The 43,233-nt window shown below is 69.0% G+C and carries 45 protein-coding genes and 1 pseudogene; 33 read left to right on the top strand and 13 right to left on the bottom strand.

Annotated elements, in window-relative coordinates:
* Nucleotides 1–472 (top strand): aminotransferase class III-fold pyridoxal phosphate-dependent enzyme (locus tag A5736_RS22495; protein WP_139333511.1); only part of this gene is annotated, 472 nt, incomplete at its 5' end.
* A 9-nt stretch (nucleotides 473–481) separates the two neighbouring features.
* Here A5736_RS22495 and A5736_RS22490 read toward each other — a convergent pair.
* The gene (locus A5736_RS22490) at nucleotides 482–913 is read right to left on the bottom strand and encodes a hypothetical protein (RefSeq protein ID WP_076248659.1); all 432 of its coding nucleotides are present in this window, start codon (nucleotides 911–913) and stop codon (nucleotides 482–484) included.
* A 150-nt stretch (nucleotides 914–1,063) separates the two neighbouring features.
* Between A5736_RS22490 and A5736_RS22485 the strand changes: the two genes are divergently transcribed.
* The 3 genes from A5736_RS22485 to A5736_RS22475 are packed head-to-tail and all read left to right on the top strand — an operon-like array spanning nucleotide 1,064 to nucleotide 3,410.
* Nucleotides 1,064–2,224, top strand: coding sequence for an 8-amino-7-oxononanoate synthase (locus tag A5736_RS22485; protein WP_076248657.1), 1,161 nt, complete (start codon nucleotides 1,064–1,066; stop codon nucleotides 2,222–2,224).
* Nucleotides 2,221–2,901 (top strand): dethiobiotin synthase, encoded by a 681-nt coding sequence (gene bioD / locus A5736_RS22480; RefSeq protein WP_076248655.1) that lies wholly within the window; start codon nucleotides 2,221–2,223, stop codon nucleotides 2,899–2,901. Before A5736_RS22485 ends, bioD begins: the two co-directional genes overlap by 4 nt.
* Nucleotides 2,901–3,410, top strand: a complete 510-nt coding sequence (locus A5736_RS22475; RefSeq protein ID WP_076248654.1) for a 2'-5' RNA ligase family protein — start codon at nucleotides 2,901–2,903, stop codon at nucleotides 3,408–3,410. Before bioD ends, A5736_RS22475 begins: the two co-directional genes overlap by 1 nt.
* Before the next feature lie 5 nt (nucleotides 3,411–3,415).
* On the opposite strand, the gene A5736_RS22470 is transcribed toward A5736_RS22475, so the two are convergent.
* The 4 genes from A5736_RS22470 to A5736_RS22455 all read right to left on the bottom strand — a co-directional run bounded on the left by A5736_RS22470 (nucleotide 3,416) and on the right by A5736_RS22455 (nucleotide 7,274).
* Complete coding sequence (locus tag A5736_RS22470; protein ID WP_076248652.1) at nucleotides 3,416–4,768, bottom strand: hypothetical protein; 1,353 nt, start codon at nucleotides 4,766–4,768, stop codon at nucleotides 3,416–3,418.
* Complete coding sequence (locus A5736_RS22465) at nucleotides 4,765–5,130, bottom strand: hypothetical protein (RefSeq protein ID WP_076248651.1); 366 nt, start codon at nucleotides 5,128–5,130, stop codon at nucleotides 4,765–4,767. The genes A5736_RS22470 and A5736_RS22465 overlap by 4 nt, the downstream gene beginning before the upstream one ends.
* A gap of 4 nt (nucleotides 5,131–5,134) precedes the next feature.
* Nucleotides 5,135–6,976, bottom strand: a complete 1,842-nt coding sequence (locus tag A5736_RS22460; RefSeq protein ID WP_076248663.1) for a hypothetical protein — start codon at nucleotides 6,974–6,976, stop codon at nucleotides 5,135–5,137.
* 112 nt (nucleotides 6,977–7,088) lie between these two features.
* The gene (locus tag A5736_RS22455) at nucleotides 7,089–7,274 is read right to left on the bottom strand and encodes a hypothetical protein (RefSeq protein WP_076122936.1); all 186 of its coding nucleotides are present in this window, start codon (nucleotides 7,272–7,274) and stop codon (nucleotides 7,089–7,091) included.
* Between the two features lie 138 nt (nucleotides 7,275–7,412).
* On the opposite strand from A5736_RS22455, the gene bioB reads away from it, so the two are divergent.
* The 3 genes from bioB to A5736_RS22440 are packed head-to-tail and all read left to right on the top strand — an operon-like array spanning nucleotide 7,413 to nucleotide 9,346.
* The gene (gene bioB / locus A5736_RS22450; protein WP_076248649.1) at nucleotides 7,413–8,450 is read left to right on the top strand and encodes a biotin synthase BioB; all 1,038 of its coding nucleotides are present in this window, start codon (nucleotides 7,413–7,415) and stop codon (nucleotides 8,448–8,450) included.
* Between the two features lie 30 nt (nucleotides 8,451–8,480).
* Entirely contained in the window at nucleotides 8,481–8,708 is a 228-nt protein-coding gene (locus tag A5736_RS22445) for a hypothetical protein (protein ID WP_076248647.1), read from the top strand.
* Nucleotides 8,705–9,346 carry a DUF2567 domain-containing protein gene (locus tag A5736_RS22440; protein ID WP_076248645.1) on the top strand — a complete coding sequence of 214 codons (642 nt, stop codon included), beginning with the start codon at nucleotides 8,705–8,707 and terminating at the stop codon, nucleotides 9,344–9,346. The genes A5736_RS22445 and A5736_RS22440 overlap by 4 nt, the downstream gene beginning before the upstream one ends.
* Before the next feature lie 16 nt (nucleotides 9,347–9,362).
* Here A5736_RS22440 and A5736_RS22435 read toward each other — a convergent pair whose 3' ends face one another.
* The gene (locus A5736_RS22435) at nucleotides 9,363–10,703 is read right to left on the bottom strand and encodes a lipase family protein (RefSeq protein WP_076122932.1); all 1,341 of its coding nucleotides are present in this window, start codon (nucleotides 10,701–10,703) and stop codon (nucleotides 9,363–9,365) included.
* Between the two features lie 124 nt (nucleotides 10,704–10,827).
* Nucleotides 10,828–11,547, bottom strand: coding sequence for an NUDIX domain-containing protein (locus A5736_RS22430; RefSeq protein ID WP_076248643.1), 720 nt, complete (start codon nucleotides 11,545–11,547; stop codon nucleotides 10,828–10,830).
* Nucleotides 11,548–11,596: 49 nt separating this feature from the next.
* Between A5736_RS22430 and nadA the strand changes: the two genes are divergently transcribed.
* Genes nadA through nadC form a run of 3 tightly spaced genes read left to right on the top strand, consistent with a single transcriptional unit; the run spans nucleotide 11,597 to nucleotide 15,077 of the window.
* Entirely contained in the window at nucleotides 11,597–12,646 is a 1,050-nt protein-coding gene (gene nadA / locus A5736_RS22425) for a quinolinate synthase NadA (protein ID WP_076248641.1), read from the top strand.
* The gene (locus A5736_RS22420; RefSeq protein ID WP_076248639.1) at nucleotides 12,643–14,220 is read left to right on the top strand and encodes an L-aspartate oxidase; all 1,578 of its coding nucleotides are present in this window, start codon (nucleotides 12,643–12,645) and stop codon (nucleotides 14,218–14,220) included. Before nadA ends, A5736_RS22420 begins: the two co-directional genes overlap by 4 nt.
* Complete coding sequence (gene nadC, locus A5736_RS22415) at nucleotides 14,220–15,077, top strand: carboxylating nicotinate-nucleotide diphosphorylase (protein ID WP_076122978.1); 858 nt, start codon at nucleotides 14,220–14,222, stop codon at nucleotides 15,075–15,077. Before A5736_RS22420 ends, nadC begins: the two co-directional genes overlap by 1 nt.
* Nucleotides 15,078–15,129: 52 nt before the next feature.
* Here nadC and A5736_RS22410 read toward each other — a convergent pair whose 3' ends face one another.
* Nucleotides 15,130–15,921, bottom strand: a complete 792-nt coding sequence (locus A5736_RS22410) for a helix-turn-helix transcriptional regulator (protein WP_083667652.1) — start codon at nucleotides 15,919–15,921, stop codon at nucleotides 15,130–15,132.
* Between the two features lie 90 nt (nucleotides 15,922–16,011).
* Here A5736_RS22410 and A5736_RS22405 point away from each other — a divergent pair, with 90 nt between their 5' ends.
* Nucleotides 16,012–16,425 (top strand): SRPBCC family protein, encoded by a 414-nt coding sequence (locus tag A5736_RS22405; protein ID WP_076248636.1) that lies wholly within the window; start codon nucleotides 16,012–16,014, stop codon nucleotides 16,423–16,425.
* Between the two features lie 93 nt (nucleotides 16,426–16,518).
* On the opposite strand, the gene A5736_RS22400 is transcribed toward A5736_RS22405, so the two are convergent.
* Nucleotides 16,519–16,941, bottom strand: coding sequence for a nitroreductase family deazaflavin-dependent oxidoreductase (locus A5736_RS22400; protein WP_076122926.1), 423 nt, complete (start codon nucleotides 16,939–16,941; stop codon nucleotides 16,519–16,521).
* A gap of 77 nt (nucleotides 16,942–17,018) precedes the next feature.
* Between A5736_RS22400 and hisD the strand changes: the two genes are divergently transcribed.
* Genes hisD through hisI form a run of 8 tightly spaced genes read left to right on the top strand, consistent with a single transcriptional unit; the run spans nucleotide 17,019 to nucleotide 23,399 of the window.
* Nucleotides 17,019–18,335: a histidinol dehydrogenase gene (hisD, locus tag A5736_RS22395; protein ID WP_139333512.1), complete on the top strand. Its 1,317-nt coding sequence runs from the start codon at nucleotides 17,019–17,021 to the stop codon at nucleotides 18,333–18,335.
* Nucleotides 18,332–19,471 carry a histidinol-phosphate transaminase gene (locus tag A5736_RS22390; protein ID WP_076248632.1) on the top strand — a complete coding sequence of 380 codons (1,140 nt, stop codon included), beginning with the start codon at nucleotides 18,332–18,334 and terminating at the stop codon, nucleotides 19,469–19,471. The genes hisD and A5736_RS22390 overlap by 4 nt, the downstream gene beginning before the upstream one ends.
* Complete coding sequence (gene hisB / locus A5736_RS22385) at nucleotides 19,468–20,100, top strand: imidazoleglycerol-phosphate dehydratase HisB (RefSeq protein WP_076248630.1); 633 nt, start codon at nucleotides 19,468–19,470, stop codon at nucleotides 20,098–20,100. Before A5736_RS22390 ends, hisB begins: the two co-directional genes overlap by 4 nt.
* Nucleotides 20,097–20,717, top strand: coding sequence for an imidazole glycerol phosphate synthase subunit HisH (gene hisH / locus A5736_RS22380; RefSeq protein WP_076248628.1), 621 nt, complete (start codon nucleotides 20,097–20,099; stop codon nucleotides 20,715–20,717). The genes hisB and hisH overlap by 4 nt, the downstream gene beginning before the upstream one ends.
* A 2-nt stretch (nucleotides 20,718–20,719) precedes the next feature.
* Complete coding sequence (gene priA / locus A5736_RS22375; RefSeq protein ID WP_076122921.1) at nucleotides 20,720–21,463, top strand: bifunctional 1-(5-phosphoribosyl)-5-((5-phosphoribosylamino)methylideneamino)imidazole-4-carboxamide isomerase/phosphoribosylanthranilate isomerase PriA; 744 nt, start codon at nucleotides 20,720–20,722, stop codon at nucleotides 21,461–21,463.
* Between the two features lie 4 nt (nucleotides 21,464–21,467).
* On the top strand, nucleotides 21,468–22,268 hold the full coding sequence (locus A5736_RS22370) for an inositol monophosphatase (protein WP_076248626.1): 801 nt from the start codon (nucleotides 21,468–21,470) through the stop codon (nucleotides 22,266–22,268).
* A gap of 1 nt (nucleotide 22,269) precedes the next feature.
* Nucleotides 22,270–23,055: an imidazole glycerol phosphate synthase subunit HisF gene (gene hisF / locus A5736_RS22365; protein ID WP_076122919.1), complete on the top strand. Its 786-nt coding sequence runs from the start codon at nucleotides 22,270–22,272 to the stop codon at nucleotides 23,053–23,055.
* The gene (gene hisI, locus A5736_RS22360; protein WP_076122918.1) at nucleotides 23,052–23,399 is read left to right on the top strand and encodes a phosphoribosyl-AMP cyclohydrolase; all 348 of its coding nucleotides are present in this window, start codon (nucleotides 23,052–23,054) and stop codon (nucleotides 23,397–23,399) included. The genes hisF and hisI overlap by 4 nt, the downstream gene beginning before the upstream one ends.
* A 7-nt stretch (nucleotides 23,400–23,406) precedes the next feature.
* On the opposite strand, the gene A5736_RS22355 is transcribed toward hisI, so the two are convergent.
* The gene (locus A5736_RS22355) at nucleotides 23,407–24,903 is read right to left on the bottom strand and encodes a serine/threonine-protein kinase (protein WP_076248624.1); all 1,497 of its coding nucleotides are present in this window, start codon (nucleotides 24,901–24,903) and stop codon (nucleotides 23,407–23,409) included.
* A gap of 52 nt (nucleotides 24,904–24,955) precedes the next feature.
* On the opposite strand from A5736_RS22355, the gene A5736_RS22350 reads away from it, so the two are divergent.
* From A5736_RS22350 to A5736_RS22340, 3 genes are read left to right on the top strand one after another with little or no spacing between them, the layout of a single operon-like run.
* Nucleotides 24,956–25,804 carry an AraC family transcriptional regulator gene (locus A5736_RS22350; RefSeq protein WP_076248661.1) on the top strand — a complete coding sequence of 283 codons (849 nt, stop codon included), beginning with the start codon at nucleotides 24,956–24,958 and terminating at the stop codon, nucleotides 25,802–25,804.
* Nucleotides 25,805–25,811: 7 nt separating this feature from the next.
* Nucleotides 25,812–26,636 (top strand): SAM-dependent methyltransferase, encoded by an 825-nt coding sequence (locus A5736_RS22345; RefSeq protein WP_076248622.1) that lies wholly within the window; start codon nucleotides 25,812–25,814, stop codon nucleotides 26,634–26,636.
* Nucleotides 26,637–26,696: 60 nt separating this feature from the next.
* Nucleotides 26,697–27,791 (top strand): calcium:proton antiporter, encoded by a 1,095-nt coding sequence (locus A5736_RS22340; RefSeq protein ID WP_076122915.1) that lies wholly within the window; start codon nucleotides 26,697–26,699, stop codon nucleotides 27,789–27,791.
* Nucleotides 27,792–27,820: 29 nt separating this feature from the next.
* Here A5736_RS22340 and A5736_RS22335 read toward each other — a convergent pair whose 3' ends face one another.
* Nucleotides 27,821–28,285 carry a peroxiredoxin gene (locus tag A5736_RS22335; RefSeq protein WP_076122914.1) on the bottom strand — a complete coding sequence of 155 codons (465 nt, stop codon included), beginning with the start codon at nucleotides 28,283–28,285 and terminating at the stop codon, nucleotides 27,821–27,823.
* 108 nt (nucleotides 28,286–28,393) lie between these two features.
* Here A5736_RS22335 and A5736_RS22330 point away from each other — a divergent pair, with 108 nt between their 5' ends.
* From A5736_RS22330 to A5736_RS22280, 11 genes and pseudogenes are all read left to right on the top strand, one after another.
* Nucleotides 28,394–29,944, top strand: coding sequence for an anthranilate synthase component I (locus tag A5736_RS22330; protein WP_076248620.1), 1,551 nt, complete (start codon nucleotides 28,394–28,396; stop codon nucleotides 29,942–29,944).
* Nucleotides 29,937–30,605 (top strand): TIGR02234 family membrane protein, encoded by a 669-nt coding sequence (locus A5736_RS22325; RefSeq protein WP_076248618.1) that lies wholly within the window; start codon nucleotides 29,937–29,939, stop codon nucleotides 30,603–30,605. Before A5736_RS22330 ends, A5736_RS22325 begins: the two co-directional genes overlap by 8 nt.
* Before the next feature lie 90 nt (nucleotides 30,606–30,695).
* A complete protein-coding gene (gene trpC, locus A5736_RS22320; protein WP_076061861.1) occupies nucleotides 30,696–31,514 on the top strand; it encodes an indole-3-glycerol phosphate synthase TrpC in 819 nt (272 codons plus the stop codon).
* A 58-nt stretch (nucleotides 31,515–31,572) separates the two neighbouring features.
* Nucleotides 31,573–32,838, top strand: a complete 1,266-nt coding sequence (gene trpB, locus A5736_RS22315; RefSeq protein WP_076122911.1) for a tryptophan synthase subunit beta — start codon at nucleotides 31,573–31,575, stop codon at nucleotides 32,836–32,838.
* Nucleotides 32,835–33,647: a tryptophan synthase subunit alpha gene (gene trpA / locus A5736_RS22310; protein WP_076248616.1), complete on the top strand. Its 813-nt coding sequence runs from the start codon at nucleotides 32,835–32,837 to the stop codon at nucleotides 33,645–33,647. The genes trpB and trpA overlap by 4 nt, the downstream gene beginning before the upstream one ends.
* A pseudogene (locus A5736_RS22305) lies at nucleotides 33,644–35,134 on the top strand (prolipoprotein diacylglyceryl transferase); the annotation flags it as partial. The gene trpA and the pseudogene A5736_RS22305, both read left to right, overlap by 4 nt.
* A 326-nt stretch (nucleotides 35,135–35,460) precedes the next feature.
* Nucleotides 35,461–35,913, top strand: a complete 453-nt coding sequence (locus A5736_RS22300; protein ID WP_076122908.1) for a TM2 domain-containing protein — start codon at nucleotides 35,461–35,463, stop codon at nucleotides 35,911–35,913.
* On the top strand, nucleotides 35,903–36,325 hold the full coding sequence (locus A5736_RS22295) for a DUF2752 domain-containing protein (RefSeq protein ID WP_076248613.1): 423 nt from the start codon (nucleotides 35,903–35,905) through the stop codon (nucleotides 36,323–36,325). The genes A5736_RS22300 and A5736_RS22295 overlap by 11 nt, the downstream gene beginning before the upstream one ends.
* A 58-nt stretch (nucleotides 36,326–36,383) precedes the next feature.
* A complete protein-coding gene (gene pyk, locus A5736_RS22290; protein ID WP_076122906.1) occupies nucleotides 36,384–37,802 on the top strand; it encodes a pyruvate kinase in 1,419 nt (472 codons plus the stop codon).
* Nucleotides 37,803–37,824: 22 nt separating this feature from the next.
* The gene (locus A5736_RS22285; protein WP_076248611.1) at nucleotides 37,825–38,700 is read left to right on the top strand and encodes an acyl-CoA thioesterase II; all 876 of its coding nucleotides are present in this window, start codon (nucleotides 37,825–37,827) and stop codon (nucleotides 38,698–38,700) included.
* Between the two features lie 145 nt (nucleotides 38,701–38,845).
* A complete protein-coding gene (locus A5736_RS22280) occupies nucleotides 38,846–40,243 on the top strand; it encodes a bifunctional lysylphosphatidylglycerol flippase/synthetase MprF (protein ID WP_076248609.1) in 1,398 nt (465 codons plus the stop codon).
* Here A5736_RS22280 and cydC read toward each other — a convergent pair.
* Nucleotides 40,181–41,878, bottom strand: coding sequence for a thiol reductant ABC exporter subunit CydC (gene cydC, locus A5736_RS22275; protein WP_076248608.1), 1,698 nt, complete (start codon nucleotides 41,876–41,878; stop codon nucleotides 40,181–40,183). The two genes, A5736_RS22280 and cydC, sit on opposite strands and share 63 nt — an antisense overlap.
* On the bottom strand, nucleotides 41,865–43,233 hold a 1,369-nt coding region (gene cydD, locus A5736_RS22270), incomplete at its 5' end, for a thiol reductant ABC exporter subunit CydD (RefSeq protein WP_076248606.1). The genes cydD and cydC, both read right to left, overlap by 14 nt.

Raw genomic sequence — 43,233 nt, 5'->3', positions numbered from 1 at the left:
CATGTGTGTCGGCAAGGCGCTCACCGGCGGCTACGTCAGCCTGGCCGCCACCCTGTGCACCACCGACATCGCGCAGGTCATCAGCTCCGGCGAGGCGGGCGCGCTCATGCACGGGCCAACCTTCATGGCCAACCCGCTGGCCTGCGCGGTGTCGGTGGCCAGCGTCGAGGTGCTGCTCGGCCAGGACTGGCGTTCGCGGATCGCCGAAATCGCCGGGGGACTGGCCGACGGCCTCGAACCCGCCCGCGCGCTGCCCGGCGTGAAGGACGTCCGGGTGTGCGGCGCCATCGGCGTCATCGAGTGCGACCGAACCGTCGACCTGGCCGTCGCCACCCCCGCGGCGCTCGACCACGGCGTCTGGCTGCGCCCGTTCCGCAACCTGGTCTACGCGATGCCGCCCTACGTCTGTTCAGCCGACGAGATCGCGCGGATCAGCACGGCGATGGTCGAGGTCGCGCGCCTCGTGCGGTAAAACCGCGCGTCAGGCCGGCCGCAACTGGATGTTGTCGGTGACCTGGAACCCCGCCGGATCGCCGCATTCCGGCGCGTCGGCGGTTGTCTGCACGGTGCCGGCCAGGGTGCTCGGGTTCCACGTGTAGTGCGCTGAGAGAGCATTGGGGACCTGGCTGCCGTCCGGGCACATTGCGGTCTCGCCTGCCACGTCAAGTGTCCATTGGCCGCCGACCAACTTCGCCTGCCCGAAGGCCTTGGCGCCCTTGCGAGCCACCGATGCGCACCCGTCACCGCAGGAAGAGAAGTACCAGTTGTCGGTCGTGCTGCGGTCGTTCGCGGCGGTTTCGGTTTCGACGTAGTGGCCGCTCAGTTCGGGAGCGGCGAAAGCCGGAGCCGGTGCCCCTACAGCCACGGCGGCGACGCCCGCGGCTACAGCCAAACTGCGTGTGACAGTCATCATCTCTGACCCCTCCTAAGCGACATCCCGGAGCAACATCCCGGCACCCTAAGCCCCCGAGCCCCCAAAAAAGTTAACAAAACATGACTAACGGGATCGCCTCGGCGACGGCCGTGGTCGCTCGCCTCGCCGGCTCTCGTAGGCTCTAGGTCTATGAACGCCGCCCAGCAGGCACCGATCGAGGTTTCCCCGCTGGCCTGGCTGGAGACGGTGGAGACCCAGCGCCGCGAGGCCGGGCTGCGCCGTTCGCTGCGGCCGAGGCCGGCCGTCGCCACCGAGCTGGACCTCGCGTCGAACGACTACCTGGGACTCTCCCAGCACCCCGACGTCATCGAGGGCGGCGTGCAGGCGCTGCGCATGTGGGGCGCCGGCGCCACGGGTTCGCGCCTTGTCACCGGCGACACCGAACTGCACCAGCAATTCGAGGCCGAGCTCGCCGAGTATGTCGGCGCCGCAACGGGTTTGCTGTTCTCCTCGGGCTACACCGCCAACCTCGGGGCCGTCGTCGGCCTGTCCGGCCCCGGTTCGCTGCTGGTTTCCGACGCGTATTCGCATGCGTCCCTGGTCGATGCGTGCCGGCTGTCGCGTGCCCGGGTAGTCGTGACCCCGCACCGCGACCTCGGCGCGGTGGACGCTGCGCTGGGTTCGCGCGGCGAGGAACGCGCCGTCGTCATCACCGACTCGGTGTTCAGCGCCGACGGCGCACTCGCGCCCCTGCGGGAGCTGCACGATGTGTGCCGGCGACACCGCGCGTTGCTCATCGTCGACGAAGCGCACGGCCTGGGTGTGCGTGGTGGCGGGCGCGGGCTGCTGCACGAGCTCGGCCTGGCGGGGGCGCCCGACGTCGTGATGACAACCACGCTGTCCAAGGCGCTGGGCAGCCAAGGCGGGGCGGTCCTGGGGCCGGCGCAGGTGCGGGCCCACCTGATCGACGCCGCCCGCCCGTTCATCTTCGACACCGGCCTGGCCCCCGCGGCCGTGGGTGCCGCGCGGGCCGCGCTGCACATCCTGGGCTCCGAGCCGTGGCGGCCGCAGGCGGTGCAGCGGCACGCCCGCACGTTGGCCGGGATCTGTGCGGTACCCGATGTGCCGCAGTCGGCTGTGGTGTCGGTGATCCTGGGCGATCCGGAGGTGGCGCTGGCCGCCGCGACGGCTTGCCTGGACGCCGGCGTGAAGGTGGGCTGCTTCCGGCCCCCGACGGTGCCCGCCGGGACGTCGCGGCTGCGGCTGACCGCCCGCGCGTCGCTTGACGACGCCGAACTCGAGATCGCGCGCCGGGTGCTGACGGATGTGCTTGCCGTGGCGCGCCGTTGACCGTTCTGGTCGTCACCGGCACCGGCACGGGCGTCGGTAAGACGGTCGTCACCGCGGCCCTGGCGTCGCATGCACGTCAGGCCGGCATCGACGTGGCCGTGTGTAAGCCCGTCCAGACGGGCACCGACTGCGGCGACGACGACCTCGCCGACGTGGCCCGGCTGTCCGGGGTGACAGAACTCGCCGGGCTGGCGCGATACCCGCGGCCGCTGGCGCCGGTCGCGGCGGCCGAGCAGGCCGGGAGGGCCCTACCCACCCGCGCGGAGGTGCTGCGGCTCATCGGCGATCTGGACCGCCCGGGGCGGCTGACCCTGGTCGAGGGTGCCGGCGGGCTGCTGGTCGAACTCACGGACGGCGGCGTCACCCTGCGCGATCTCGCCGTCGACCTGGGCGCCGCGGCGCTGGTCGCGGTCAGCGCGGAGCTGGGCACCCTCAACCACACCGCGCTGACCGTGGAAGCGCTTGCCGCACGCGGTGTTTCGTGCTCCGGTTTGGTGATCGGCAGCTGGCCGGCGCGGCCCGGGCCGGTGGAGACCTCGAACCGGTCCGCGCTGACCCGGCTGGGTCCGGTGCGGGCCGCGCTGCCCGCGGGGGCCGGGTCGATGCACCCCGCGGAATTCGCGGCGCTGAGCAAGGCGGCGTTCGACCGCGACTGGGTAGCCACACTGGTCGGTTGATGGTCCATTCGATCGAGCTGGTCTTCGACCACGACACCGAGGCGGCGATCCGCCGCATCTGGGCCGACCTGGCCGGGGCCGGGATCCCCAGCCAGGCGCCGGCCAGTCGCCCGCACGTGACCCTGGCCGTCGCCGACCGCGTCGCCGTCGACGTCGACGACCTGCTGCGGCCGCTGAGCGAGCGACTCCCGCTGGCCGCCGCGATCGGCGCGCCGGTGCTGTTCGGCCGGGCCAACGTCGTCTTCGCGCGCCTGGTGGTGCCGACGGCCGAGCTGTTGGCGCTGCACGCCGAGGTGCACCGGCTGTGCGGTCCGCATCTGGTGCCCGCGCCGATGCCCAACAGCGTGCCCGGTCAGTGGACCGCGCACGTCACGCTGGCCCGCCGGGTCGGCGGGGGCCAGCTCGGGCGGGCGCTGCGCATCGCGGGCCGGCCGTCGCAGATCGACGGCCGCTTCGCGGCCCTGCGGCGCTGGGACGGTGGCAAGCGCGCCGAGCACCTGATCGGCTGACACGGCTATCCGCCGAACAGCAGGTACAGGCCGGTGAAGGTGTAGCCGACCATGACCAGCATCATGGTCAGCTGCCCGGTGAGCTGATGGCCGGCGGGCAGTAGCCGAAGCGCCTTGTCGTGCGCGGCGATCACCGCAACGATGTGGCCCGTCACGACGCACCCCACCTTGATGCCGGCCAGCACCGGCGGATGCGTCGACAACACATAGGCGACATGAGAGTGCGCCAGCCCCAACGGATTCCATCCGCGACCGAACGGATCGGCGAGGGCGATGACGGCTTGCTGTCCGCGCTCCACGAGGTAGGACAGGTAGTGGGCGAAGATGTAGCCCACCACGATCGGGATCAGCGAATGCGCCATCCGGCCGGGCAGCGCGCGACGCTCCTCGCGGTCGACTCCGCCGGTGGCCCGCGCGGCGAGCGAAAAAGTCAGTGCGACAACTGAAACGAACACCAGCAGGCCGATCGTCCGCAGGATCGACGACGACAGCGCCGCCGGCACGCCGTGGGCGAGGCGGGCAAGCCGGTCGGCGAAGCCGCGCCACGTCGGCGACGACGAGTAACTGTCGAACGCCGTCGACCCCAGCAGCACCGCCAGCATCGCGACAACACCCGGGCGCACGGGCAGGGACGGCAGATGGTCGAACGGGTTGCCGATGACGATCCGCCCGGTCGCCGGAGAGCGGCGAAACGGTGAAAGCCGCGACACCGCCATGCTGTACACGCCGAAAGGGTCGACGCGGGCCAGGAAGCGCTGGCCGCACAACCACGCCCCGCCCAGCAACACCACGACGTAGACCAGCAGCCACGACTTCACCCAAACCAGCGAGGCCGAGTTCGGGCTCGCCAATTCCAGCCAGACGAAAGCGAACAGGCCCGCCGCCGCCGGGCGGTAGCCCCAGCTTTCGGGATAGGACAGCCGCGGCCGCCCCATCCGTTGCGGGGCGACGCGTCGCAGCAGCAGGTACACCGTGCGCACCGGCGAGATCACCCGCCATACCGGGCCGAACGCCAGGGACAGCGCGACCAATCCGACCCACAGCAGCACGTAGAACGCCCCGAGCAGGCCGTTGGTCTGCGTCTGCGGACCGCACACACCCGCCAGCACCGCCCAGACCGCGAAGGCCAGTGCCACGCCCGCAGCCGTCCAGCGTGTCGCGCGGGCGTCGACCAGTGTGGTCACCGCGGCCGGCAGCGCGCGGCCGGGCGCGTCGGGGTCAAACCTCGGCTGCCGCCACGCGAACGCGACCAAGGCGAACGTGAACGTCAATGCCCATGCCGCACCGACCATCGCGTAGGCGTAGGGGACCGGGAGATCGCTCGACCCACCCAGGCCGTGTGCGAGCAACACCGTCACGGTTGAACTTGAATGGTCGCGATCGTGCGGTCCAGGTGATGTAGCTCGACTTCGACTTTGCCGGGGACATCGACGCTGAACTGAAATGTCTGATTCGGTGCGGCCGCGACTTGGAACTTGTGGTCGGGCTCCGAGTGGACGTGCAGCTCGTCGGCGACGTCGCTGGTGACGTGAAAGGTGATCTGCTGCTTGACCTTTGCCTGCAGCGTGGCGTTGGTCGGCGTGACTTGGCCGTTCGCGATCGTGACGTTGATGTCCAAGCCGGCAGCGGGCGGCTGGCTCGGCGACTTACCGCCGCAGCCAACCAGGCCGCACACCAGCGCCACCACCCACGCGGAAATGAGGGCGTTGCGAACCGTCATCGCGTCACGCCGCTCGCGGAGCGCCGGGCACCGGCTGCTTCTCTTCGACCGGCTCCGGCTCACCCGTCGCGTAGCCGAGGCGACCGGCGCCCCACGTCAGGGCGGTGATCACCATCAGCGTCAAGAAGAGCACCACGATCGAGCCGGCGGTGAACAGCCAGGACGGCGCGCCCTGGTCGCGTTCGCGCTGCAGGATCGTGACCTCGAGGACGAACGGCCGCGTGCTCGACGCCAGGGCGGGGACCTCGGGCGCCGGGATGGCGTCGTCGGCCGGCTCGTAGATCGGCACCGCCGTCAGCGTGTAGCCGTCCTGCACCCGCAGCAGCGTCTTCCAGGATCCCCATGCCGGAACCGGCTGGGTGGACCGGTAGTGACCGGGCCCGACCTTGGCGAGCCGGTCGACCATCAGGCCGCGGTTATTCTCCATCCGGCCCTGCCAGGACAGGATCGTCAGCCACTCCGGGTTGTTGCTCACCATGTCGGGCGGCGTGAGCTGCACGTCGGCCGTCACCATGCGCCGCCCCGGGGGGCTGGGCTGGTCCGTCAGTGCGACGGTGGCGGTGTTTTGACGCGGCACCACGATGTGCAACCCGTTGGCCACCGCACCGCCGATCACCAACACCGTCAACGCCACAACGGCGATGCCGATCCGCCGGCCCGGGAGCCGCTGGCCGGTCAACACCATGCCGAACAGCGCGCCGCAGGTTCCGGTCAGCACCGCAACGGGCACCGACATCGCCAGCGCCTCGCCCCACATCTTTGTGGGCCACGGGTAGTGGTACACCGCCCCGATCCACAGGGACTCCAGCCACAGCCCGACAGTCGCCACGGCCAGGCCGGAAACGGCACCAAAAGCGATGGGGCGCTTGAACAGTGGGGTGAGCGCTACGAGCTCGACCACCACCGCGGGGCCGAGGTACAGCGGGAACCAGTTGATCGGCGCGCCCAGGATGGGACCGACCAGCAGGGCCACCCCGCCGCGCAGTGCGATCGCGAACAATGCCGCCACGACCGCGGCCCCCCGACCCATCGTGACGCGCGCGGCAACCGCCGCAAGCGCGGCGGCCGCGGCGATCAGCATCGGCTGAAAAACCAGGCGGAACTGCGGGACCCCGAAGTCGAACTCGATCTGGTAGACCGACAGGCCGATGAACAATCCGCCGAAGGACAGGTAGCGCAGCAACGTGATGAAGGGGCCGTGGTAGACCTCCCCGGCCTCTTGGGCCTCGCCCTCGCGCTCCAGCATCAGCACCGCGAACAGCGAAAAGCAGGCGCCGCCGATCATCATCAAATGAGTTGGGCCCCAAAGGGTTACATCCTGACCAAAGATCCGGTGCCAGATATCGTCGAGCGGGAATCCGATCATCGCGTAGAGGCCGCAGCCCGCCATCAGCACGCCGCCCACCGGCGCATACCAGTTCTCGGTGATGCGCACCGCCGCCGGGCCGGGCTTACCGAACGGCAGCACCACCGCGAGCATGCCGCCCACGAAGATTCCGAACAGTCCGATGATGATGAAGTAGTGCGCCGGGTTGGCCAGCGGTCCGGGGTCGCGGCCATTGCCGATGTGCCAGCTGACGTCCCAGATGAACCCGAACAGGGCGCAGATGATCGACGTGGTGAACACCAGCACCGGCAGGGCCACCCAGTTGGGCCGGTGGAACTTCTCGCCCAGCCGGTCGGCGACCCGGGTCAGCCATTCGATGCGGTGGGTGCGATGCGCATGCCCGATCCACAGCATGGCCACCGCTATCAACACCGCGGCGATCGACAGCCCGATCACCTGGTTCAGCCCCGCACCGCGCGCCGGTGCTTCGGCAACAATCGTCAGTTCCGTCGCGTTCATCGTCACGCCCTCCCAACCACGCCGGGCCGTCCCGGGAGAATTGATTCGTCGATCGCTTCTTACTTGGAGGTAAGTTCGCGATCGAGTTGGTAATGCCCCGATTCACGCGCGGTCAATCACGCTTTTTGTCGGCGGGTTCGGATCCCGGGCCGGAATCGCCGGGCGTGCCGCGGCCGGCGCGGCGATCGCGCAGCGCGACGTAGAGGACCACCCCCACGACGATCACCGCCGGCAAAAACGCCGGCACGGCGAGCAAAAGCATGTGGTGTGCCATGTAGACGACGTGCGCGGTGGTCATGGTGGTCGTATACCCCGGGGGTTCGCATCTACGGCGGCCGTTACCCTACTTTGAACACCTTTTCATTCGGGCTGCCGCCACGAGGGCTGGCAGACGTGTCCTGACGTGCGGACACGAGGCAGAGGCAGGAGAGTACGGGTGACTCAAGCGGCAACTCGGCGGAGCGCCGAAGCCGGCGACGACCAGGACATCCTGGCGGTCGCCCGGGATCAGGTGCTGGAGCGCGGCGAGGGGCTGAGCTCCGGCCAGGTGCTGCGGGTGCTGCGGCTCCCCGACGACCGGCTCGACGAGCTGCTCGCGCTGGCGCATGAGGTGCGGATGCGCTGGTGTGGCCCGGAGGTAGAGGTCGAGGGCATCATCAGCCTGAAGACCGGCGGGTGCCCCGAGGATTGCCATTTCTGCTCCCAGTCGGGCCTCTTCACCTCGCCGGTGCGCAGCGCCCGGCTGGACATCCCGAGCCTGGTGGAGGCCGCGAAACAGACCGCCAAATCTGGCGCCACGGAATTCTGCATCGTCGCCGCCGTGCGCGGACCCGACGAGCGGCTGATGGCCCAGGTCGCGGCCGGCATCGAGGCGATCCGCGACGAGGTCGAGATCAACATCGCCTGCTCGCTGGGCATGTTGACCGCCGAGCAGGTCGAGCAGCTCTCGGCGATGGGTGTGCACCGCTATAACCACAACCTCGAGACCGCGCGCTCGTACTTCACCAACGTCGTCACCACCCACACGTGGGAGGAGCGCTGGCAGACCCTGTCGATGGTGCGCGACGCCGGCATGGAGGTCTGCTGCGGCGGCATCCTCGGCATGGGAGAGACCCTGGAACAACGCGCGGAATTCGCCGGCGAGCTCGCCGAGCTCGGTCCCGACGAGGTGCCGTTGAACTTCCTCAACCCGCGGCCGGGCACGCCGTTCGGCGACCTGGAGGTGCTGCCGGTCAGCGAGGCGCTGAAGTCGGTGGCGGCTTTCCGGCTGGCGTTGCCGCGCACCATGCTGCGCTTCGCCGGCGGCCGTGAGATCACCCTGGGCGATCTCGGGGCCAAGAAGGGCATCCTGGGCGGCATCAACGCCGTCATCGTCGGCAACTACCTGACCACGCTGGGCCGCCCGGCCGAGGCGGATCTGGAACTGCTCGACGATCTCCAGATGCCCATCAAGGCGCTCAATGCCAGCTTGTAAGCCGCCTTTTAGCCGCTAGGTTTGACAATTGTGGTGCGGGATCTAGGCGCCCCCGTCGGCGCCGGTGTCTACAACGTCTACACCGGGGAATTGGGGGGCACAGTGTCACCGACGGCGGCCCAGCTGGGCCTCGAGCCGCCGCGGTTCTGTGCCGAATGTGGACGCCGAATGGTGGTACAGGTTCGCCCCGACGGCTGGCGGGCGCGATGCTCGCGGCACGGAGTGGTGGACTCGGCCGACTTGGAGGCGCAGCGGTGACCGAACCTTCCCGGCCGGAGCCGACCAGAGTCGCGCGGGCCTTCCGGGCGCGTCCGATTGCCATTGCGGCACTGGGGTTTTCGGTGATCGGCGCGTTGATCGGCGGCCTTTGGGCGTGGATTGCGCCGCCGATCCATGTGGCGGTGGCGATCACCCGCGCGGGTGAACGGGTGCACGAGTACCTGGGCACCGAATCGGGGCACTTCTTCAACGCGCCTTGCCTGATGTTGGGCCTGCTGACGGTGGTGTCGGTGATTGCGCCGGTGCTGGCGTGGCAGCGGCGCGAGCGTCGAGGCCCGGCCATGGTCGTCGGCCTATCGGTCGGCATGGTGGTCGTCGCGGCGGCCGCCAGCGCGGTGGGTGCGCTGTCGGTTCTGCTGCGCTACGGCGCGGTGAACTTCGACGCGGTGCCGCTGGTCGGAAAGCCGGCGGTCGCGTACGTTGTGCAGGCCCCGCCGGTGTTCTTCGGCCCGGGTCCGCTGCAGGCGGTCCTCACCCTGCTGTGGCCCGCAGGCGTCGCCGCGCTGGTGTACGCGGTACTGGCCGCCGGGAACGCACGCGACGATTTAGGAAACCTCCCGGCCGCCGATCAGCCGTCGGGCGCACTGCCGATGGAGCCGGAGGCGTCGGTCTCCTAGCGGGCCCGCAGCGGGGTCACAGCGGCCGGTGGCGAATCTTGCGGCCGGTGATGACCTTGGCCCCGATCATGAGCAGTCGCGCCATTCCGGCGTAGGTCATCGGGTTGAACGCCGTCGGCCACACGGTTCGGATGAGGTGGTCGCTCAGCGGCCGGCGGGCGAACCGGTCGGTGAGCCAGCGCAGCGTCATCGGGGCGGACAGCGGGTGCAGCAGCATGTGCTCGTTGAACGCGTCGCGGTGGTAGCTGACGTCGGCGCCGCCGGCCGAATACGCGTCGGCCAGTTCGTCGATGTCGTTGACGTCGATCAGATAGTCGTGCACGGCCTGCACGATCAACACGGGCGGCGTCGGCACCACCGCGCCCAGCTTGATGGTCTGGAAGACGTGCGAGATCTCCGGCGTGGACAAAATGTCCTCGAGCGGCTCGTCGAGGTAGTCGCCCATGTTCTTGCCGGCCATCCGGATGACCGCCTCGGCGGTCGTCATCGTCTCCAGCGAGTCCAGCAGGGCGCGGCCCTCTTCGTTGGTGTGCTCCTTGATCACCCGGTCCAGGTCGGGGTAGACGTGCGCCAGCGCAGCCACCACCAGCGCGGGCAGCCCGGCGAAGAATTTGCCGTTGAGCCGACGGAAGGTGTTGCCCAGGTCGCCGACGGGGGAGCCCAGCACCGCCCCGACGATGTCCAGCTCGGGTGCGTAGTCGCCATACATTTCGGCGGCCCAGGCGCTGGCCAGCCCGCCGCCGGAGTAGCCCCACAGCCCGATCGGCGCCGACGGGGACAATCCGACGCGCTCGGAGTTGAGCACGGCCCGGATCCCGTCGAGCACGCGGTACCCCGGCTCGTACGGCGCGCCCCACGTGCCTCCCAGGCCCTCGTGGTCGGGCACCGAGACCGCCCAGCCCTCGGCGACGGCCGCGGCGATCAGGAAGAGCTCCAGCTGGGCCAGCGAGCCGAGCGCCTTCGCCTTCCTGCGCAGCGCATACGACGGGAAACAGCGGGACGACACGGCGTCTATTGCGCACTGATACGACAGCAGCGGGCAGGTCTGCCCCTCGGCCAGCCCCGCCGGCACGATCACCGTGGTGACCGTCGCTTCGGGCTGGCCGTTGAGGTCCATCGTCCGGTACAGCAGCTGGGTGGCTTTGATGGGCTGCGGAATCAGGCCCAAGAAGGCCAGCTCGACGTCGCGCGAGCGAAACACGGTGCCGGGCTCGGCGTGCTGGAACCCCGCCGGCGGCTGGTAGAACGGGTCGTCCGAGGGCAGCAGCGGACGCACCTTGCGCTGCAGTTCCTCGTGCTGTGGCCGACCGATCCACTCGGCGCCACGCGTACCTGCCAGATTGCCGAGCTCAACCATTGAGGATCCCTTCTTGGCCAATCGGCATTCTTGCGCATGAACGCCCGGTAACTAAAGCGGAACCGCCGCATTGTGAGCCAGTTCTCCTCGGCCCGCGGCGCGTCGCTGGCGCCACTGCGACCGCCTAATTTACCGCCACCTCACTCGGGGGCTTGAGCGCGGCGAATTCGTCGGTGACCCGCAGCTGGGAGTCGGTGAAGTGGTACAGCGCCGCCGGGCGTCCGCCGCTGCGGCCGGATTGCGCGATGGTGCCGGTCTGGGAGATGACCCCGCGGCGGACCAGCACGCGCTGCAGATTCGTCGCGTCGACCTGGTAACCCAGGGCCGCCCCGTAGATGTCGCGCAGCGTTGACAGCGCGAATTCCCTTGGCGCCAAGGCGAATCCGATATTCGTATAAGACATCTTCGCTACCAGCCTGGCGTGGGCGTGGGTCACCATCGGGCCGTGATCGAACGCCATCGGCGGCAGCGCGTTCACCGGATGCCAGCGGGTGTCCGGCGGTAGCTCGGGGGTGGCGGGGGAGGGCACCAGGCCCAGGAAGGTGGACGCGATCATCCGGATGCCCGGCACCCGCGCGGGGTCGGAGAACACGGCGAGCTGTTCGAGGTGGGCCACCTCCCGCAGATCGACCTTCTCGGCCAACTGGCGCCGGACCGAGGTGGTCATGTCCTCGTCGTTGCGCAGCCGCCCGCCCGGCAGCGACCACGCCCCCTTTTGCGGATCGCGGGCACGTTGCCATAACAGCACGTTAAGCTGCGGTTTTTCTCTTCGCGGGCCCGCCTTAACCTGGCGAACCTGGAACACGACAGCAAGCACCTCGTGTGCGGTGCTACCATGGGCCATGTTTTCGATTGTAAGTCGAAAACCTCCTGGACGCGAAAGGGGCATCTCCGTGACGGTTTTGAATCGCATGGACACGCTCGCGGACGACCTGATTGCCGGCATCACTGACTCGCCCGGCGGCTACACGGGCGTGGACGGTGACGCGCAATGGGCGGCCGAGATTCGCCGGCTGGCAGACCTGCGGAACGCCACCGTCCTCGCGCACAACTACCAGCTGCCCGCGATTCAGGACGTCGCCGATCACGTCGGCGACTCGCTGGCGCTGTCGCGGATCGCCGCCGACGCTCCCGAGGACACCATCGTCTTCTGCGGGGTGCATTTCATGGCCGAGACCGCAAAAATTCTGAGCCCCGAGAAGACCGTGCTGATTCCGGATCAGCGGGCCGGCTGTTCGCTGGCCGATTCCATCACCCCCGACGAGCTGCGCGCGTGGAAGGACGAGCACCCCGGCGCCGTCGTCGTCTCCTACGTCAACACCACGGCGGCCGTGAAGGCGCTCACCGACATCTGCTGCACCTCGTCCAACGCCGTCGACGTCGTCGAGTCCATCGATCCCGACCGCGAGGTGCTGTTCTGCCCGGACCAATTTCTCGGCGCCCACGTCCGTCGGGTGACCGGCCGCACCAACCTGCATGTGTGGGCCGGTGAATGCCACGTCCATGCCGGGATCAACGGCGAGGAACTCACCGACCAGGCCCGCGCCCACCCCGACGCCGAATTGTTCGTGCACCCCGAATGCGGTTGTGCGACTTCGGCTTTGTACCTCGCGGGCGAAGGCGCCGTCCCGGAAGAGCGGGTGCGGATCTTGTCCACCGGCGGCATGCTCGACGCCGCGCATCAGACGCGTGCGCGGACGGTTCTGGTGGCCACCGAGGTCGGCATGTTGTATCAGTTGCGCCGGGCGGCACCAGAAGTCGATTTCCGCGCGGTCAACGACCGCGCGTCGTGTAAGTACATGAAGATGATCACCCCCGCGGCGCTGCTGCGCTGCCTGGTCGAGGGCGCCGACGAGGTTCACGTCGACCCCGACATCGCGGCGGCGGGCCGGCGCAGCGTGCAGCGAATGATCGAGATCGGGCAGCCGGGCGGCGGCGAATGACCGCCGGGTGGACGGATACCGCCGACGTCGTCGTGATCGGCACCGGCGTCGCGGGTTTGGCCGCCGCGCTCGCCGCCCATCGCGCCGGCCGGCGGGTCGTGGTGCTCAGCAAGGCCGACCAGACCCGTGCGGTTACCGCCACGCACTACGCCCAGGGCGGCATCGCGGTGGTCCTGCCGGACAACGACGACTCGGTGGACGCGCATGTCGCCGACACCCTCGCCGCGGGCGCGGGGCTGTGCGATCCCGACGCGGTGTGCTCGATCGTCGCCGACGGCTACCGCGCGGTGTCCGAATTGGTCGGCGACGGAGCGCGATTCGACGAATCGGCCCCCGGCCGCTGGGACGTGACCCGCGAGGGCGGGCACTCGCGTCGACGCATCGTGCACGCCGGCGGCGACGCCACCGGCGCCGAGGTCCAGCGGGCGCTCGATCACGCCGCGGCCATGCTCGACATCCGCACCAGCCACGTGGCGCTGCGCGTATTGCATGACGGCCGTTTGGGCGACGAAGCGGTGACTGGCGTGTCGGTGGCCAACCCGGACGGCATGGGAATCATCAGCGCGCCGTCGGTGATCCTGGCCTCCGGCGGGCTCGGTCACCTTTACGGCGCGACCACCAACCCCGAAGGATCCACCGGCGACGGAATCGCATTGGCGTTGTGGGCCGGCGTCGCCGTCAGCGACCTCGAGTTCATCCAGTTCCACCCGACCATGCTGTACAGCCCCGCAGGGGGCGGCCGGCGCCCGCTGGTCACCGAGGCCATCCGCGGTGAGGGTGCGATATTGCTTGACGGCCAAGGTAATTCGGTGACGGCAGGCGTCCATCCGATGGGCGACCTGGCGCCCCGCGATGTCGTCGCGGGGGCCATCGATGCGCGGCTGAAGGCCACCGGCGACCCGTGCGTCTACCTCGACGCCCGCGGCATCGACGGCTTCGAGGCCCGATTCCCCACCGTCACCGCCGCGTGCCGCTCCGCGGGCATTGACCCGGTGCGCCAGCCCATTCCGGTCGTGCCGGGTGCGCACTACAGCTGCGGTGGGGTCGTGGCCGATGTGTCCGGTCAAACCGAACTGCCCGGCTTATTCGCCGCGGGCGAGGTGGCCCGCACCGGGATGCACGGCGCAAACCGCTTGGCGTCCAACAGCTTGCTGGAGGGACTGGTGGTCGGCGGCCGCGCCGGGCGGGCCGCGGCCACGCACGCGGCCGCGGCCGGGCCCTCGCGCGCGTCAGCGCCCGAGCCGATCACGCACGCCGCCGCGCCGCGGTGGGAACTGCAGCGCGCGATGAGCCGCGACGCGTCGGTGGTGCGCAACGCCGTTGGGCTGCAGGGCTTGGCGGACAACTTGGCCAAGGCGGGCGCCCGCACCATCGCGGGCCGCCGCGATTTCGAGGACGTGGCCTTGACGCTGACCGCGCAAGCGGTGGCCGCCGCGGCCTTGGCGCGCAACGAAAGCCGCGGCTGCCACCACCGCGCGGAGTTCCCGGACGCCGCGGCGGACCAGGCGCGCAGCATCGTGGTTCGGCTGGCCGACCAAGACATGCAGGCCGAGGCGTTGGCGGCCGTGTGCTGATGACGTTGTCCGACTGCGAACGCGACGCCGCGCTGGAGATCGTTCGCCGCGGCCTCCGGGAGGATCTGCGCTACGGGCCCGACGTCACCACCCTGGCGACCGTATCGGCCGACGCGGTCGCCACGGCATCGATGGTGCCGCGGGAGCCGGGCGTGATCGCTGGGGTGGACATCGCCTTGTTGGTGCTCGACGAGGTGTTGGGCACCGCCGGCTATCAGGTACTGGACCGTATCGACGACGGCGCCCGGGTGCGCTCGGGCCAGCCGCTGTTGACGGTGCGGGGGCACACCCAGGGTCTGTTGACCGCGGAGCGGACCATGCTCAACCTCATCTGCCACCTGTCCGGGATCGCCACGGCGACGGCAGCCTGGGTCGACGCGGTGAGCGACACCAGCGCCAAGGTCCGTGACACCCGCAAGACGCTGCCCGGCCTGCGGGCGCTGCAGAAGTACGCGGTCCGGGTCGGCGGCGGCGTCAACCACCGGTTGGGGCTGGGCGACGCGGCCTTGATCAAGGACAACCACGTGGTGGCCGCCGGATCGGTGGTCGCCGCGCTGCGCGCGGTGCGCGAGGCCGCCCCGGCGCTGCCCTGTGAGGTCGAAGTGGACTCGCTCGAGCAGTTCGACGCGGTGCTGCCCGAAAAGCCCGAGCTGATCCTGCTGGACAACTTCCCGGTCTGGCAGACGCAAACGGCCGTCCAGCGCAGGAATTCCCGGGCACCCGCGGTGCTGCTCGAGTCGTCCGGCGGGCTCACCCTGGAGAACGCGGCGGCCTACGCATCGACCGGCGTGGACTACCTGGCCGTCGGCGCGCTGACCCACTCGGTCCGCGTGCTCGATATCGGCCTGGACATGTAGGCGGCAGTTCCCAGACGTCGAGTGTGAATCCTGGGCGGCGTTTACCGGCGTGTCACCGCCGTAACGCGCGGCGCAGCGCCCGCGGTGTATGGCCGACATAAGCACGCACCACGCGAGTCAAGTGCGCCTGGTCGGCGAAGCCGAGCGAGGCCGCGATGTCGGCCAACGTCGATGTGTCGGCCTGCAGCCGCTCGAGCGCCCGGCCGACCCTGACCCTGTTGCGATAGCCGGTCAGTGTCACGCCCAGCTCCCGGGGAAACGCCCGGCTCAACCGGTACGGTGACGCACCCAGAAGCTCGGCAAGCGGGAACAATCCGCGTGCCGCCGGATGATCGTCGTGGATGGCCGCGCGCGCCCGCCGCACCAATCGCGCGTCCGCAGGAACCGGTCGATCGGTTAGTGGCGTGCGTCGGTCGGTTACCCTGCGCAGCGCTGCGACGGTGAGCGTCAGGAGATTCTCGGCAAGCTGGTAGTCGATATCGGTGGCGGCCAGGAGCCGTCGGTGTGCGAGCTCCAACCGAGCGTCGACGTAAAAGGTTGAGTGATGCCTGCGACCGGGATCGCCGACCAGCTGCCGCCACGACGCAGGGCTCAAGCGCACCGAGGTACACATGTCGCCGCCGTGCGGATGCGCGAACTGGTCTTCGTCTCCGGGCGCGCCAAGGTATCCCACCGTCGGGTCGAGGTCGACCGGACCGTCCGCCGCCCGCCGCTGAAACCGGCCGGACCTGACCAACACCAGCCGCCCGTCCACCGGGCGCTCGACCGCCGACCAGCCCGAACAGTCGGGACGGCATGTCCAAGCCTGCAAGCCGAACTGCGGCCGGTCTGCCAGAGTCGCCATTGACAGCACGGCGCCAGGCTAGCGCCCCGGTATGACAGCGCCCGCAAGAATCTTCAAGACGCCGCGGCGGCCGGTCGCCAAGCTGGATCCATGGCATCAATACGCACCGAGTTCGAAATCGACGTCGACGCCGACCGAGCGTGGCGAGTGATCGGCGACTGGGCGGACGGCCCGGTCGGCATGGCCAACGGTTATGTCGCGTCGTCGCAGACCGATGGCGACGTCCGGGTGGTGACGTTCGCCAAGGGGAACGTCGCGCGGGAGCGGCTGATCGCCCGCGACGAGGGTGAGCGCCGGATCGTCTACTCGCTGATCGGGGGCACAGTGTGCCCCGAACATGACAACACGGCGATGCAAATCGTGGCCATCGGTCCGGGTCGCTGCCGGTTCGTGTGGTCGCGCGACGTGCTGCCCGATGAGCTGGCCGGGCGGCTGCTTGCCGCGATGGAGGACGCTGCGCGGGCCATCAAATGCACTCTCGAACGGGATCTAGCAGCGCAATAGGGCAGCGCAACAGGGCGTTGCGTGTGCATCCTTGGCGCCCTGCCCGCACAGTGACCGCCGTCAGCGCACACTCAACGCATCAGGCGGCGGCGCTCAGGCGATGTCGCCGACGAAAACCCCGACCCGACGCAGCTGCATGCGCGCCATCCGGGGCAGGCCCTCGACCTCCGGGCCCTCCGAGCCGGCCGGAAGGATCCGCGTATTGGTGAGGTGCACCACGCGGTTGCGGCTGAACTGGACATCCGCCTCCCCGGCGGCGAGCACGTTCTTGACCCAGTTCGTCTTGCCGTGCGCCAGCGCGATCGCCAGCACGTTTCCCTTGCGGTAGGGCGTGATCACGGTGTCGTACTGCTTGCCGGACGTGCGGCCGCGGTGCTTGATGGTCGCGGTCCCGGGCAGAAAGCGCGCGATCGGCTTGACCGCCGGGTTGAAGTACTTGATCTGGAAGCGCTCAAACCAGGGCGGGAACACCATCGGCACGCCGGGGGCATTGTTGGGGTGATCCTTCGCGGACATGTCGGCCACACTACCGGTCGGATATCCACTTGAGCTGCTCTGGGAGAATGGACCCTGTGACTGCCACGCCCCAACCCGTGCTGGCCCGCATTGACCTGCGGGGCGCGGAGTTGACGGCCGCCCGCCTGCGGGCCGCGCTGCCGCGCGGCGGCGCCGACGTGGACACGGTGCTGGCCCAGGTGCGCCCGATCGTGCAGGCCGTCGCAGAGGGCGGGGCCGAGGCGGCCCTGGAATTCGGGGCGAAGTTCGACGGCGTACGGCCCGGGGCCGTGCGGGTGCCCGACGCGGCGCTGCGGGCCGCGGAGGACGGACTCGACGCCGGCGTCCGGGATGCGCTGCGGGTGATGATCGAGCGGACCCGCGCCGTGCACGCCGATCAGCGCCGCACCGACGTCACCACCACGCTCGGCCCGGGTGCCACGGTCACCGAGCGGTGGGTCCCCGTCGAGCGGGTGGGCCTCTATGTGCCCGGCGGCAACGCGGTCTACCCGTCCAGCGTGGTGATGAACGTGGTGCCCGCCCAGGCCGCCGGTGTCGACTCGCTGGTGGTGGTCAGCCCGCCGCAGGCCCGCTTCGAGGGCCTGCCGCACCCGACGATCCTGGCCGCGGCCCGCCTGCTGGGGGTCGACGAGGTCTGGGCAGTGGGTGGCGCGCAGGCGGTGGCCCTGCTGGCCTACGGCGGCACCGACACCGACGGCGCCGAGCTGGCGCCGGTCGACATGATCACCGGGCCGGGCAACATCTACGTCACCGCCGCCAAGCGGCTGTGCCGCTCACACGTGGGCATCGACGCCGAAGCCGGCCCAACCGAGATCGCCATCCTCGCCGACAACACCGCCGACCCGGCGCATCTGGCCGCAGACCTGATCAGCCAGGCCGAACACGACGAGATGGCCGGCAGTGTGCTGGTCACCCCGAGCGAGGACCTGGCCGAGGCCACCGACACCGAGGTGGCGGCCCAGTTGCAGACCACGGTGCACCGCGAGCGGGTGACGGCCGCGCTGAGCGGGCGCCAGTCCGGGATCATCTTGGTCGACGACCTGGACGCCGGGGTCAAGGTGGTGAACGCCTACGCCGCCGAGCACCTGGAGATCCAGACCGCCGACGCGCCGCGGGTTGCCGGCCAAATACGTTCGGCCGGAGCAATTTTCGTCGGCCCGTACTCGCCGGTGAGCCTCGGCGACTACTGCGCGGGATCGAACCACGTGCTGCCGACGGGCGGTAGCGCGCGGCATTCCAGCGGCCTGTCGGTGCAGACGTTCCTGCGCGGCATCCACGTCGTCGACTACACCGAAGCGGCCCTCAAGGACGTCTCGGGGCACGTGGTGACGCTGGCGAAGGCCGAGGACCTGCCCGCGCACGGCGAGGCGGTACGGCGGAGGTTCGAGCGATGACGGCGCACGAGCCCACGCTGGACGACCTGCCGCTGCGCGACGACCTGCGCGGCAAATCACCCTATGGCGCACCGCAATTGGTGGTTCCCGTGCGGCTGAACACCAACGAAAACCCGCACCCGCCCACGCAAGCGCTCGTCGACGACGTGGTGCGCTCGGTGGCCGAGGCGGCCGCCGGGCTGCACCGCTACCCCGACCGCGACGCGGTGGCCCTGCGGCAGGATCTGGCCGGCTACCTCAGTGCGCAGACCGGCACCGGGCTCGGTGTGGAAAACCTCTGGGCCGCCAATGGTTCCAACGAGATCCTGCAGCAGCTGCTGCAGGCGTTCGGCGGGCCGGGGCGCAGCGCCATCGGATTCGTGCCGTCGTACTCGATGCACCCGATCATCTCCGACGGCACGCACACCGAATGGCTGGAAGCGGTCCGCGCCGACGACTTCAGCCTCGACGTCGATGCCGCCGTCGCCGCCATCATCGAACGCCGGCCCGACGTGGTGTTCATCGCCAGCCCCAATAACCCGTCCGGACAGAGCGTTTCGCTGGCGGATCTGCGGCGGCTGCTCGACGTGGTACCGGGAATCCTGATCGTCGACGAGGCGTATGGGGAGTTCTCGTCACAGCCCAGCGCGGTGTCGCTGGTCGAGGAATACCCGACCCGGCTGGTCGTCACCCGCACGATGAGCAAGGCGTTCGCATTCGCCGGCGGCAGGCTCGGTTATTTGATCGCCACGCCGGCGCTGATCGACGCGATGCTGCTGGTGCGGCTGCCCTATCACCTGTCGTCGCTCACGCAGGCCGCGGCCCGGGTCGCGCTGCGCCACGCCGACGACACGCTGGGCAGTGTGGCCACCCTCGCCGCCGAACGCGACCGCGTCGCAACGGCCTTGACCGCCATGGGCTTTCGGGTGATCCCCAGCGACGCGAACTTCGTGCTGTTCGGGCGGTTCGCCGACGCGCCGGCCACCTGGCAGCGCTACCTGGACGCGGGCATACTGATCCGCGATGTCGGGATTCCCGGGTACCTGCGCGCCACCACGGGACTGGCCGACGAGAACGATGCGTTCCTGCGAGTCAGCGCCCAGCTCGCGACCACCGAACTGGCTCCAGCCACCCCCAGCCCAGTAGGAGCACCGTGACAACCTCCCCGACAACCACAGGGACCCGTCGTGCGCGTATCGAACGTCGCACCAAGGAAACCGACATCGTCGTCGAACTCGACCTCGATGGCACCGGGCAGGTCCACGTCGATACCGGGGTGCCGTTCTACGACCACATGCTCACGTCACTGGGCACGCATGCCAGCTTCGACCTGACCATTCGCACCACGGGCGACGTCGAGATCGAGGCGCACCATACGATCGAGGACACCGCGATCGCGCTGGGTCAGGCGCTCGGGCAGGCCCTCGGCGAGAAGAAGGGCATCCGGCGGTTCGGCGACGCCTTCATCCCGATGGACGAGACGCTGGCCCATGCCGCCGTCGACGTGTCCGGGCGGCCGTACTGCGTGCACACCGGCGAGCCGGATCACCTGCAGCACACCACGATTACCGGCAGCGCGGTGCCCTACCACACCGTCGTCAACCGGCACGTGTTCGAGACGATTGCCTCCAACGCTCGTATCGCCCTGCACGTGCGCGTCCTCTACGGGCGCGACCCGCACCACATCACCGAGGCGCAGTACAAGGCGGTGGCCCGCGCGTTGCGTGAGGCGGTCGAGCCCGACCCCCGCGTGTCGGGGGTGCCCTCCACCAAAGGTGTTCTGTGACAACACGATCGGTCGTGGTACTGGACTACGGCTCGGGTAATCTGCGGTCGGCCCAACGCGCGCTGCAGCGGGTCGGCGCCTCGGTCGAGGTGACCGCCGACGCGCGCGCCGCGGCGGCCGCCGACGGACTGGTGGTGCCCGGGGTCGGAGCGTTCGAAGCCTGCATGACCGGACTGCGCAAGATCGCGGGAGAGCGGATCATCGCCGAACGGGTCGCCGCCGGACGCCCAGTGCTGGGAGTCTGCGTCGGCATGCAGATTCTGTTCGCCCGCGGCGTCGAATTCGGCGTGGAGACCACAGGCTGCGGGCAGTGGCCCGGCGCCGTCACCCGGCTGGACGCTCCGGTGGTCCCGCACATGGGCTGGAACGTGGTGAAGCCCGGGCCGGGCAGCGTGCTGTTCGACGGTTTGGACGCGGGCGCGCGGTTCTACTTCGTGCACTCCTACGCGGCGCAGTCCTGGGAGGGCTCGCCGGATGCGGTGCTGACGTGGGCCACCCATCAGGTGCCGTTTTTGGCCGCCGTCGAGGAAGGGCCGTTGGCCGCCACCCAATTCCATCCGGAGAAGAGCGGGGATGCCGGTGCGGCCGTGCTGAGCAACTGGGTCGAGGGATTGTAAAGATGCCGCTGATTTTGTTACCCGCCGTCGACGTGGTCGAGGGTCGCGCCGTGCGCCTGGTTCAGGGCAAGGCCGGCAGCGAAACCGAGTACGGCTCCGCGCTGGACGCCGCGCTGGGCTGGCAGCGTGACGGTGCCGACTGGATCCATCTGGTGGACCTGGACGCGGCATTCGGCCGCGGCTCCAATCGCGAACTCCTGGCCGAGGTGGTGGGCAAGCTCGATGTCCAGGTGGAGTTGTCCGGCGGTATTCGCGACGACGATTCGCTGGCCGCGGCGCTGGCCACCGGCTGCGCCCGGGTCAACCTCGGAACCGCGGCGCTGGAGAACCCGCAGTGGTGCGCGCGGGCGATCGCCGAGCACGGCGACAAAGTCGCCGTCGGGCTCGACGTGGAGATCACCGACGGCGAGCACCGGTTGCGCGGGCGCGGCTGGGAAACCGACGGCGGCGACCTGTGGGAAGTGCTGGAACGCCTTGACGGCGAAGGATGTTCGCGGTTCGTCGTCACAGACGTCACCAAGGACGGAACGCTGGGCGGCCCCAATATCGACCTGTTGGCCGCCGTCACCGATCGCACCGACACGCCGGTGATCGCCTCGGGCGGCGTGTCCAGCCTCGACGACCTGCGCGCCTTGAACAACCTAGCCACCCTCACCGGCCGCGGGGTCGAGGGCGCCATCGTCGGAAAGGCCCTCTACGCCGGGCGGTTCACGCTGCCGCAGGCGCTGGCCGCGGTGCGGGAGTAGCGCCTTGGATTTGGACGCGCTCGTCGAAAAGGCATCGGCGATCCTGGACGCGGCGGTTCCGCCGTTCTTGGAGGGTCACCGCGCCGATTCCGCGGTTGCCAAGAAGGGCAACGACTTCGCCACCGAAGTCGACCTCGCCATCGAACGCCAGGTCGTCGCCGCCCTGGAGGATGCCACCGGGATCGGAGTGCACGGCGAGGAATTCGGCGGCACTGCCATCGACTCGCCGTGGGTGTGGGTGTTGGATCCGGTCGACGGCACGTTCAATTACGCCGCCGGATCGCCGATGGCCGCGATCCTGTTGGGCCTGCTGCACGACGGCGAACCGGTCGCGGGCCTGACCTGGGTGCCGTTCACGAACGACCGATACACCGCGATAGCGGGTGGTCCGCTGGTGAAAAACGGTGTCCCGCAGGCGCCGCTGACTCACACCGACCTGGGTGACGCGCTCGTCGCTGTCGGCACCTTCAGCGTCGACTCGCGCGGCCGGTTCCCGGGACGTTATCGGCTGGCGGTGCTGGAGACGCTCAGCCGGGTGTCGTCGCGGTTACGCATGCACGGGTCGACCGGCATCGACCTCGTCTACGTTGCCGACGGAATACTCGGCGGCGCAATAACTTTCGGCGGTCACGTCTGGGATCATGCCGCGGGGGTGGCGCAGGTGCGGGCCGCGGGCGGGATCGTCACCAACCTCGCCGGCGAACCCTGGACCCCTGCGGCGCGGTCGGTGCTGGCCGCGGCACCCGGCGCGCATGCGGAGATTCTCGAGATCCTGCGCAGCATAGGCGAACCGGAGGACTACTGACATGTACGCGGATACCGGGCTGGCCGTGCGCGTGATCCCGTGTCTGGACGTCGATGACGGGCGGGTGGTCAAGGGCGTCAATTTCGCCAACCTCCGCGACGCGGGTGATCCGGTGGAGCTCGCGGCGGCCTACGACGCCGAAGGCGCCGACGAGCTGACCTTCCTGGACGTGACCGCGTCGTCGTCGGGACGGGCGACGATGTTGGAGGTGGTACGCCGCACCGCCGAGCAGGTGTTCATCCCGCTGACGGTCGGCGGCGGGGTGCGCACCGTGGCCGATGTCGACATGTTGCTGCGCGCCGGGGCCGACAAGGTCTCGGTCAACACCGCCGCCATCGCCCGCCCGGACCTGCTGGCGGAGATGGCGCGCCAGTTCGGGTCCCAGTGCATCGTGTTGTCGGTCGACGCCCGCACGGTGCCTGCGGGGGCGGCGCCGACACCGTCGGGCTGGGAGGTCACGACCCATGGCGGTCGCCGCGGCACCGGGATCGACGCCGTCGAATGGGCGGCCCGCGGCGCCGAACTCGGCGTGGGGGAGATCCTGCTGAACTCGATGGACGCCGACGGCACAAAAGCCGGATTCGACCTGCCCATGCTGCGCGCCGTGCGCGCGGCCGTCACGGTGCCGGTGATCGCCAGCGGCGGCGCCGGCGCCATCGAACACTTCGCGCCCGCGGTTGCCGCAGGCGCCGATGCGGTGTTGGCGGCCAGCGTGTTTCACTTCCGCGAGCTGACCATCGGACAGGTGAAGGCCGCCATGGTCGCAGAGGGGATCACCGTGCGATGACGCTCGACCCGACCATCGCGGCGCGGCTGAAGCGCAACGCCGAGGGATTGTTCACCGCCGTCGTGCAGGAGCGCGGCAGCGGCGACGTGCTGATGGTCGCCTGGATGGACGACGAGGCGCTGGCCCGCACCCTGGAAACCCGTGAGGCCACGTATTTTTCGCGATCGCGCGGCGAACAGTGGATCAAGGGCGCGACCTCCGGCCACACCCAGCACGTCCACTCGGTGCGACTGGACTGCGACGGCGACGCCGTGCTGCTGACCGTCGACCAGGTCGGCGGGGCCTGCCACACCGGCGATCACAGCTGTTTCGACGCCGACGTGCTGCTGGCACCCGAGGGCTAGCTGGGCGCTAGCTAGGTGCAACGTCCAACCCGTTGGCGGCGGCGATCGCCGCGCGGGCCCATTCGTGGCGGAAGACCGCCGGGGAGATCCGGTCGCGGCGGATGACCTCGACGTCGATCGCCTTCCCCGTGAGCACAGCGTTGGGCACCCGGAACGAGAAGGCGGTTTCGTCGGTGGCGATGGCGAGAATCGCGTCGGCGTCGTTGAAACCGTTGGCGCGCATGGTGTCCTCGGCCCACCGCATTGGCTTGAGGCCGCCGAAATTCCTGACGTAGACCACCCACAGCCGGGTGCCGCGACCGTCGTAGAGCCTGGTGAGCGCCCGTTGCACGGCGTCCGACTCGAGCGGGCCGAGCACGCCCGATTGGTCGGTGAGTTGGCTGGTGAGCTTGATGGCCGCGGTCGCGGGGGCGGTGCTGACGGGCGGCGGACCCACGGAACGCGAAGTGGCACCGCGGCCCGATTGGCCGGATTTGCCGTGCAGCATCTGCACGCCCACTACCACCGCGATCGCGACCACCGCGACGGCGACCAGCGCCGCCACCCAGGTGCCCACCCGCCGACCCCGCTCCGCTTGCGGCGCTTGTGTTCGCGGCGCCGCGATCACTTCCGTCGGTGCGGCAATGACTTCCGTGCGGCCCGCCGCCTCGGCGCCGGTGTTCAGCTGACTGCCGAGCGCCGCCGCGAAATCGGCGCACGTCGCGTAACGGTCGCCGGGCTTTTTGGCGAGCGCTTTGGCCAGGGCGCCGTCGAGGTCGGCCAATTCGGGTCGGCGCTCACTGACGTGTGGCGGCGGGGTGGACAAATGCTGGGTGATGACGACCGCGGGGTTGGAATGATGAAACGGCGCGGAGCCCGTCAGCAGGTTAAAGGCGGTGCAGCCCAGCGCGTATTGGTCGGCCCGGCCGTCCAGATCCGCACCCTGCAATTGCTCCGGCGCGCAGTAGGCGGTGGTCCCCACCAGCATGTTGGTCGCGGTCAGGCCGCTGATCTCCCCGAGTTCACGGGCGATGCCGAAATCGGCGAGCAGGATCCGGCGGCGGGGCCCGGTCTCGGTCAGCAGGATGTTGGAGGGCTTGACGTCGCGATGCAGCAACCCGCGCGAGTGGGCGTAGTCGAGCGCGTCGGCGACGGCCGAAATGATCTCGAGGACTTGCGTTTTCGGCATCCCGGATGGGTGCTGGGTGCGCAGCAGCTCGGCGGCGTCCGTCCCCTCCACGTAGTCCATCGAGATCCACAGTTGGCCTTGGTATTCGCCGCGGTCGTGGATGCCGACGATGTGCTCGTGGTACAGGTTCGCGGCCAGGTCGGCCTCGCGATTGAAGCGTTGGCGGAATTCGTCGTTCGCGGTCAGTTCGCGGGGCAGGATCTTCAGCGCGTCGCGGCGGGGCAGCCGCGGGTGCTGCGCCAGATACACCTGGCCCATGCCCCCGGCCCCCAGCCGCCGAACGATCGTGTAGCCGGCGAACACCTCGCCCTCGGCTAAGCCATCGCTTTGCGGCATGTGAGCATGCTACTGAGATTTCGAATGATCGACGGGGAAGGACTTGCCCGTGGTGGACCGGCCCGCGCTGTATCGACCGAAACCGCCCCTGGCCGAGTACATCGAATTCTTCGGGCACTGGCGACACCGCGGATCTACCTACCGAAGCCGAGCGCTGCCGCGCGGCGCGGCCACCATGATCTTCGACGTCGGGCGGCGCCAGCGGCTGGACTTCTACGCCGCCGACGGCACCCGCCTGGCGGTTCCGCCCGCCATCATCATCGGGCCGCACAGCGCGTCGTACATCACCGACATCGCGGCCGACGAACCGGTTATCGCGATCCATTTCCGTCCCGGCGGCGCGTTTCCGTTTCTCGGCGTCCCGCAGGGTGACCTGGAGGATGCCCGCGTCGGCCTCGATGAAATCTGGGGGCGCGACGGGCGTGAGCTGCACGAGCGCTTGATCGAGGCCCCGTCGCCGGCCGACGGTTTCGGCGTTCTCGAGGATTTTCTACTGCAACGCGCGCGGTTCACCGTGCGCCGCCACCCGGGTGTCGCCGTCGCGATGGCGGCGATCGAAGCCGATCCCTCCCGTCAGATGGCGGAGGTCCGGCGTCTGGCGGGGCTCTCGACCAAGCGGCTGATCGGGATGTTTCGCGCCGAGGTAGGACTGGCGCCCAAGGCGTATGCCCGGGTCCGTCGACTCCAGGCGGCGTTGCGCCGGCTCGATGCGGGCGCGGAGCGCGGCGCGCGCGTCGCGGCCGACACCGGCTATTTCGACCAGGCCCATTTCGTGCGCGAATTCCGGTCGTTCACCGCGATGACGCCGACGCAATACAGAAGCCAGCGGATCGTGTTGCCCAGCCACGTCCCGACGGAGCGGCACAAATATCCAAGACGGCCGGCGCCGGCACGCCGATGATCGGAGCATGGACCACACCAAACACGCGGTAGCGGCCACCGGATTGCTCACAGCGGCGATGCGCGCCGAGGAAACCGCACGCGACGACAGGCTTTTCACCGACCCGTTCGCCGAACGGCTGGCCGGCGACGACGGCCGGCAGTTGCTCGCCGACGCCGTGGCAGCGACCGGGCAGGCCTCCGCCGAGATCATCATCCGCACCCGGTTCTTCGACGAGGCGCTCGCCGCCGCGCAGCGCGATGGGCTCTCGCAGGTGGCGATCCTCGCCGCTGGGATGGACGCCCGCGCATATCGCCTGCCGTGGCGCCCGGCCACCACCGTCTATGAAGTGGACCAGCCGCACGTCATCGCGACGAAGGAGGAGCGACTGGCCGGCGAGGCGCCCAGCTGCCACCGGGTTGCCGTCGGCGTCGATCTAGCCGACGACTGGCCAAAAGCCTTGCGTTCGAAAGGCTTCGACCCGTCGGCGCGCACGGCCTGGCTCGTCGAGGGACTGCTGCAATACATCGACGCGTCGGCCGTCGACACCCTGTTCGCGCGCATCGACGCGCTGTCGGCCCCGGCTTCGCTGCTGCTGTACGACGTGGTCGGCCGGACGCTGCTGGAAGCGCCGTTTCTCGAGTCGACGCTGCAGTACATGCGGCAACTGGGCGCACCGTGGGTATTCGGCACCGACACGCCGGCCGCCCTCGTCGAGGACCGCGGCTGGACGGCGGTCGTCACCGACGTGGCCGAGCCCGGTAGCAGGTGGCATCGGTGGGAGCACCCCGTCGTACCGCTGGACGTGCCCGGCGTCCCGCGCGGCTACTTTGTGACGGCGACCAAGGCCTGACGTCGCATTCCCGCGGTGTCGGAGGGCGCCCGCGGCGGACTTCGATGACAATGGCGGGCGATGTTGAAACGCGTGTCCTGGACGGTGGTAGTGCCCGTGGTCGCCGTCGTCGTGTTGACGGCAACGTGGGGCGAGCACCTCGGGCCGATATTGATTGCGCTGCAGGCCGTGCTGTTGATCGGTGCGGTGCTGGCCGCGGTCCAGCACGCGGAGGTCGTCGCCGCTCGGGTTGGCGAGCCGTTCGGGTCCTTGGTGCTCGCGGGCGCGGTGACGGTCATCGAGGTGGCCCTCATCGTCGAGCTGATGGCGTCGGGCGGTAACGACGCGGCCACGCTGGCCCGCGATACGGCGTTCGCCGCGTTCATGATCACCACCAACGGCATCGCGGGGTTGTCGTTGTTGTGGGGATCCCGTCGGTACGGCGTGACGTTGTTCAACGCCGAGGGCAGCGGGGCCGCGCTGGCCACGGTCACCACCCTGGCGACGCTGAGCCTGGCGATGCCCGCGTTCACCATCAGCCACCCGGGCAAGGAGTTCTCGCCCGGCCAGCTCATCTTCGCCGCGGTCGCCTCGCTGCTGGTGTACCTGCTGTTCGTGTTCACCCAGACCGTCCGGCATCGCGACTTTTTCCTGCCTGTCGCGCAGAAGGGCCAGCAGCGGCTGTTCGAGGAGGACGAGAGCCACGCCGACCCGCCGAGCGCCCGGTCGGCCCTGGTCAGCCTCCTGCTGCTGCTCGTCGCCCTGGTGGCGGTGGTGGGCCTGGCCGAACAGGAATCGCCGGCTGTTGAGCGTCTGGTGACGGCCGCGGGATTCCCCCAGACGTTCGTCGGGGTGGTGATCGCGTTGCTGGTGCTGTTGCCCGAGACACTCGCGGCGGTGCGTGCGGCGCGGCGGGGCCGTATTCAGACCAGCCTCAACCTGGCCTACGGGTCGGCGATGGCCAGCATCGGGCTCACCATCCCGGTGATCGCGCTGGCGTCGATCTGGCTGAAAGGACCGCTGGTGCTCGGCCTCGCTCCGACCCAACTGGTGATGCTCGCACTGACCGTGGTGATCAGCATGCTGACCGTGGTGCCCGGGCGAGCTACTCGGTTGCAGGGCGAGGTGCATCTGGTGCTGTTCGCGGCTTACCTGTTTCTAGCGATCATCCCGTAAAACCAAGGGGCGCAGGCAATGTCGCCGAGTTACGCCGACGACCGGGCCCGCAACGTCTCCAGCGCCTTGTCGGCGTGGGTTTCCATGCTCAATTCGCTGGATATCACGTCGAGCAGTGTGCGATCGGTGTCGATGACAAAGGTCGTTCGCTTGACCGGGATCAACTTGCCCAGCAGACCGCGCTTGACTCCGAATTGCCTGGCGACAGTGCCCTCGGTGTCCGAGAGCAGCGGGTAATCGAAGTTCTGCGAGTCGGCGAACTTGGCCTGTTTCTGCACGGGATCGACGCTGATGCCGACGCGGTTGGCGCCCACCGCGGCGAACTCCGCCGCCAGGTCGCGGAAGTGACACGCCTCCTTGGTGCAGCCGGGCGTCATCGCCGCCGGGTAAAAGAACAGGACCACGGGTCCATCGGAGAGCAGCGCGCTGAGCTTGCGTGGCGTGCCCGTCTGATCGGGAAGTTCGAAGTCCGCCACGGTGTCACCAGTTTTCATGGCGTCAGGCTACGCCCGAGTTGCCCGACTTCTCCTCACGCGGCTTACGCGGCCTGCATCGTCGTCGGGCGGCCCCGAGCTCAGCCGCGTATCTGCGAGGATGGTTCAGTGCACGCCCACCTCGCCGACGCCACCTCCCGAGAGGACTTTCGCCAGCTCGCGGCCGAGCACCGTGTGGTTCCCGTGACCCGCAAGGTCCTGGCCGACGCCGAGACACCGCTGTCGGCCTACCGCAAACTCGCCGCCGATCGCCCCGGCACCTTCCTGCTGGAATCCGCCGAGAACGGCCGGTCCTGGTCGCGGTGGTCGTTCATCGGCGCCGGATCGCCGTCGGCGCTGACGGTGCGCGACGGCGAGGCCGTATGGCTGGGCACGGTCCCGCAGGACGCACCCACCGGGGGTGACCCGCTGCACGCCCTGCAGGCCACCCTCGAGCTGCTGGCCACGGCCTCCCCCCACGAAATCAAGCCGGGGCTGCCGCCGCTGTCCGGCGGCATGGTCGGCTTTTTCGCCTATGACCTGGTGCGGCGCCTGGAACGGCTGCCCGAGCTGGCCGTCGATGACCTCAAACTCCCGGACATGCTCCTGCTGCTGGCCACCGACCTGGCAGCGGTCGATCACCACGAGGGCACCATCACGCTGATCGCCAACGCCGTGAACTGGAACGGCACCGACGAGCGCGTCGATGAGGCCTACGACGATGCCGTCGCGCGGCTGGATGTGATGACCGCGGCGCTGGGGCAGCCGTTGCCGTCGACGGTCGCCACCTTCAGCCGGCCGGAGCCGCGCCACCGGGCCCAGCGCACCGTCGAGGAATACGGCAAGATCGTCGACTACCTCGTTGAGCAGATCGCGGCCGGCGAAGCGTTCCAGGTGGTGCCCTCGCAGCGCTTCGAGATGGACACCGATGTCGACCCGATCGACGTCTACCGCATGCTGCGCGCAACCAACCCCAGCCCGTATATGTATCTGCTGCACGTACCGAATAGCGAAGGGGCGACTGACTTTTCGATTGTCGGGTCCAGTCCGGAGGCGCTGGTCACCGTCACCGAGGGCCGGGCGACAACGCACCCGATCGCCGGGACCCGGTGGCGCGGCCAGAACGACGAAGAGGACCAGCTGCTGGAAAAGGAACTGCTGGCCGACGACAAGGAACGCGCCGAGCATCTGATGCTGGTCGACCTCGGCCGCAACGACCTCGGCCGGGTCTGCGCGCCGGGCACCGTTCGGGTCGAGGACTACAGCCACATCGAACGCTATAGCCACGTCATGCACCTGGTGTCGACCGTGACCGGGATGCTGGGCGACGGCCACACCGCCCTGGACGCGGTGACGGCCTGCTTCCCGGCCGGCACGCTGTCGGGCGCGCCGAAAGTGCGGGCCATGGAGCTGATCGAAGAGGTGGAGAAGACCCGCCGCGGCCTCTACGGCGGCGTGGTCGGCTACCTCGACTTCGCCGGCAATGCCGACTTCGCGATCGCCATCCGCACCGCGTTGATGCGCGACGGCACCGCGTATGTCCAGGCGGGCGGTGGGGTAGTGGCCGACTCCAACGGGCCCTACGAGCACACGGAGGCGACCAACAAGGCGCGCGCGGTGCTCAATGCGATCGCCGCCGCCGAGACGCTGACCGCGCCGGAGGCGGGCCGCAATGGCTGATGCCCGGCGGGCCCGGCTGACGATTCGCGTGGCCCAGTTGCTGCTGGTCATCGCGGCCGTGGCGCTGTGGGTAGCGTCGCGGCTGCCGTGGGTGGTGATCCGGTCGTTCGACGGGCTTGGCCAGCCGAAGGAGGTGAGCCTGCCCGGCGCGTCGTGGTCGACCGCCCTGCTGCCGTTGGCGCTGCTCATGCTGGCGACGGCCGTCGCGGCGCTGGCGGTGCGCGGCTGGCCGCTGCGGGTGCTGGCGGGTCTGCTGGCGGCCGCGAGCCTGGCGGTCGCATATCTGGGCGTGAGCCTGTGGGTGCTCCCGGACGTGGCGGTGCGCGGAGCCGATCTGGCGCACGTCTCGCTGGTGTCGCTGGTGGGAAGCGAACGGCGCTACTGGGGGGCGGGGATCGCGGTGCTGGCCGCGGTGTGCACTCTGGTCGCCGCGGTTTTGCTGATGCGCTCGGCTTCGGTGTTGGGTTCGGACCGCTTGGGCGCAACAAAATATGCATCGCCCGCGACACGTCGCTCAAATGCGCTCCGCGGAGACGCTGACTCGGCGATGCTGGAGGAGCCGGAGACGCCGGAGATGTCGGAGCGGATGATCTGGGACGCGCTCGACGAGGGACGCGACCCGACCGATCGGCCCCGCGAGTCCGACACCGAGGGTCGGTGACGGACCGCAAGCCGACGGTCGCTACCCTTCATTGACGTCGTCGAAATCGGCTGTAGACCGTGCGTGACCGTGGGAAGGGAAACGACAGGTATGAGTCCGGCAACAGTGCTTGACTCCATCCTCGAAGGAGTCCGGGCCGACGTTGCCGCGCGCGAAGCGCTTATCAGCCTGTCCGAAATCAAAGCGGCCGCCGCGGCCGCGCCGCCACCGCTCGACGTGATGGCCGCGCTGCGCGAGCCCGGCATCGGTGTCATCGCCGAGGTCAAGCGGGCCAGTCCGTCGGCGGGTTCACTGGCGACCATTGCCGATCCGGCAAAACTGGCCCGTGCCTACGAAGATGGCGGCGCCCGGATCATCAGCGTGCTGACCGAGGAACGGCGTTTCAACGGCTCGCTCGACGACCTCGACGCGGTGCGGGCCGCGGTTTCAATCCCGATATTGCGCAAAGACTTTGTGGTGCAGCCATATCAGATCCATGAGGCGCGGGCGCACGGCGCCGACATGTTGTTGCTCATCGTCGCCGCGTTGGATCAGTCCGCATTGGTGTCGATGTTGGACCGCACCGAATCCCTTGGCATGACAGCGCTCGTCGAAGTGCACACCGAACAAGAAGCCGACCGGGCATTGAAGGCCGGCGCCAACGTGATCGGCGTCAATGCGCGCGATCTCGCGACGCTGGAGGTGGACCGGGATTGCTTCGCGCGGATCGCTCCGGGGTTGCCCAGCAACGTGATCCGGATCGCCGAGTCGGGTGTGCGTGGTACCGGAGATCTTTTGGCGTATGCCGGTGCGGGCGCCGACGCGGTCTTGGTCGGTGAGGGTCTGGTCAAAAGCGGCGACCCGCGCGCCGCGGTTGCCGACTTGGTCACCGCGGGAACCCATCCGTCCTGTCCGAAACCGGCTCGCTAGGCGTTGACGAGCACGAAACGTTGAACCCGATGAGCCGCCCCCGCGTTGAGTATTGGTGATGGCAGATCTCACCCGCCCGGAGCTTCCGCTTCCGAGCGCGGCCATCGCAGAACCCACCCGCCACGACCCCGACTCGGGTGGTCATTTCGGCGTGTACGGCGGCCGGTACGTTGCCGAGGCGCTGATGGCGGTCATCGAAGAGGTCACCGCCGCCTACGAAAAGGAACGCGTCAACCCGGACTTCCTGGACACCCTCGACGAGCTGCAGGCGAACTATGCCGGGCGGCCGTCACCCCTGTATGAGGCCACCCGGTTTAGCGAGCACGCGGGTTCGGCGCGCGTCTTCCTCAAGCGAGAAGACCTGAACCACACCGGTTCTCACAAGATCAACAACGTGCTCGGTCAAGCCCTGCTGGCCAAGCGAATGGGCAAGACCCGGGTGATCGCCGAGACCGGCGCCGGTCAGCACGGCGTGGCCACCGCCACCGCGTGCGCCTTGCTCGGCCTTGATTGTGTGGTCTACATGGGCGCCATCGACACGGCACGTCAGGCGCTCAACGTCGCGCGGATGCGAATGCTGGGGGCAGAGGTGGTCTCGGTCGACACCGGTTCCCAAACCCTCAAGGACGCCATCAACGAGGCGTTCCGTGATTGGGTTACCAACGCCGACAACACCTACTACTGCTTCGGCACCGCCGCAGGCCCGCATCCCTTCCCGACCATGGTTCGTGATTTTCAGCGAGTCATCGGGTTGGAGACTCGCGCGCAGATCCAGGCTCAGGCCGGCCGATTGCCCGACGCGGTCGTGGCCTGCGTCGGTGGAGGATCGAACGCCATCGGTATCTTCCACGCGTTTCTCGACGATCCCGGCGTGCGCCTGGTCGGCTATGAGGCGGCGGGCGACGGCGTCGAGACCGGCAGGCACGCAGCGACATTCACCGGGGGGTCCCCGGGCGCGTTTCAGGGATCGTTTTCCTACCTGCTGCAAGACGAGGACGGCCAGACCATCGAATCCCATTCGATCTCAGCGGGTCTGGATTATCCGGGGGTGGGTCCCGAACACGCGTGGCTCAGGGAAACCGGACGCGCCGAATACCAGCCCATCACCGATTCCGAAGCGATGGACGCCTTTCGGCTGCTGTGCCATACCGAGGGCATCATCCCGGCCATCGAATCCGCGCACGCGGTCGCCGGTGCGGTCAAGCTGGGCAAGGAGCTGGGGCGGGGCGCGATCATCGTGGTGAACCTGTCGGGTCGCGGCGACAAGGACGTCGAGGTGGCCGCCAAGTGGTTCGGTTTGCTGGGCGATGCGGGCGCGCAATGACCGTGGAACAAAGCGAAGCAAGCAGGCTTGGGCCGCTGTTTGAGTCTTGCCGGAAGGACAACCGGGCGGCGCTGATCGGATACCTGCCCACCGGGTACCCGGACGTGCCGACTTCTCTGCAGGCGATGACCGCGCTCGTCGAATCCGGTTGCGATCTCATCGAAGTCGGGGTGCCGTATTCGGATCCCGGGATGGACGGTCCCACCATCGCCAGGGCCACCGAGGCCGCATTGCACGGGGGTGTGCGGGTGCGCGATACTCTCGCCGCGGTCGAGGCGATCACTTCGGCCGGTGGACGCGCTGTGGTGATGACCTATTGGAACCCGGTGCTGCGCTATGGGATTGACGCATTCGCGCGTGACCTGGCGTCGGCCGGTGGGCATGGCCTGATCACCCCCGACCTCATTCCCGACGAGGCCGGGCAGTGGATCGCGGCGTCCGAAGCGCATCGGTTGGATCGCATATTCCTCGTCGCGCCCTCGTCGACGCCTCAGCGGTTGGTGACCACCATCGAAGCCTCGCGTGGATTCGTTTACGCGGCATCGACAATGGGCGTGACCGGGGCCCGCGACGCGGTGTCGCAGGCCGCACCCGAATTGGTGAGCAGGGTTCGGGCGGTGTCGGACATACCCGTCGGCGTGGGTCTGGGGGTGCGTTCGCGCGAGCAGGCCGCGCAGATCGGAAGTTACGCCGACGGTGTGATTGTCGGTTCCGCGTTGGTGTCGGCGCTGGGCGACGGATTGCCGAAGCTGCGCGCCCTGACCGAGGAACTCGCCGAGGGTGTGCGACAGGGGGAGTCCGCGTCATGACGATGTTGCCAACCTATTTCCCCAGCCCGTCGCAGGGCGTCTGGCATTTGGGGCCGTTACCAATCCGCGCCTACGCGCTCTTCATCATCGCGGGCATCGTCGTCGCGCTGGTGATCGGTGACCGGCGTTGGGTGGCTCGCGGTGGCCAGCGCGGGGTGATCTACGACATCGCCCTGTGGGCGGTGCCTTTCGGATTGATCGGCGGCAGGCTCTATCACCTGGCCACCGATTGGCGGACCTATTTCGGGCCGGGCGGAGCCGGGCCCGCCGCGGCCCTGCGAATCTGGGACGGCGGCTTGGGCATCTGGGGCGCCGTCGCCCTCGGCGCGGTCGGCGCGTGGATCGCATGCCGGCGCCGCGGAATTCCGCTGCCGGCCTTCGCCGACGCCGTTGCTCCCGGAATCATCTTGGCGCAGGCCATCGGTCGGCTTGGGAATTACTTCAACCAGGAGCTCTACGGCCGGGAAACCACGCTGCCGTGGGGCCTGGAGATCTTCTACCGTCGCGATCCCGCGGGATACATCGACCCGCATTCGCTCGACGGTGTGTCGACCGGGCAGCTGGCGCTGGTCGTGCAGCCGACCTTTCTGTACGAATTGATTTGGAATGTCCTGGTATTCGTCGCACTGATCTATCTGGACCGGCGATTCAGCTTGGGCCATGGGCGGTTGTTCGCGATCTACGTGGCGGGCTACTGCGTCGGGCGATTCTGTGTGGAGCTGCTGCGCGACGACACGGCCACCCACATCGCGGGTATCCGAATCAATTCGTTCACATCGACCTTCGTGTTCATCGGGGCGGTGGTTTACCTCGTGCTGGCGCCGAAGGGCCGGGAGGATCCCGCGAGCCTGCGCGGCACCGAGTACGTCGACGAGGAGTTGCCCGAAGCCGAGCCCGAGCCCGCGGACGAGCTCGCCGCTGTCGCTTCGGCATCCGGGGCGGCGAGCGGTGCGGCGGCGGATGCGGAAACGACTGAACTCGAGAAAGCCACCGAGTCCAAAGCCGCCGAGTCCAAAGACCGCGAAGACGAAGCCGTCGAAACTGAAGCCGTCGAAACTGAAGCCGTCGAAGCTGAAGTCGCGGAGCCGGAAACGGTCAAGACCCAGGCCGCTGCCGAAGGCGACGAGGCTGGGGACGAAGAATCGGAGGCCGAGGTCGAAGAGTCTGAAGTCGAGGAGGAGGCCGAGAAGGAGGCCGAGCCGGAGCCTGCGGAGGCCGAAGAGCCGGAGGCCGTGGCCGACGAATCCGAAAGCGCCGAACCCGAAGTCGCGGAGGCCGAGGCGGCCGTAGCGGAAGCGGAACGCGCGGAGCCCGACGACGCGGAGGCGGAAGCCGTCGTGACCGAGGACGCCGAAGCCGAAGCCGAGGAGCCCGAAGCCGAAGAACTTGAAGCCGAGGAGCCCGAAGCCGAAGAGCTTGAAGCCGAGGAGCCCGAAGCCGAAGAGCCTGAAGCCGAGGAGCCCGAAGCCGAAGAGCCTGAAGCCGAGGAGCCCGAGGCGGAGACCGAAGAGGCCGAGGCGGAAACCGAAACCGAGATCGACGAGGTCGAGACCGAAGCCGAGGAGCCCGAAGCCGAAGACGCCGAAGCCGAGGAGCCCAAATCCGAAGAGCCGCAGGCAGAGTCGGAGTCGGCGGAGCCGGTAGCAGAGGATCGAGGAGAGCCGGGGGAACCCGCATCGCAGGCACCGGCAGACGCCGGCGCCGCAGCGAAAGCCGAGTCTGGCTCCACGCGGCGGCGCCTGCGCTTTCGACTGCGCAACCGTAGGGACCGCTAACAGACCCGACCTCGTCCAGCGTCGAGTCGCTGCGCGAGATGTGCGGATTTCCGCCCGACCAGTCGACGTTCGGCGGACCAGTGGGGCATGCTGAAGACGTGACTGATCAGCCGTGGCACGACGCTGGGTCCGACCCGGCGGCGCAACAGCCGCCTCCGCCCGGGCCCGGGTATCCGCCGCCCTATCCGCAATATCCCGCGCCCAGCCCGTATTACGACCCGACCGCGCCCTTCGGCCGCCATCCGGTGACCGGACAACCGTTCTCGGACAAGTCGAAGACCACCGCGGGCCTCCTACAGCTGCTCAGTTTGGTCGGCGTCGGAGGGATCGGCCGCTTCTACATCGGAGACGTCGGCGTGGGCGTCGCCCAGCTGCTCGTGGGATGGCTCACCTGCGGGGTCGGGCTGATTTGGAGCATCGTCGACGCCATCTTGATATTGACCGACAAGGTCCCCGACCCACAGGGCCGCCCGCTGCGCGATGGAACCTAATCCCACTTCCCAGACCCTGAGCCGCCGTCGTCGCCTGTATGCCGCCGCCGGGAGTGGCGCGCTGCTTGCCGGCGCACTCGGCTACGTGGGCTTCGTCGACCCGCACAACACCCACTCGCTGTATCCGCAGTGCCCGTTCAAGTGGCTCACCGGCTGGAATTGCCCGTTTTGCGGCGGGCTCCGGATGACGCACGACCTGCTGCACGGTGACCTCGTCGCCACCATCAACGACAACCTCTTCCTGCTGGTCGGTATCCCGGCGCTGGCCGGTTGGATCGTGCTGCGCCGGCGTCAGGGGCGGCCTTGGCTCTCGGTGCCCGCGGTGGTGACCGTCGTCGTCGCGGCGGCGGTGTGGACGGTGACCCGCAACCTGCCCGGATTTCCACTGGTCCCGACGATTCTCAGCGGGTAACCGTGCCGCCACCGTCGGGTCATCCCGATAACGAAGAGCACGACTATGCTGGGTCGCCGTGAGTAGACGCGGGAAGATCGTCTGCACCCTTGGCCCTGCGACCGAATCGGACGAGTTGATCCTGGCGCTGGTCGAGGCCGGAATGGACGTCGCCCGAATGAACTTCAGCCACGGCGACTACGCCGACCACAAAGCCGCCTACGAGCGGGTGCGCAACGCCTCGGACGCGACCGGCCGCGCGGTGGGCGTGCTGGCCGACTTGCAGGGCCCCAAGATCCGGCTCGGGCGCTTCGCCACCGGGCCGACCTACTGGGCCGACGGTGAAACTGTCCGGATCACCGTCGCCGACTGCGAAGGCAGCCACGACCGGGTGTCGACGGCCTACAAGAAATTGGCCAAGGACGCCGTCGTCGGTGACCGGATCCTGATCGACGACGGCAAGGTCGGGCTGGTGGTCGAGGCGATCGACGGCGACGACGTGGTCTGCACCGTCGTCGAAGGCGGCCCGGTGAGCAACAACAAGGGCATGTCGCTACCCGGCATGAACGTGTCCGCCCCCGCCTTGTCCGAGAAGGACATCGAGGATCTCACCTTCGCACTGAACCTCGGCGTCGACCTCGTCGCGCTGTCCTTCGTGCGCTCGCCGTCCGATGTCGAGCTGGTCCACGAGATCATGGATCGGATCGGCCGCCGGGTGCCGGTTATCGCCAAACTCGAAAAGCCCGAAGCCGTCGACAATCTCGAAGCCATCGTGCTGGCCTTCGACGCCATCATGGTGGCCCGTGGCGACCTGGGCGTCGAGCTCCCCCTGGAAGAGGTTCCGCTGGTGCAGAAGCGGGCCATCCAGATCGCAAGGGAGAACGCAAAACCCGTCATCGTGGCGACTCAGATGCTCGACTCCATGATCGAGAACTCGCGACCCACCCGGGCCGAGGCCTCCGACGTCGCCAACGCGGTGCTCGACGGCGCCGACGCGCTGATGCTCTCCGGCGAAACCGCGGTGGGCAAGTATCCGCTGGCGGCCGTGCGGACGATGTCGCGGATCGTATGCGCGGTCGAGGAGAATTCGACGGCCGCTCCGCCGTTGACGCATGTGCCGCGCACCAAGCGCGGAGTGATTTCCTACGCCGCCCGCGACATCGGCGAGCGGCTCGACGCCAAGGCGCTGGTCGCGTTCACCCAGTCGGGTGACACGGTGAAGCGACTGGCGCGCCTGCACACGCCGCTGCCCCTGCTCGCGTTCACCGCATGGCCCGAGGTGCGCAGCCAGCTCGCCATGACGTGGGGAACCGAGACGTTCATCGTCCCGATGATGACCTCGACCGACGGCATGATCCGTCAGGTCGACAAGTCTCTTCTGGAACTCGGCCGCTACAAGCGCGGCGACCTGGTGGTCATCGTCGCGGGCGCGCCGCCGGGCACAGTAGGCTCGACCAACCTGATCCACGTGCACCGGATCGGGGAGGACGACGTCTAATCGACAGGGGGCGGGCAGGCCTGTGCCGGCTGGCAACGATTTCGAGGAGCTGCTGGCGGTACTCGACCTCAACCGCGTATCCGATGAAGTGTTCGTCGGTTCACATCCCAGCAAGAACCCGTTGCGGACCTTCGGCGGCCAGCTCATGGCGCAATCGTTCGTCGCGAGCAGCCGCACGCTGATCCGGGACGACCTGCCGCCCAGCGCACTTTCGGTGCACTTCATCAACGGCGGCGACACCGCCAAGGACATCGAATTCCACGTCGTGCCGCTACGTGACGAGCGGCGCTTCGCCAACCGGCGCGTCGACGCGGTACAGGACGGCACGCTGCTGTCCACCGCGATGATCTCGTACATGGCCGGCGGCCCGGGCCTCGAGCACGCCGTCGAACCGCCGCCGGTGCCGGAGCCCCACACCCAGCCGCCGCTCCGCGAGCTGCTGCAGGGCTACGAGGAGACCGTCCCGCACTTCGTCAACGCCTTGCAGCCGATCGAATGGCGCTACACCAACGACCCGGCGTGGGTGATGCGGGACAAGGGCGACCGCCTTGCCTACAACCGGGTCTGGGTCAAGGCGCTGGGGACGATGCCCGACGATCCCGTGCTGCACACGGCGACGATGGTGTACTCCTCCGATACCACCGTGCTGGACTCGGTCATCACCACCCACGGGCTGTCGTGGGGCTTCGACCGTATCTTTGCGGCCTCCGCCAACCACTCCGTGTGGATTCACCGGCAGGTCGACATCAACGACTGGGTGTTGTATTCGACGTCCTCGCCGGTCGCCGCGGACTCGCGCGGGCTGGGCACCGGACACTTCTTCGATCGCTCCGGCCAGCTCGTGGCCACGGTGGCCCAGGAAGGCGTGCTGAAATACTTTCCGCCCCGGCGCCGATAGACAGCACAGGATACCTATCGGACATGCGTCCGATTACGGGTGAAAACAGCCGTGATCAGGCGTAAGTTTTTACAAGCCGGGTATTCGATGGGACATGCGGCAAGCGAGCCGCCCAGCTGAAGGTCAGCGCATCGGGAGGTGAGATGTGAACGGACCGCCGGTCGAAGTCCTACCAAGGTTGCGCGCGCGCGAACGCGTTGTCGTTCACGTCGATTCGCTCGCCGCGCGCTGTTTCGGAGCCTTGGCATTGTTCAGCGCCGCCTGCTGGCTGATCGCGATCCTCGCCCGGCACCACCACAACCCGGAGTGGCACTACGCCGGTCGGCTGGGATGGTCGCTGACGGTGCTGGCCGCTGTGATGTTCATTGCACGTGGGATCTTCCTGGGCCGCCCGGTCACGACCATGCATGCGGCCGCGGCCGCCCTGTTTGTGTTGGCGGGCTTCGGTTCGCACGTGCTGTCCTTCGATCTGCTCGGTGACGTGCTGATCGCCAGCTCCGGACTGGTGCTGATGTGGCCGACTTCATCGCATCCGCGACCCGAAGATCTGCCCCGGGCGTGGGCCCTGATCGATGCCACCAGCGACGACCCACTGGCACCGTTCGCCATGCAGACGGGCAAGAGCTACCACTTCAGCGCCGACGGAACCGCGGCGCTGGCGTACCGGACGCGGATGGGGTTCGCGGTGGTCGGGGGCGACCCGATCGGTGACGCGGCGCGTTTCCCCGAATTGGTCGCCGACTTCGCCGCGATGTGTCGGATGCACGGCTGGCGCATCGCGGTAGTGGGCTGCAGCGACCGGCGTCTCGAGCTGTGGATCGACGCGAGGGTGCTCGGACAATCGCTGCGCGCGGTCCCGATCGGCCGCGATGTCGTCGTCAACGTCTCCCGCTTCGACATGGTGGGCCGCAAGTTCCGCAACCTGCGTCAGGCGGTCAAGCGCACGCACAACGCCGGCATCACCACCGAGATCGTCGCCGAGCAGGCACTCGACGACCGGCTGCTGGCCGAACTGACCGACGTGGTGCACGCGTCACCCAGCGGCGCCCATACCGACCGCGGCTTCTACATGAACCTCGACGGCGTGCTGGAGGGCCGGTTCCCCGGCATACGGCTGATCCTCGCCCGGGATGCCACCGGGAAGGTACAGGGCTTTCACCGCTACGCGACCGCGGGCGGCGGCAGCGACATCAGCCTCGACGTGCCGTGGCGGCGCCGCGGCGCGCCCAACGGGATCGACGAACGTCTCAGCGTCGACATGATCATGGCCGGCAAAGAGGCTGGGGCGCAGCGGGTATCGCTGTCGTTCGCGGCGTTCCCGGAGATTTTCGACGACAAGAATCGTGGGCGGCTGCAGCGCATTTTCTACCGGCTGATCCACGTGCTGGACCCGTTGATCGCGCTCGAGTCGTTGTACCGGTACGTGCGCAAGTTCCACGCGTTGGATGCCCGGCGCTACGCGCTGATATCGGTGACGCAGTTAGTTCCGCTGGTGTTCGTGCTGCTCACGCTGGAGTTCATGCCGCGGCGACGCCATCGCTGAGTGCTCGACGCGTAGTTCGGGACAATCAAGCCCTTCCGGCAAGTGGTGAGTGGCCACCACGACCGTTCTGTCGCTGGGGATTAACGCTGCGCCGTGGGTCAGCAGCTCGCGCAGCACCCGTTCGGCGTCGATCGCGTCGAGGTGCTCGGTGGGCTCGTCGAGCAGCACGATCCGGGCGGGTGAGAGCGTCGCCCGGGCCAGCAGCAGCCGCCTGCGCTGGCCCGCCGAGATCGCCTGTGCGCCACCGGTCAACACCGTCGACAGGCCGTCGGGCAGGGTGGCAACCCAGCCGCCGAGCCCGACCGAGTCCAGCGCGGCCACCAGTTCGTCGTCATGGCAGTCGCCACGGACCACCAGCAGGTTGTCGCGGACGGTGGTGGCGAAGATGTGCGCGTCCTCGGCGAAAAACGTGACGGTGCGGTGTAACTCGGCTTCGTCGAGCTGGTCGAGATCGGTTCCGTCCAGCAGTACCCGCCCGTCCAGTGGGGGCATCAGCCCGGCGAGTGTCATCAGCAGCGTCGTCTTTCCCGAACCGCTGGCGCCGGTGACCGCCAGCCGCGCGCCCGGCGGCAGGTCTAGCCGCGCCGTGGTTGACCGCGCCGAATCCCCGTGACCGGAAACGACATCGGCGGACAAGCACCCGGCGCCAGCCGGTTGCGGCTGCATGGGCTCGGCGTGGCTGTCGGCGGGGGCGAGGTCGAGCAAGCGACACGCGGCGATGCGCGACCGCGTCAACTGGACCGCGGCGGCCGGGAGGGGAGTCATCGCCTCGAACGCGGACAGGGGCAACAACATCAGCACGGCCAGCGTCGTGGGTGCGACCGCGTGCGCCATCCCGATCCCGGCCGCCACCGCGCCGAGCACGCTGACCCCGATGGCGGCGGTGGGCACTGCCTCGGCGATGGCGGCCGGCCGTGCGGCGGCATCGAGTGCGGCGCCCCAAGCGCGCTGGCGCCATTGCGATTCCGCGATGACATCGGGTAGCACGCCGGCGACGCGAAGCTCGGGCGCGTGTTCGAGGGCGAGCATGGCCGACGTGTCACGCTCCGAATGATGTTGGCGCGCAAACTCTTCCTGCGTCGCGGCGGCCCTCCCGGCCAGCCGCGGCGCCACGACACCGGCGATCAGCAAGCAGACCGCCAGCACCACGGCGGCCGGTAGCGATATCGCCGCGACGGTCGCGGTCGCCGCCAGGGCCAGCACCGCCGCGACACCGATCGGGACGAGCGCACGAACCAGGACGTCGGCCAGTTCGTCGACATCGGCGCCCACCCGTGCCACCAACTCACCGCTGCGCATCCGAACCGCGGCCGAAGCCGGTCCGTGGGCGAGCCGGTGATAGATCTGCGCCCGGGCGGTGCCGGCCGCGCGCAGCGCGGTGTCGTGGGTGGCCAGTCGCTCGCAGTAGTGCAGCACCCCCCGCGAAATCGCGAACGCGCGCACCAACACGACCGCGACGGACAGGTCCAGCACCGGGGGCATCTGCCATGCCCGCGTGATCAGCCATGCCGAAATCCCGGCCAGCGCCAGCGCGCTGCCCAGCGACAGCACGCCCAGCGCGATGGCCGCCAGGATGCGCGGCAGGCGCGGGCGCAGCAGACTCCAGGCCGCGACGAGCGGGTCAGACCGGCGCATAACGCACCCGATCGTCCGACTCCACGTCGACTACCCGGTCACCGATTGCGACGACGGGCCCGCGGTGGCCGACGACCACGACGGTCGACCCGGCGCGGGCGCGCTCGACGATGGCGCGCAGCACCCGGCCCTCGGTGTGGGCGTCCAAGTGCGCGGTGGGCTCATCGAGCAGTAGCACCGGGGCCGGCGATCCGAGCGCCCGCGCAAGGGCCAGACGTTGCCGCTGCCCCAGGGACAGCCCGACGCCGTCGCGCCCGAGCACGGTGTCCATGCCGTCGGGCAGCTCGGCCAGGACTGCGTCAAATCCGGAAGCGGCGCAGGCCTTTTCAAGATCTTCCACACCGCCCAGCAGCGTGAGGTTGTCGCGCACGCTGCCCGGCACCAGCACCGGGCGTTGCGGTAGCCAGGACAACTGCGGCCACCACGCGGCGTAATCGAGGTCTGCGACATCCACGCCGGCCACCGTGATCCGGCCCGACGAACCGATGGTGAGTCCGGCGATCGCCTGCAGGGTGGTGCTCTTGCCCGCGCCATTTCGTCCGGTCAGCACGGTGACGTGGCCGGGTTCGATCACCGCGGTGAGCCCGCACGGCGAATTCCCGTCTCGGCCGGCCACGCTGAGGTTCTCGAGCCGGATCTCGGCCCCCCGCGCGGCGACGGTCCGGGTTCGCGTCAGCTCCCTGGTGGGCTCGCCGATGAGAGCGAATGCCCTGTCGGCGGCGGCCCTACCGTCTTGAGCGGCATGGAATTCCACCCCGATGCGGCGCAGCGGCCAGTAGACATCGGGGGCCAGCAGCAGCACGGTCAGACCGGTGGCCAAGGTCATTTCGCCGAACACCAGGCGAAGACCGATGCCGACCGCGATCAGTGCCACACCCAAGGTGGCCAGCAATTCGAGCACCAGCGCCGACAGAAACGCAATCCGCAGCGTCGCCATCGCCGAGCGTCGATGCGCGGCAGCGAGTTCGGCGATCCGGTGCTCGGGACCCGACGCGCGGCCGAGCGCCCGCAGCGTTGGGATACCGGCGATCAGATCCAGCAATCGCGCTTGCAGGGTGGTCATCGCGCCCAACGCTGCCGCCGATCGCTCGGCCGTCGCCAGCCCGATCAGCACCATGAAAACCGGGATCAGCGGCAGGGTGATCACCACGATCACCGTCGACTTCAGGTCGTAGACCGCGATCACGGCCACGGTCGCCGGCGTCAGGATCGCGGCGAGCAACAACGTCGGCAGGTACCCGGCGAAGTAGGGACGCAGGCCGTCGAGTCCACGGGTGACCACGACCGCCGCGGCGTCGCGCTGCGCGGCGAGTTCGTTGGGTTGCCGGGCGGTCACCGCCGCGAGCACCTGCCCG

Source organism: Mycobacterium sp. SP-6446, assembly GCF_001954045.1.
Lineage (GTDB): Bacteria > Actinomycetota > Actinomycetes > Mycobacteriales > Mycobacteriaceae > Mycobacterium.
The sequence above is the reverse complement of the archived record's forward strand: the minus strand, read 5'-3'. Positions and strand labels throughout refer to the sequence as shown.

What these genes read in the sequence shown, in the direction of transcription:
- A5736_RS22490 (WP_076248659.1), bottom strand. Translation starts at nt 913, where the DNA reads ATGATGACTGTCACACGCAGTTTGGCTGTAGCCGCGGGCGTCGCCGCC.
- A5736_RS22485 (WP_076248657.1), top strand. Translation starts at nt 1,064, where the DNA reads ATGAACGCCGCCCAGCAGGCACCGATCGAGGTTTCCCCGCTGGCCTGG.
- A5736_RS22475 (WP_076248654.1), top strand. Translation starts at nt 2,901, where the DNA reads ATGGTCCATTCGATCGAGCTGGTCTTCGACCACGACACCGAGGCGGCG.
- A5736_RS22465 (WP_076248651.1), bottom strand. Translation starts at nt 5,130, where the DNA reads ATGACGGTTCGCAACGCCCTCATTTCCGCGTGGGTGGTGGCGCTGGTG.
- A5736_RS22460 (WP_076248663.1), bottom strand. Translation starts at nt 6,976, where the DNA reads ATGAACGCGACGGAACTGACGATTGTTGCCGAAGCACCGGCGCGCGGT.
- A5736_RS22455 (WP_076122936.1), bottom strand. Translation starts at nt 7,274, where the DNA reads ATGACCACCGCGCACGTCGTCTACATGGCACACCACATGCTTTTGCTC.
- A5736_RS22435 (WP_076122932.1), bottom strand. Translation starts at nt 10,703, where the DNA reads ATGGTTGAGCTCGGCAATCTGGCAGGTACGCGTGGCGCCGAGTGGATC.
- A5736_RS22430 (WP_076248643.1), bottom strand. Translation starts at nt 11,547, where the DNA reads ATGGCCCATGGTAGCACCGCACACGAGGTGCTTGCTGTCGTGTTCCAG.
- A5736_RS22420 (WP_076248639.1), top strand. Translation starts at nt 12,643, where the DNA reads ATGACCGCCGGGTGGACGGATACCGCCGACGTCGTCGTGATCGGCACC.
- nadC (WP_076122978.1), top strand. Translation starts at nt 14,220, where the DNA reads ATGACGTTGTCCGACTGCGAACGCGACGCCGCGCTGGAGATCGTTCGC.
- A5736_RS22410 (WP_083667652.1), bottom strand. Translation starts at nt 15,921, where the DNA reads ATGGCGACTCTGGCAGACCGGCCGCAGTTCGGCTTGCAGGCTTGGACA.
- A5736_RS22405 (WP_076248636.1), top strand. Translation starts at nt 16,012, where the DNA reads ATGGCATCAATACGCACCGAGTTCGAAATCGACGTCGACGCCGACCGA.
- A5736_RS22400 (WP_076122926.1), bottom strand. Translation starts at nt 16,941, where the DNA reads ATGTCCGCGAAGGATCACCCCAACAATGCCCCCGGCGTGCCGATGGTG.
- A5736_RS22390 (WP_076248632.1), top strand. Translation starts at nt 18,332, where the DNA reads ATGACGGCGCACGAGCCCACGCTGGACGACCTGCCGCTGCGCGACGAC.
- priA (WP_076122921.1), top strand. Translation starts at nt 20,720, where the DNA reads ATGCCGCTGATTTTGTTACCCGCCGTCGACGTGGTCGAGGGTCGCGCC.
- hisF (WP_076122919.1), top strand. Translation starts at nt 22,270, where the DNA reads ATGTACGCGGATACCGGGCTGGCCGTGCGCGTGATCCCGTGTCTGGAC.
- hisI (WP_076122918.1), top strand. Translation starts at nt 23,052, where the DNA reads ATGACGCTCGACCCGACCATCGCGGCGCGGCTGAAGCGCAACGCCGAG.
- A5736_RS22355 (WP_076248624.1), bottom strand. Translation starts at nt 24,903, where the DNA reads ATGCCGCAAAGCGATGGCTTAGCCGAGGGCGAGGTGTTCGCCGGCTAC.
- A5736_RS22345 (WP_076248622.1), top strand. Translation starts at nt 25,812, where the DNA reads ATGGACCACACCAAACACGCGGTAGCGGCCACCGGATTGCTCACAGCG.
- A5736_RS22340 (WP_076122915.1), top strand. Translation starts at nt 26,697, where the DNA reads ATGTTGAAACGCGTGTCCTGGACGGTGGTAGTGCCCGTGGTCGCCGTC.
- A5736_RS22335 (WP_076122914.1), bottom strand. Translation starts at nt 28,285, where the DNA reads ATGAAAACTGGTGACACCGTGGCGGACTTCGAACTTCCCGATCAGACG.
- A5736_RS22325 (WP_076248618.1), top strand. Translation starts at nt 29,937, where the DNA reads ATGGCTGATGCCCGGCGGGCCCGGCTGACGATTCGCGTGGCCCAGTTG.
- trpC (WP_076061861.1), top strand. Translation starts at nt 30,696, where the DNA reads ATGAGTCCGGCAACAGTGCTTGACTCCATCCTCGAAGGAGTCCGGGCC.
- trpB (WP_076122911.1), top strand. Translation starts at nt 31,573, where the DNA reads ATGGCAGATCTCACCCGCCCGGAGCTTCCGCTTCCGAGCGCGGCCATC.
- trpA (WP_076248616.1), top strand. Translation starts at nt 32,835, where the DNA reads ATGACCGTGGAACAAAGCGAAGCAAGCAGGCTTGGGCCGCTGTTTGAG.
- A5736_RS22300 (WP_076122908.1), top strand. Translation starts at nt 35,461, where the DNA reads ATGTGCGGATTTCCGCCCGACCAGTCGACGTTCGGCGGACCAGTGGGG.
- A5736_RS22295 (WP_076248613.1), top strand. Translation starts at nt 35,903, where the DNA reads ATGGAACCTAATCCCACTTCCCAGACCCTGAGCCGCCGTCGTCGCCTG.
- cydC (WP_076248608.1), bottom strand. Translation starts at nt 41,878, where the DNA reads ATGCGCCGGTCTGACCCGCTCGTCGCGGCCTGGAGTCTGCTGCGCCCG.